The 56767-nt window shown below is 63.2% G+C and carries 52 protein-coding genes and 1 pseudogene (2 of these 53 running past the window's edge); 27 read left to right on the forward strand and 26 right to left on the reverse strand.

All coding sequences use genetic code 11. From position 1 onward, the window contains the following. The 14 genes from J5M71_RS03555 to J5M71_RS03620 form a co-directional block, all read left to right on the forward strand. Window positions 1–290: the final stretch of a heme ABC transporter permease gene (locus tag J5M71_RS03555; RefSeq protein WP_012273476.1), read on the forward strand. It extends 478 nt beyond the left edge of the window; the window shows 290 of its 768 coding nt (coding positions 479–768); the start codon falls outside the window, past its left edge; the stop codon is at window positions 288–290. Continuing rightward, window positions 287–463 carry a heme exporter protein CcmD gene (ccmD, locus tag J5M71_RS03560; protein ID WP_013973562.1) on the forward strand — a complete coding sequence of 59 codons (177 nt, stop codon included), beginning with the start codon at window positions 287–289 and terminating at the stop codon, window positions 461–463. Before J5M71_RS03555 ends, ccmD begins: the two co-directional genes overlap by 4 nt. Beyond that, the gene (gene ccmE / locus J5M71_RS03565) at window positions 460–915 is read left to right on the forward strand and encodes a cytochrome c maturation protein CcmE (RefSeq protein WP_019096399.1); all 456 of its coding nucleotides are present in this window, start codon (window positions 460–462) and stop codon (window positions 913–915) included. The genes ccmD and ccmE overlap by 4 nt, the downstream gene beginning before the upstream one ends. An 11-nt stretch (window positions 916–926) precedes the next feature. Next, window positions 927–2900: a heme lyase CcmF/NrfE family subunit gene (locus J5M71_RS03570; protein ID WP_015271186.1), complete on the forward strand. Its 1974-nt coding sequence runs from the start codon at window positions 927–929 to the stop codon at window positions 2898–2900. Continuing rightward, window positions 2897–3433 carry a DsbE family thiol:disulfide interchange protein gene (locus J5M71_RS03575; protein WP_063912812.1) on the forward strand — a complete coding sequence of 179 codons (537 nt, stop codon included), beginning with the start codon at window positions 2897–2899 and terminating at the stop codon, window positions 3431–3433. Before J5M71_RS03570 ends, J5M71_RS03575 begins: the two co-directional genes overlap by 4 nt. Next, window positions 3430–3918: a cytochrome c-type biogenesis protein gene (locus J5M71_RS03580; protein WP_207829904.1), complete on the forward strand. Its 489-nt coding sequence runs from the start codon at window positions 3430–3432 to the stop codon at window positions 3916–3918. The genes J5M71_RS03575 and J5M71_RS03580 overlap by 4 nt, the downstream gene beginning before the upstream one ends. Then, window positions 3911–5101 carry a c-type cytochrome biogenesis protein CcmI gene (ccmI, locus tag J5M71_RS03585; RefSeq protein WP_207829914.1) on the forward strand — a complete coding sequence of 397 codons (1191 nt, stop codon included), beginning with the start codon at window positions 3911–3913 and terminating at the stop codon, window positions 5099–5101. Before J5M71_RS03580 ends, ccmI begins: the two co-directional genes overlap by 8 nt. A 12-nt stretch (window positions 5102–5113) precedes the next feature. After that, window positions 5114–5527 (forward strand): hypothetical protein, encoded by a 414-nt coding sequence (locus J5M71_RS03590; protein WP_207829939.1) that lies wholly within the window; start codon window positions 5114–5116, stop codon window positions 5525–5527. Window positions 5528–6139: 612 nt separating this feature from the next. After that, complete coding sequence (locus J5M71_RS03595; RefSeq protein ID WP_243434060.1) at window positions 6140–6337, forward strand: hypothetical protein; 198 nt, start codon at window positions 6140–6142, stop codon at window positions 6335–6337. 51 nt (window positions 6338–6388) lie between these two features. Beyond that, a complete protein-coding gene (locus J5M71_RS03600; RefSeq protein WP_207829942.1) occupies window positions 6389–7327 on the forward strand; it encodes a 2-hydroxyacid dehydrogenase in 939 nt (312 codons plus the stop codon). Between the two features lie 51 nt (window positions 7328–7378). Continuing rightward, window positions 7379–8167 carry a PhzF family phenazine biosynthesis protein gene (locus J5M71_RS03605; protein WP_207829944.1) on the forward strand — a complete coding sequence of 263 codons (789 nt, stop codon included), beginning with the start codon at window positions 7379–7381 and terminating at the stop codon, window positions 8165–8167. Between the two features lie 94 nt (window positions 8168–8261). Beyond that, window positions 8262–8669, forward strand: a complete 408-nt coding sequence (locus J5M71_RS03610; RefSeq protein ID WP_207829946.1) for a GFA family protein — start codon at window positions 8262–8264, stop codon at window positions 8667–8669. A gap of 74 nt (window positions 8670–8743) precedes the next feature. Continuing rightward, complete coding sequence (locus tag J5M71_RS03615; RefSeq protein WP_003254365.1) at window positions 8744–9082, forward strand: FKBP-type peptidyl-prolyl cis-trans isomerase; 339 nt, start codon at window positions 8744–8746, stop codon at window positions 9080–9082. A 237-nt stretch (window positions 9083–9319) separates the two neighbouring features. Next, a complete protein-coding gene (locus tag J5M71_RS03620; protein WP_207829948.1) occupies window positions 9320–9982 on the forward strand; it encodes a histidine phosphatase family protein in 663 nt (220 codons plus the stop codon). 154 nt (window positions 9983–10136) lie between these two features. On the opposite strand, the gene J5M71_RS03625 is transcribed toward J5M71_RS03620, so the two are convergent. The 3 genes from J5M71_RS03625 to J5M71_RS03635 all read right to left on the reverse strand — a co-directional run bounded on the left by J5M71_RS03625 (window position 10137) and on the right by J5M71_RS03635 (window position 13409). Then, entirely contained in the window at window positions 10137–10865 is a 729-nt protein-coding gene (locus J5M71_RS03625; RefSeq protein WP_207829951.1) for an aspartate/glutamate racemase family protein, read from the reverse strand. Window positions 10866–10881: 16 nt separating this feature from the next. Continuing rightward, window positions 10882–12414, reverse strand: coding sequence for an NCS1 family nucleobase:cation symporter-1 (locus J5M71_RS03630; RefSeq protein ID WP_207829954.1), 1533 nt, complete (start codon window positions 12412–12414; stop codon window positions 10882–10884). A 557-nt stretch (window positions 12415–12971) separates the two neighbouring features. Next, entirely contained in the window at window positions 12972–13409 is a 438-nt protein-coding gene (locus tag J5M71_RS03635) for an Lrp/AsnC family transcriptional regulator (RefSeq protein WP_063913077.1), read from the reverse strand. Between the two features lie 134 nt (window positions 13410–13543). On the opposite strand from J5M71_RS03635, the gene J5M71_RS03640 reads away from it, so the two are divergent. Both J5M71_RS03640 and J5M71_RS03645 read left to right on the forward strand, forming a co-directional pair. Further along, entirely contained in the window at window positions 13544–14440 is an 897-nt protein-coding gene (locus tag J5M71_RS03640) for a DMT family transporter (protein WP_024087447.1), read from the forward strand. 145 nt (window positions 14441–14585) lie between these two features. Continuing rightward, window positions 14586–15512: a class I SAM-dependent methyltransferase gene (locus tag J5M71_RS03645; protein WP_087503272.1), complete on the forward strand. Its 927-nt coding sequence runs from the start codon at window positions 14586–14588 to the stop codon at window positions 15510–15512. Between the two features lie 124 nt (window positions 15513–15636). Here J5M71_RS03645 and J5M71_RS03650 read toward each other — a convergent pair whose 3' ends face one another. Further along, window positions 15637–16638, reverse strand: coding sequence for a sulfate ABC transporter substrate-binding protein (locus J5M71_RS03650; protein WP_046615020.1), 1002 nt, complete (start codon window positions 16636–16638; stop codon window positions 15637–15639). Window positions 16639–16837: 199 nt separating this feature from the next. Further along, complete coding sequence (locus J5M71_RS03655; protein WP_207829957.1) at window positions 16838–17659, reverse strand: ion transporter; 822 nt, start codon at window positions 17657–17659, stop codon at window positions 16838–16840. A 161-nt stretch (window positions 17660–17820) separates the two neighbouring features. Between J5M71_RS03655 and J5M71_RS29200 the strand changes: the two are divergent. Then, a pseudogene (locus tag J5M71_RS29200) lies at window positions 17821–18102 on the forward strand (RHS repeat-associated core domain-containing protein); the annotation flags it as partial. Between the two features lie 504 nt (window positions 18103–18606). On the opposite strand, the gene J5M71_RS03665 reads toward J5M71_RS29200, so the two are convergent. The 6 genes from J5M71_RS03665 to gcl all read right to left on the reverse strand — a co-directional run bounded on the left by J5M71_RS03665 (window position 18607) and on the right by gcl (window position 26283). Next, window positions 18607–19482 carry an urea transporter gene (locus J5M71_RS03665; RefSeq protein ID WP_207829962.1) on the reverse strand — a complete coding sequence of 292 codons (876 nt, stop codon included), beginning with the start codon at window positions 19480–19482 and terminating at the stop codon, window positions 18607–18609. Window positions 19483–19669: 187 nt separating this feature from the next. After that, complete coding sequence (gene pyk / locus J5M71_RS03670; protein ID WP_207829964.1) at window positions 19670–21085, reverse strand: pyruvate kinase; 1416 nt, start codon at window positions 21083–21085, stop codon at window positions 19670–19672. Continuing rightward, window positions 21082–22356 (reverse strand): glycerate kinase, encoded by a 1275-nt coding sequence (locus tag J5M71_RS03675; RefSeq protein WP_207829966.1) that lies wholly within the window; start codon window positions 22354–22356, stop codon window positions 21082–21084. The genes pyk and J5M71_RS03675 overlap by 4 nt, the downstream gene beginning before the upstream one ends. 243 nt (window positions 22357–22599) lie before the next feature. Next, complete coding sequence (locus tag J5M71_RS03680; RefSeq protein ID WP_207829968.1) at window positions 22600–23493, reverse strand: 2-hydroxy-3-oxopropionate reductase; 894 nt, start codon at window positions 23491–23493, stop codon at window positions 22600–22602. 177 nt (window positions 23494–23670) lie between these two features. Beyond that, complete coding sequence (hyi, locus tag J5M71_RS03685) at window positions 23671–24453, reverse strand: hydroxypyruvate isomerase (RefSeq protein WP_085625472.1); 783 nt, start codon at window positions 24451–24453, stop codon at window positions 23671–23673. 54 nt (window positions 24454–24507) lie between these two features. Next, a complete protein-coding gene (gene gcl / locus J5M71_RS03690; protein ID WP_207829970.1) occupies window positions 24508–26283 on the reverse strand; it encodes a glyoxylate carboligase in 1776 nt (591 codons plus the stop codon). Window positions 26284–26540: 257 nt separating this feature from the next. Between gcl and J5M71_RS03695 the strand changes: the two genes are divergently transcribed. Further along, window positions 26541–26981 (forward strand): heme-binding protein, encoded by a 441-nt coding sequence (locus J5M71_RS03695; protein ID WP_013973539.1) that lies wholly within the window; start codon window positions 26541–26543, stop codon window positions 26979–26981. A gap of 122 nt (window positions 26982–27103) precedes the next feature. Here the strand turns inward: J5M71_RS03695 and J5M71_RS03700 are convergent, their stop codons facing one another. Beyond that, on the reverse strand, window positions 27104–27715 hold the full coding sequence (locus J5M71_RS03700; protein ID WP_013973538.1) for a TetR/AcrR family transcriptional regulator: 612 nt from the start codon (window positions 27713–27715) through the stop codon (window positions 27104–27106). 132 nt (window positions 27716–27847) lie between these two features. Between J5M71_RS03700 and J5M71_RS03705 the strand changes: the two genes are divergently transcribed. After that, entirely contained in the window at window positions 27848–28762 is a 915-nt protein-coding gene (locus J5M71_RS03705; protein WP_207829972.1) for a DUF808 domain-containing protein, read from the forward strand. Between the two features lie 156 nt (window positions 28763–28918). On the opposite strand, the gene J5M71_RS03710 is transcribed toward J5M71_RS03705, so the two are convergent. After that, window positions 28919–30862, reverse strand: a complete 1944-nt coding sequence (locus J5M71_RS03710) for an LTA synthase family protein (protein ID WP_207829974.1) — start codon at window positions 30860–30862, stop codon at window positions 28919–28921. 149 nt (window positions 30863–31011) lie between these two features. Here J5M71_RS03710 and J5M71_RS03715 point away from each other — a divergent pair, with 149 nt between their 5' ends. Then, window positions 31012–31221, forward strand: coding sequence for a hypothetical protein (locus J5M71_RS03715; protein ID WP_243434061.1), 210 nt, complete (start codon window positions 31012–31014; stop codon window positions 31219–31221). 170 nt (window positions 31222–31391) lie between these two features. On the opposite strand, the gene J5M71_RS03720 is transcribed toward J5M71_RS03715, so the two are convergent. The 7 genes from J5M71_RS03720 to puuE all read right to left on the reverse strand — a co-directional run bounded on the left by J5M71_RS03720 (window position 31392) and on the right by puuE (window position 38397). Then, window positions 31392–32174, reverse strand: a complete 783-nt coding sequence (locus tag J5M71_RS03720) for an outer membrane protein OmpK (RefSeq protein ID WP_046615028.1) — start codon at window positions 32172–32174, stop codon at window positions 31392–31394. A 351-nt stretch (window positions 32175–32525) separates the two neighbouring features. Then, complete coding sequence (locus J5M71_RS03725) at window positions 32526–33311, reverse strand: outer membrane protein OmpK (RefSeq protein WP_075045891.1); 786 nt, start codon at window positions 33309–33311, stop codon at window positions 32526–32528. Window positions 33312–33448: 137 nt separating this feature from the next. Then, window positions 33449–34804 carry a nucleobase:cation symporter-2 family protein gene (locus J5M71_RS03730; protein WP_207829976.1) on the reverse strand — a complete coding sequence of 452 codons (1356 nt, stop codon included), beginning with the start codon at window positions 34802–34804 and terminating at the stop codon, window positions 33449–33451. A gap of 210 nt (window positions 34805–35014) precedes the next feature. Further along, window positions 35015–36343, reverse strand: coding sequence for a urate hydroxylase PuuD (locus J5M71_RS03735; protein WP_207829978.1), 1329 nt, complete (start codon window positions 36341–36343; stop codon window positions 35015–35017). Window positions 36344–36402: 59 nt separating this feature from the next. After that, window positions 36403–36906, reverse strand: coding sequence for an ureidoglycolate lyase (locus J5M71_RS03740; protein WP_012315446.1), 504 nt, complete (start codon window positions 36904–36906; stop codon window positions 36403–36405). Window positions 36907–36955: 49 nt separating this feature from the next. Continuing rightward, a complete protein-coding gene (gene uraD / locus J5M71_RS03745; protein WP_207829980.1) occupies window positions 36956–37471 on the reverse strand; it encodes a 2-oxo-4-hydroxy-4-carboxy-5-ureidoimidazoline decarboxylase in 516 nt (171 codons plus the stop codon). Continuing rightward, window positions 37471–38397: an allantoinase PuuE gene (gene puuE, locus J5M71_RS03750; protein ID WP_207829982.1), complete on the reverse strand. Its 927-nt coding sequence runs from the start codon at window positions 38395–38397 to the stop codon at window positions 37471–37473. The genes uraD and puuE overlap by 1 nt, the downstream gene beginning before the upstream one ends. A gap of 397 nt (window positions 38398–38794) precedes the next feature. Here puuE and uraH point away from each other — a divergent pair, with 397 nt between their 5' ends. Next, window positions 38795–39148 carry a hydroxyisourate hydrolase gene (uraH, locus tag J5M71_RS03755; RefSeq protein WP_003259496.1) on the forward strand — a complete coding sequence of 118 codons (354 nt, stop codon included), beginning with the start codon at window positions 38795–38797 and terminating at the stop codon, window positions 39146–39148. 60 nt (window positions 39149–39208) lie between these two features. Here the strand turns inward: uraH and J5M71_RS03760 are convergent, their stop codons facing one another. Beyond that, the gene (locus J5M71_RS03760; RefSeq protein ID WP_207829985.1) at window positions 39209–39976 is read right to left on the reverse strand and encodes an RHS repeat-associated core domain-containing protein; all 768 of its coding nucleotides are present in this window, start codon (window positions 39974–39976) and stop codon (window positions 39209–39211) included. Window positions 39977–40174: 198 nt separating this feature from the next. Further along, window positions 40175–41494, reverse strand: a complete 1320-nt coding sequence (locus tag J5M71_RS03765; RefSeq protein ID WP_233686994.1) for an NCS2 family permease — start codon at window positions 41492–41494, stop codon at window positions 40175–40177. Between the two features lie 312 nt (window positions 41495–41806). On the opposite strand from J5M71_RS03765, the gene J5M71_RS03770 reads away from it, so the two are divergent. Then, window positions 41807–42562 carry a GntR family transcriptional regulator gene (locus J5M71_RS03770; protein WP_207829990.1) on the forward strand — a complete coding sequence of 252 codons (756 nt, stop codon included), beginning with the start codon at window positions 41807–41809 and terminating at the stop codon, window positions 42560–42562. Window positions 42563–42794: 232 nt separating this feature from the next. After that, window positions 42795–43493, forward strand: coding sequence for an aquaporin Z (gene aqpZ, locus J5M71_RS03775; protein WP_063912782.1), 699 nt, complete (start codon window positions 42795–42797; stop codon window positions 43491–43493). On the opposite strand, the gene guaD is transcribed toward aqpZ, so the two are convergent. The 4 genes from guaD to xdhA form a co-directional block, all read right to left on the reverse strand. Next, window positions 43490–44794: a guanine deaminase gene (gene guaD, locus J5M71_RS03780; RefSeq protein ID WP_087499863.1), complete on the reverse strand. Its 1305-nt coding sequence runs from the start codon at window positions 44792–44794 to the stop codon at window positions 43490–43492. The genes aqpZ and guaD overlap by 4 nt on opposite strands. Window positions 44795–44804: 10 nt before the next feature. Continuing rightward, window positions 44805–45650 carry a xanthine dehydrogenase accessory protein XdhC gene (xdhC, locus tag J5M71_RS03785; protein ID WP_063912780.1) on the reverse strand — a complete coding sequence of 282 codons (846 nt, stop codon included), beginning with the start codon at window positions 45648–45650 and terminating at the stop codon, window positions 44805–44807. Window positions 45651–45768: 118 nt separating this feature from the next. Continuing rightward, complete coding sequence (xdhB, locus tag J5M71_RS03790; protein ID WP_207829993.1) at window positions 45769–48168, reverse strand: xanthine dehydrogenase molybdopterin binding subunit; 2400 nt, start codon at window positions 48166–48168, stop codon at window positions 45769–45771. After that, window positions 48161–49615, reverse strand: coding sequence for a xanthine dehydrogenase small subunit (gene xdhA, locus J5M71_RS03795; RefSeq protein ID WP_207829995.1), 1455 nt, complete (start codon window positions 49613–49615; stop codon window positions 48161–48163). The genes xdhB and xdhA overlap by 8 nt, the downstream gene beginning before the upstream one ends. 267 nt (window positions 49616–49882) lie before the next feature. Between xdhA and J5M71_RS03800 the strand changes: the two genes are divergently transcribed. The 4 genes from J5M71_RS03800 to ligA all read left to right on the forward strand — a co-directional run. After that, a complete protein-coding gene (locus J5M71_RS03800; RefSeq protein ID WP_063912777.1) occupies window positions 49883–50542 on the forward strand; it encodes a GntR family transcriptional regulator in 660 nt (219 codons plus the stop codon). A gap of 3 nt (window positions 50543–50545) precedes the next feature. After that, window positions 50546–54034, forward strand: a complete 3489-nt coding sequence (gene smc, locus J5M71_RS03805) for a chromosome segregation protein SMC (RefSeq protein ID WP_207829996.1) — start codon at window positions 50546–50548, stop codon at window positions 54032–54034. Between the two features lie 206 nt (window positions 54035–54240). After that, a complete protein-coding gene (gene zipA, locus J5M71_RS03810; protein WP_063912775.1) occupies window positions 54241–55131 on the forward strand; it encodes a cell division protein ZipA in 891 nt (296 codons plus the stop codon). A gap of 238 nt (window positions 55132–55369) precedes the next feature. Further along, window positions 55370–56767 carry the 5' portion of an NAD-dependent DNA ligase LigA gene (gene ligA / locus J5M71_RS03815; protein ID WP_207829998.1) on the forward strand. 933 nt of this gene lie beyond the right edge of the window, so the window shows 1398 of its 2331 coding nt (coding positions 1–1398); the start codon lies at window positions 55370–55372; its stop codon lies off the right edge, out of view.

The raw sequence follows: 56767 nt of genomic DNA on the forward strand, positions 1-56767 counted from the left end.
AGGCCTGTGCGGTACTGGCGATTGTCGGTGTGGTGAACATCCCGATCATCAAGTACTCGGTGGAGTGGTGGAACACCCTGCACCAGGGGGCCACCTTCACCCTCACGGAAAAACCGGCGATGCCCGCGGAAATGTGGCTGCCGCTGCTGTGCACGGCGCTGGGCTTCTACTGCTTCTTTGGCGCGGTGCTGTTGCTGCGCATGCGCCTTGAAGTGCTCAAGCGCGAGGCGCGCGCCAGTTGGGTCAAGGACGAAGTATTGAACAGCCTGGGGCGGAGGGCCGCACAATGAGTTTTGCCACCTTCGGTGACTTTCTCGCCATGGGCCACCATGGCCTGTACGTGTGGACGGCCTATGGCATCTGCCTGGCGGTGCTGGCGCTGAACGTCGCCGCGCCCGTGCTGGCCCGCCGTCGCTACCTGCAAGATGAGGCGCGCCGTTTGCGCCGGGAGAACAACCAGTGAATCCGCAGCGCAAGAAACGCCTGTTGCTCATCGTCGGCCTGCTGGTCGGCGTCGGGGTTGCCGTCGGCTTTGCCTTGAGCGCATTGCAGCAGAACATCAACCTGTTCTACACCCCGACCCAGATCGCCAACGGCGAGGCGCCGCTGGACACCCGCATCCGCGCCGGCGGCATGGTCGAGAAAGGCTCGGTGCAGCGTTCGTCCGATTCGCTGGACGTGCGCTTCGTGGTCACCGACTTCAACAAGTCGGTACCGATTACCTACCGTGGCATCCTCCCCGACCTGTTCCGCGAAGGGCAGGGCATCGTCGCCCTTGGCAAGCTCAACGCCGACGGTGTGGTGGTGGCCGATGAAGTACTGGCCAAGCACGACGAGAAGTACATGCCGCCCGAGGTCACCAAGGCGCTGAAGGAAAGCGGCCAGGCCGCCACCGGCGGGGAGGCCAAACCATGAACGCGGCGCTGGTGATCCCCGAACTCGGCCAGCTGGCGATGATCCTGGCGATCTGCTTTGCCGCCGTGCAGGCCAGCGTGCCGCTGCTCGGTGCCTGGCGTGGCGACAGCCTGTGGATGAGCCTGGCGCGGCCGGCGGCATGGGGGCAGTTCGCCTTCCTGGCTTTTGCCTTCGCCTGCCTCACCCATGCCTTCATGACCGACAACTTCTCGGTCGCCTATGTGGCCAGCAACTCCAACAGCGCCTTGCCCTGGTACTACAAGTTCAGCGCCGTGTGGGGCGCCCACGAAGGTTCGCTGCTGCTGTGGGCGCTGATCCTCGGCGGCTGGACCTTCGCCGTGTCGGTATTCTCGCGGCAGTTGCCGCAGGTGATGCTGGCCCGCGTGCTGGCGGTAATGGGCATGATCAGCGTGGGCTTCCTGAGCTTCCTGATCATCACCTCCAACCCGTTCCAGCGCTTGCTGCCGCAGGTGCCGACCGATGGCCGTGACCTCAACCCGCTGCTGCAGGACTTTGGCCTGATCGTCCACCCGCCGATGCTGTACATGGGCTACGTCGGTTTCTCGGTGGCCTTCGCCTTTGCCATCGCCGCCTTGCTCGGCGGCCGCCTGGACGCCGCCTGGGCGCGCTGGTCGCGGCCCTGGACCATCGTTGCCTGGGCCTTCCTCGGCGTCGGCATTACCTTGGGCTCGTGGTGGGCCTACTATGAACTGGGCTGGGGTGGCTGGTGGTTCTGGGACCCGGTGGAAAACGCCTCGTTCATGCCTTGGCTGGTGGGCACGGCGCTGATCCACTCGCTTGCGGTGACCGAGAAGCGCGGGGTGTTCAAGAGCTGGACCGTGCTGCTGGCAATTGCCGCGTTCTCGCTGAGCCTGCTGGGTACCTTCCTGGTGCGTTCCGGTGTGCTGACCTCGGTGCACGCGTTTGCCGCCGACCCGTCGCGGGGCATTTTCATCCTGATCTTCCTGCTGTTCGTGGTCGGTGGTTCGCTCACCCTGTTCGCCCTGCGCGCACCGGTGGTCAAGAGCCAGGTCGGCTTTGCCCTGTGGTCGCGCGAGACACTGCTGCTGGCCAATAACCTGGTGCTGGTAGTGGCGGCCTCGATGATTCTGCTCGGCACCCTGTACCCACTGGTGCTCGATGCGCTGACCGGGGCCAAGCTGTCGGTCGGCCCACCGTATTTCGATGCCTTGTTCCTGCCGCTGATGGCGCTGCTGATGGTGGTGCTGGGCGTGGGCGTGGTGGTGCGCTGGAAAGACACCCCCGGCAAATGGCTGGCCAGCATGATGACCCCGGTGCTGCTTGGCAGCGCCATCCTTGCGCCGGTGGCGGGCTTTATCGTCGACGACTTCGACTGGCCGACCCTGACCGCCTTCGCCCTGGCTGCCTGGGTGGTGCTGGGCGGGCTGCGCGACATACTCGACAAGACCCGCCACAAAGGCCTGCTCAAGGGCCTGCCCGGCCTGGGCCGCAGCTACTGGGGCATGCAGCTGGCGCACCTGGGCCTGGCGGTGTGCGCGCTGGGCGTGGTGCTGTCGAGCAACAACAGTGCCGAACGCGACCTGCGCATGGCGCCGGGCGAGAGCGTGGAGCTGGGCGGCTACCACTTCCTGTTCCAGGGGGCGAGGCACTTCGAAGGGCCGAACTTCATTTCCGACAAGGGCACTGTGGTGGTCAGCCGCGATGGCCGTGAAGTGACCACCCTGCACCCGGAAAAACGCCTGTATACCGTGCAGCAGTCGATGATGACCGAAGCCGGTATCGATGCCGGCTTTACCCGTGACCTGTATGTCGCCCTCGGCGAACCGCTGGAGAACGGCGCCTGGGCGGTGCGCGTACATATCAAGCCTTACGTCCGCTGGATCTGGCTGGGTGGTCTGCTGACCGGCCTGGGCGGGTTGCTGGCGGCCCTCGACCGGCGCTATCGCGTCAAGGTCAAGACCCGGGTGCGTGATGCCCTGGGCGTGTCTGGAGCAGCTGCATGAAGCGTTGGATCATGGTAGTCCCCCTGGCGGTATTCCTGCTGGTGGCGGTGTTCCTCTACAAGGGGCTTTTCCTCAAGCCCGACGAGCTGCCCTCGGCAATGATCGGCAAGCCTTTCCCGGCGTTTTCCCTGGCCTCGACCCAGGGCGACCGTACCCTGACCGAGGCCGACTTGCAGGGCCGCCCGGCACTGGTCAACGTGTGGGCCACCTGGTGCCCGTCGTGCAAGGTCGAGCACCCGTACCTGAACCAGCTGGCCCAGCAAGGCGTGGTGATCCACGGCGTCAACTACAAGGACGACAATGCGGCAGCCCTGAAGTGGCTGGCAGAGTTCCACAACCCCTACCAGCTGGACATTCGTGACGAGCAGGGCAGCCTGGGCCTGGACCTGGGCGTTTATGGCGCGCCGGAAACCTTCCTGATCGATGCCAAGGGCATCATCCGCTACAAGCACGTGGGCGTGGTCGATGCCACGGTCTGGCGTGAGCAGCTGGCGCCGCTGTACCAGGGTCTGGTCGACGAGGCCAAGCCATGAAGCGGGGGTTGGCAGCTGCCATGCTGGGGCTCTTCATCGGGTTGAGCCTGGCTGGCGTGGCCAAGGCGGCCATCGACACCTACCAGTTCCGCGACGATGCCGAGCGTGAGCGCTACCAGCAACTGACCAAGGAACTGCGTTGCCCCAAGTGCCAGAACCAGGATATCGCCGACTCCAATGCGCCAATTGCCGCCGACCTGCGCCGGGAAATCTTCCGCATGCTCGGCGAGGGCAAGAGCAACCAGCAGATCGTCGACTTCATGGTTGACCGCTATGGCGACTTCGTGCGCTACAAGCCGGCGCTCAGCGGGCGCACCTGGCTGCTGTGGTTCGGCCCGGGGATTTTGCTGGCCGGTGGTTTCGTGGTGCTGGCGCTGATCGTGCGCCGGCGCCGCAGTGCGGCCGTGCAGGGCGCCAATGAGTTGTCCGCCGAAGAACGCGAGCGTCTCGCCAAACTGCTGGAAAAAGAACAGACCCATGATTGAATTCTGGCTTAGCGCGGGCCTGCTGCTGCTCGCTGCCCTCAGCTTCCTGCTGATCCCGATCCTGCGTGGCCGTAGCCGTCAGCTGGAAGAAGACCGCACCGCCCTGAACGTGGCCCTGTACCAGGAACGCGTCGCCGAACTGGCTGCCCAGGAGGCCGCTGGCGTGCTCGACGAGGCGCAGATGGCCAAGGGCCGTGACGAGGCCGCCCGTGAGCTGCTGGCCGATACCGAAGGTGCCGAGCCCCCGCGCCAGGGCCACCTGGGCAAGGCCCTGCCGTTGCTGGCGGCGCTGCTGGTACCGCTGCTGGCATTGGGGCTGTACCTGCATTTTGGCGCAGCCGACAAGGTGCAACTGACCCAGGAGTTTGCCGAGGCGCCCAAGTCGATGGAAGAAATGACTGCCCGCCTTGAACGGGTAGTGCAGGCCCAGCCGGATTCGGCCGAGGCCATGTATTTCCTGGGCCGCGCCTATATGGCCGAGCAACGCCCCGCCGATGCTGCGCGTACCTTCGAGCGCGCCGTAGCCCTGGCCGGTCGCCAGCCCGAATTGCTCGGGCAGTGGGCACAGGCGCTGTACTTCGCCGCTGACAAGCAGTGGAGCCCGCAGTTGCAGGCGCTGACTGACGAGGCGCTGAAAGCCGACTCCAACGAAGTGACCAGCCTCGGTCTGCGTGGTATCGCCGCCTTCGAGGGTGAGCGTTACCAGGAGGCCATCGATTACTGGAAGCGCCTGCTGGCGCAGTTGCCGGAAGGCGATGCGTCGCGTGCGGCGTTGCAGGGCGGCATCGACCGTGCTGCCGAGCGCCTGGGTGGATCGCCAGGGCAGGCTACGGCGCCGGTGGCGGCTCGCTTGAAGGTGCGCGTGGAACTGGCGGCGGCGCTGAAGGACAAGGTCAAGCCGGACGACACGGTGTTCATTTTCGCCCGCGCCAGCAATGGCCCGCCCATGCCGCTGGCGGCCAAACGGGTGACCGTGGCGCAGTTGCCGATCGAGGTGGAATTGTCCGATGCTGACGCCATGATGCCGCAGATGAAACTGTCGGACTTTGCCGAAGTCCAACTCGTTGCACGTGTATCACGCGCTGGCCAGCCAACCCATGGCGAGTGGATTGGCCAGGGCACACCAATGCCCAGCGCCACCCAGGCCATTCAGCACCTGACCATCGACAGCCCCGATCCGTAAGAGAGCAATACCATGCACAGCATCGTCCGCCTGACCCTGATCACCCTGGCCCTGGGTTTGTCTGCGTGTACGGTGCATGAGCCGTACGAGCAGCCCGCACCACCGATCGAACGCCTGCCGCCGCAGCCGGGGCCAGCGGTCAAGCCCTTGCCGGACCGGCAGCCGGCCCCGAGCAAGCCTGCGGCTACGCCCAAGCCGATGCCACGCACCTCGGCCAGCTTCGCGCCGCCACCGGGCGGGGCGAGCCATTGGGACCCGAAGCTGGGCGTGTATGTGCTGGAGAAGAAGCCCAATACCTTCTACCGCCAGCGGACCTACTACCGCTTCGACAACGGCTGGAGCTGGTCGCTGAGCCCGGATGGTCCGTGGCAGGAAACTGACAGTAGCGGTGTACCCGGTGGCCTGGGGCGTGCGTTCGCCCAATAACTGCAACGGTGCTTTTGCTTTTGCTTTTGCTTTGCTTCTAAGCGCGCGACAGTTCAGGCGCCGCCGATTGCGACTTCAGGAGGCCGAGCGAAGGGCTTGCGGAGGGAGGTGACGGGCATGGATGCCCGTCAAGCGCTGAGGCCCCATGGATGGGGCCTGCAGCGCGTACTCCCGGCAGCAAGCCCGTAGCGAGGGGACCCCGTAGCGCAGCGGAGGGGCCGGATGATGGGAGCGCAGCGTTTTTTGGTTACCTTTTTGTCGCGTTTGGCAAAAAGTGACCCGCCGTAAGGGCGGAAAGGTGACTTGGCGCCACCGGCTTGAATGAATGTCTACTCGATGTGAATGCCCACATCCAAAAAGCCAAAAAGCCAAAAAGCTTAAGCGACGGTTTTGATATAGCGAACAGTCCATTTACGATGGCGACGCTTACTCACCTTTTCGCCCTTACGGCGAGTCACTTTTTGCCAAACGCGGCAAAAAGTAACCAAAAAACGCTGCGCTCCCATCATCCGGCCCCTACGCTGCGCTCCGGGGTCCCCTCGCGCCGGTCTTGCTCCCGGGAGTACGCGCTGCAGGCCCCATCCATGGGGCCTCAGCGCTTGACGGGCATCCATGCCCGTCACCTCCCTCCGCAATACCTCTGCTCGGCCTCCTGAAGTCGCGAAGATCAAGATCAAGATCAAGATCAAGATCAACGGCAAGATCAAGATCAAGATCAAGATCAAGAGCAAGAGCAAGAGCAAGAGCAAGAGCAAGAGCATGCGCGGAGCTAAGCAGAACAGTGCAGTTTCACCTCGTTATTTCGGTTGACTGTACTGGCCAGTGACTCCGCATAATGCCCCTTCAAGAAATGGAGGTGGCATGCACAAGACTGTCCTGGTGCTGGTGGAAACCGTCGACGACTACCTGCCCCTGCTGGAGCAGGCCGGCTACCGCTTGATCCGTGCCCCCTCGCCGCAACTTCGGGCCGAGGCCATCCAGCGCCATGCCCATGAAATCGAGGCCGTGCTCACCCGCGGCCCGCTGGGCCTGACTGGCGGCGAAATCGACGCTCTGCCCAAACTGCAGATCATCTGCGTGATCGGTGCCGGCTACGAGCAGGTCGACCTGGCCGCCGCCGCTGCGCGCGGCATCACCGTCACCAACGGCGCCGGGGCCAATGCCGAGGCGGTCGCCGACCACGCCCTTGCCCTGCTGCTGGCGCTGTTGCGCGACATTCCCCGCGCCGATGCCAGTACCCGCCGGGGCGAATGGAACCGGGTGATCAGCCCCTCGGTGAGTGGCAAGCGCCTGGGCATTCTCGGCCTTGGTGCGGTGGGGCTGGCGATCGCCAGGCGCGCCCATCTGGGCTTCGCCATGCCCGTCAGCTACCACAGCCGCACGCCGCGCCAGGATGTGCCCTACACCTGGTACGACAGCCCGCTGCACCTGGCCGATGCCGTTGACATCCTGGTGGTGGCCACCCCCGGCGGTGCCAACACTCGCCACCTGGTCGATACCCAAGTGCTCGAGGCACTGGGGGCCGAGGGCTACCTGGTGAATATCGCCCGTGCCAGCGTGGTCGACACCCAGGCCCTGGTGACCGCGCTGCAGCACGGCCGGCTGGCGGGTGCGGCACTGGATGTGTTCGATGACGAGCCGGCTGTGCCCGATGCCCTCAAGGCGCTCGGCAACACCGTCCTCACGCCCCATGTGGCCGGCCAGTCGCCGGAGGCAGCGCGCGACACGGTGGCCCTGGTGCTGCGCAACCTGCAGGCGTTCTTTGCCGGTGAAGCCGTGTTGACCCCGGTACGCCAATAACCCTTTTTCATACATTTGCCTGGCCGTGATCGGGCAACAAGGAGTGTGTGCATGCAACTCGATATCTTCCAGGTCGATGCGTTTTCCACCGAACCGTTCGGGGGCAACCCGGCGGCAGTGATCCCGCTGCAAAGCTGGCTGCCGGACGATGTGCTGCAGCGCATCGCCGAAGAGAACAACCTGTCGGAAACCGCCTACTTCGTGCGCAACGGCGAAACCTTCGACTTGCGCTGGTTCACCCCGACCGTGGAAGTCGACCTGTGCGGCCATGCCACCCTGGCCTCGGCCTATGTGCTGTTCGAACAACTGGGCGAGCAGGCGCAGGTGCTGCGCTTCAACACCCGCAGTGGCGAGCTGCGTGTCAGCCGCAATGCCGATGGGCTGCTGGCCATGGACTTCCCGGCCAAGCAGCCGGTCGCCGTGGACATCCCGCCGGGCCTGTTGCAGGCGCTGGGCCTTGGCCAGGCACAGGCGCTGTACCGCAGTGACGACTATTTGGTAGTGATCGATGACGCCCTGTTGCTCGACAGCCTGAAGCCGGACTTCGTTGCGCTGTCGGCCTTCGACGTGCGCGGTATCGCCGTGACGGCGGCAGGCGGTGGCTTTGATTTCGTCACCCGCTGGTTCGGCCCGCGGGTTGGCGTGAACGAAGACCCGGTGACCGGCTCGGCGCACACCTCGCTGGCGCCGGTATGGGCCGAGCGCCTGGGTAAAAACGCGCTGCGCTGCGAGCAGGGTGGGGCGCGCAAAGGTCAGTTGCAGTGCGAAGTGCCGGGTAATGGCCGGGTGATCATCAGCGGGCGGGCGGCGTTGTACCTGCGCGGTACGGTGTACATCTGATTCCCGGGTAACTGTCTTGTGCTGCCTGTGCCGGCCTCATCGCCGGCACAGGCATCTATACTTGCTGGCCCATCCACCGCTCAAGGAGCCAGCCATGGCCCTGGAAAAACACGGCACCTGCCTGTGCGGCGCCACCCGGCTCAAGGTCACCGTCGACAACACCCATATCAGCGCCTGCCACTGCAGCATGTGCCGCAAATGGACCGGCGGCCCGTTGCTGGTGGTGCACTGCAGCCAGCCACCGGTGATCGAAGGGCGCGCCCCCAGCGTGTACGAGTCCTCCGAGTGGGCTCAGCGCGGCTTCTGCGGCCAATGCGGTACGCACCTGTACTACCGGCTCAAGGCCAATGACTTCCATGCCGTGCCGGTCGGCCTGCTCGACGGCGACCAAGAGTGGGATTTCGACCTGCAGATTTTCGTCGAAGAGAAACCCGCCTGGTACTGCTTTGCCAACCAGACCAAGGAACTGACCGGCCAGGAAGCCTTCGAGCAGCTCGGCTGATCAAGACCAGACTTGCCAAACCGTTGCGTACCTGAGAAAACGGCGGCTTTGTTTCCAGCGTTGGAGTATGCCCCGTGAGCCAAGAACTGCAGATCATCGACCTTGTGGAGGGGGATGGCAAAGCCGCCGTCAAAGGCGCCCTGATCACCACCCAATACACCGGCTGGCTGGCCGACGGCAGCGAGTTCGACTCGTCGTGGTCACGTGGCAAACCGTTCCAGTGCGTGATCGGCACTGGCCGGGTGATCAAGGGCTGGGACCAGGGCTTGATGGGCATGCGCGTGGGCGGCAAGCGCAAGCTGCTGGTACCTGCGCATCTGGGCTATGGCGAACGCAGCGTCGGGGCGATTCCGCCGAATTCGGATTTGACCTTCGAGATCGAATTGCTGGAAGTGCTGACGCGGGACGATTGACTGGCCTATTGCAACCCGATGTTCTTGCGCCCTACACAATTCAGCAACACCCATCCTCTAGCGTAAGCCTGGCCCAGGGAACGGCATCCACCTCCAGGGAGGAACCAAACGGGTTCAGGGCACTCTCACCCTCACTCGTTGCCAAGGACGGCATTCACTACAAGGATGCCCCGCCGTGCTGTTGGCGGGGTGATGTGGCGGGTCAACCCGATTTTTCTGCCACACGAGCCTGCCTTGATGAAGTTGCCAACATTCTTCCGCCGTCGTCGTCACTGGTTGCTGAGCCTGGTGCTGACAGCCCTCGCCGTACCGCTGGCGCTGGAGGCTGTCGAAAGCCGTGCGCAGCAGGTGGATGGCACCCAGACCCTGGTATTCCTGCGCCACGCCGAGAAACCCGGCGAAGGGTTGGGCCAGTTGAACTGCCAGGGCCTCAACCGTGCGCTGGACCTGGCTAGCGTGCTTCCCGAGCGTTTTGGCAAGGCCGATTACGTGTTCGCTGCCAACCCCTCGCGGCATGTGGAGGAAGGCAGCAAGGACGAGAGCTACAGCTATATCCGCCCGCTGATGACCATCAGCCCCAGTGCCATTCGCCTGGGCTTGCCGGTAAACATCGACTACGGCGCCAACGACACTGACGAACTGGCCGAAGAGCTGCTGCGCGACAAGTACCGTAACGCGACCGTGTACACCGCCTGGTCGCACGGCTATCTCCCCGACCTGATCAATGCCGTGGCTGGCAAGGCCCTGGGTGAAGAGCGGGTGATCACCGAGGACTGGAGCGGCGACGACTTCGATACCCTCTACGTGCTGACCCTGACCTGGCACGACGGCAAGGCCAGCCTGCTCAGCCGCAACGTGCGCCAGGGCCTGAATGATGGTGCACATAGCTGCCCGACCTGATCCGCTGGTACTGCTCTGCCAGGAAGCCTGAATAATGATGCCGGCCTCTTCGCGGGTAAACCCGCTCCCACAGGTACTGCACAAGCCCCGAGAGCAATGCGGTCCCTGTGGGAGCGGGTTTACCCGCGAAGAGGCCAGGTCAGGCGAAAGATGCCTAACGCCCGAACCGCATCGGCCAACCCACCACTTTCTTCGCCCGTGGCGTGGCATAGGTACGTACCTTGGAGGTACTCAAGCCCATGCGCACCAGCGATTCGGCAATGGTCACCGCTGCGCTCACACCATCCACCACCGGCACGCCGGTGCGCTGGCGGATCTGCTCGTCCAGCCCGGCCATGCCGCCGCAACCCAGGCAGATCACCTCGGCCTTGTCCTCACGCACGGCGCGTTCTGCCTGCTCGACAATCGCCTCCACGGCGCGCTGCGGGTCGGCTTCCAGCTCCAGCACCGCCAGCCCGCTGGCCCGTACCGATGCGCAGCGCTCATACAGGCCGGAGAGCTTCAGGCGGTCTTCGATCAGCGGCACGGTGCGGTCCAGGGTGGTTACCACCGAGTAGGCATGGCCCAGGTACATCGCCGTGCTGGCGGCAGCATCGGTAATGTCCACCACTGGCACGTTCAGCAGTTCCTGCAGGCCTTCGCGGCCGTGTTCGCCATAACCCGCCTGGATCACGGCGTCATAGGGGCCCTCATAGGCCAGCACACGGTCCATCACCGCAATGGCGGCCAGGTAACTTTCGAAGTTGCCTTCCACCGACTCGGCACCGAACCACGGGGTGAGGCCGATGATCTCGGTACCGGGTGCGGCCACCGCACGGGCCTGTTCGGCAATGGCTTCGGTGATGGCTTCGGTGGTGTTGACGTTGGCGATCAGAATACGCATGGGCGGTCCTCCCTGACTAATGGCTGCTGTGGTCAACGGCGATGCACTCGCCGCTGACGTCGTGGTATTGGCGTTTGCGTGGTGCGATCAGCAGGTACAGGGCGGCGGCGATGCCGGCACCGATCAGCCAGGAGAATGGCGCCACGCTGTGGAAGTTGGGCACCAGGGCCAGGACGATGGCCAGCAGCGCGGCCGGCACGAAGGCGGCCACCGCGCGCAGGTTGATGCCCTTGGTGTAGTGGTAGGCGCCGGCCGGGTCTTCGCTGTACAGCTGCGGCACGTTGATGCAGCCTTTGCGCAGCAACCAGTAGTCGGACATGATCACCCCGTACAGCGGGCCGAGCAGGGCACCCAGGCCGGACAGGAAGTACACGATCACCAGCGGGCTGTTGTACAGGTTCCACGGCAGGATCAGCACCGCCAGGGTGGCGCTGATCAGCCCGGCGCGGCGGAAGTTCAGGTGGCGTGGTGCCAGGTTGCTGAGGACGAAGGCCGGGGCGACGAAGTTGGCCATGATGTTCACCGCCACGGTGACGATCAGGAAGGCCAGGCAGCCCAGGACCAGGAACGCTGTGCTGGGGATGGCGGCGACGATCTGGGTCGGGCTGTCGATGATCTGGCCGTTGATCTGGAACTGCGCGCCGCACAGCACCACGGTGATCATGGCGAACACCAGGATGTTCACCGGCAGGCCCCAGAAGTTGCCGACGCGGATGGTCTTGCGGCATGGCGAGGAGCGGGCGAAGTCACAGAAGTTCAGCACCAGGGTGCCATAGATCGCCAGCCACAGTGCGCCGCCGGCAAAGATGTTGCGCCACATCTCGGAGCCGGTCAGCGGTTCGGCCACCGACCAGGCGATGCGGGCGTCGGCCTTGAAGTACATGAACACCGCCAGGGCGGCGACGGTCAGCAAAATCACCGGGCCGGCGAAGGCCTCGTAGCGGCGCACCATCTCCATGCCGTAGGCCAGGATCACCAGTTGCACCAGCCAGATCGACACGAAGCACACCCAGCCCAGGCTCGACAGGCCGAGGATGCTGTCATGGTCGTAGGCTGCCATTTGCGGCCATACGGCGGTGAGCAGCACGCGCAGCACCACCGAAGCCAGGTAAGTCTGGATGCCGAACCAGGCGATGGCGATGACCGCGCGGATCAGCGCCGGGATCTGCGCGCCGTGGATACCGAAGGCGATGCGGCTGATGACCGGGAACGGCACGCCGGTCTTCTGGCCCATGTAGCCGGAGAGGTTCATGAAGAAGTACACCAGCGCCGCGCCGATGGCCAGCGACAGCAGGATCTGCCAGCCACCCAGGCCGAGGGCGAACAAGCCCATGGCGAACGAGTAGTTGGCGATGTTGTGCACATCGTTGGTCCACAGCGCGAAGATGCTGTAGCGGCCCCAGCGACGGCCTTCGACGCGTGTCGGGGCGAGGTCGCGGTTGTGCAGGCGCGGGCTCAGGGCAAGTTCCGGCTGGTGGCCGGCAAGAGGGGAAGCGGGGTGGGTGCTGGCGACGGATAGTTCAGGGGCAAGGTCGAGGCTGGTACTCATTCCGGCGGGCTCCTGATGCACGTGACTGCGATGAGCGGGCATGCGCACGGGCTCGCCATCTCGTCGGTGCAGCGTTGGCATCTCAGGGTTTGGGGCGCGGCGGCCGATGTTGGGTCGGCGTCGCGGGTTCTTGTGTACTTATGTTTTGATTGGTTTGTATACAAAACACGAACACACAAAAGCGAGTTCCATGCCAAGGGAAAAGCAACTTTCAGCTGGTCATGATTTCTAATCTATCTATTTCAAGTATAAGTTAATGAAATAAATGGAATATAAGTTGACCAAGTGAACAGATTTAAATTCTTGTCGGGCTTATTAGTTGATCGATTGGTCAAAATTAGTTGTGGGAAGTGTGTAACGTATTGGGGCGCTATTTTGAAAAGTGCACACAAAAATGGCACCTATGGTGACATTTTTGTGTACAAAAATTAGTCAGCTTTTCCCTGTGCCGGCCGCTTCGCGGGCGCGCCCGCACCCACAGGGACCGCACAGCATCCTGGACTGTGGAGATTCTGTGGGAGCGGGCGTGCCCGCGAAGAGGCCGGCACAGGTGAAACTCAGTCCATCGGCGGCAACCGCCGCTTCACCGGGGTCTTCTTGATGATGGCGGTATTGGTCTCGGCCACCGTATAGAGGCGGTCGAGCAGGGTGTCCAGTTGCTCCATCGAGCGTACATGCAGGCGGGCAATGAAGCAGTCTTCGCCAATAACCTTGTCGCACTCGGTGAATTCGGGAATGGCGATGATCTGCCGCTCCACCTCTTGCAACTGCCCCGGTAGCGGGCGGATGCGCACGATGGCCTGCAACTGGTAGCCAAAGGCGCGCGGGTCGATCTCTACGGTGTAACCGCGCAACACGCCGCGCTCCTCCAGGCGGCGCAGGCGTTCGCTGACGCTGGGCGCCGACAGCCCGCTGATTTGCGCCAGGGCCTTGAGCGAGCGGCGCGAGTCTTCCATCAGCGCGTTGATCAGCAGTTGGTCGATGGCATCGGTCATGGTCACCTCGATAAGGTTATTCGCGTGATTTACCTTGATAGTAAAGGCAAGCACCCAGATCTTCCTTCGTTATCCGCTGGAAGGCCGGCCGGCAACCTTTGCATACTGTGTCCATCGTCAACAGGAGGTGTGAGATGGACAGTTCATTGCGTCGTGGCTCGCTGGAAATGGTTGCCGCCATGCTGATTTCCGGGACCATCGGCTGGTTCGTGCTGGTGTCCGGCCAGCCGGTGCTCGAGGTGGTGTTCTGGCGCTGCGTGTTCGGTGCCGTGACCTTGCTGGCGATTTGCGCGGGGTTCGGCTTCCTGCGGCCAGGCGTGATCAGCCGCACCGCATTCCTGCTGGCGATTGCCAGCGGTGTGGCCATCGTCGGCAACTGGGTGCTGCTGTTCGCCTCCTACTCGCGGGCGTCGATTGCCATCGGCACGGCGGTGTACAACGTGCAGCCGTTCATGCTGGTGGGGCTGGCGGCAGTGTTCCTGGGCGAGAAGATCACCCTGGCCAAGGTCACCTGGTTGAGCGTGGCGTTCCTCGGCATGCTGGCGATCGTGAGTGCCCATGGTGCGGGGCAGGGTGGCGGTGAGGATTATTTGCTGGGCATTGCGCTGGCGCTGGGGGCGGCCTTCCTGTATGCCATTGCGGCATTGATCATCAAGCGCCTGAGTGGCACGCCGCCGCACCTGATCGCGCTGATCCAGGTGGCCACGGGTGTGCTGTTGCTGGCGCCGTGGGTGAAGCTGGGCGGGTTGCCGGGTGAAGTGCCGGCGCTGGCCAGCCTGGTGACCTTGGGCATGGTGCACACCGGCTTGATGTATGTGCTGCTGTACAGCGCCATCCAGCGCCTGCCCACGGCGTTGACCGGGGCGCTGTCGTTCATTTACCCGATTGCGGCGATTCTGGTGGACTGGGTGGCGTTCGGGCACCGGCTGGCGCCGCTGCAGTGGCTGGGGGTGGCGTTGATCCTGTTGGCGGCAGCGGGGATGCAGCAGGGGTGGTGGTTCCGGCCAGCGCGGGTTGTGGCCGAGGAATGAGGTGGTCTTGCCGGCCTTTTCGCGGGTAAACCCGCTCCCACAGGTGCTGCACATGCTTCGGGCCTGTGGTGATCCTGTGGGAGCGGGTTTACCCGCGAAAGGGCTCGCAAGGTAGAATGCCGCTTTTGCCTGCCTGCGACCCATGATGACTTCGCCGATCCAGACTCTGGAGCAACACCTGCTCGCCGCCCTCGACCCTGCCCCGCAGGAAACCCGCCGCCTGTTCCACGGCCGTGGTCGCTGCTGGGCGGGCCTGGAGCAGGTCACTGTCGACTGGTTGCAAGGGGTGCTGTCGGTCGCCCTGTTCCGCGAGCCGCCTGAAGGCCAGCTGGCCGAACTGGAGGCCATGCTGCGCACGCTCGCCGAGCGCCCGCAGTGGGCTGGCCAGGCCATCCTTGTCCAGCATCGCTACCTGCCCGACAGCCCGGGCCAGTGGCTGCTGGGCGAGCCGTGCCAGCAGCGCGAGGTGGTCGAGGACGGCCTGACCTACCTGCTGGACCTGGGCGTGCGGCAGAACAATGGCCTGTTCCTCGACATGCGCTATGGCCGGCGCTGGGTGCGCGAGCAGGCGGCAGGCAAGCGCGTGCTGAACCTGTTCGCCTACACCTGCGGTTTCTCGGTGGCGGCGATTGCCGGTGGCGCCGAGCAGGTGGTGAACCTGGACATGGCCAAGTCGGCGTTGTCCCGGGGCCGCGACAACCACCGCCTGAATGGCCACGATGCGTCGCGGGTGGCGTACCTGGGGCACGAGCTGTTCAAGTCGTGGGGCAAGGTGCGCAAGTACGGGCCTTACGACCTGATCATCATCGACCCGCCGACCTTCCAGCGCGGTAGTTTTGTGCTGACCCAGGATTACGCGAAGATCCTGCGGCGCTTGCCGGAGCTGTTGAGCGAGGGAGGGACGGTGCTGGCGTGCGTGAACGACCCGGGCATCGGGCCGGAGTTCCTGATCGAGGGAATGGCGGAGCAGGCGCCTTCGCTGGCATTCGTCGAGCGGCTGGAGAACCCGCCGGAATTTCCTGACGTGGACCCGGCGGGCGGCTTGAAGGCCCTGGTATTCCGCCAGGTTTGATGTTGCCCTTGCCGGCCTCTTCGCGGGCACGCCCGCTCCCACCGGTACCGTGCAAAACCTGAGGGCTGTGGGGTACCTGTGGGAGCGGCTTTAGCCGCGAAGAGGCCGGTAAGGCTTACATCAATTACTGATTGTTGGTGTAGATCTGGTCAAACACCCCACCATCATTGAAGTGGGTCTTCTGCACGGTGCGCCAGTCACCAAAGGTCTTCTCCACCGACAGGAAGTCCACTTTCGGGAAGCGGTCGGTGTACTTGGCCAGTACCGTCGCATCACGCGGGCGCAGGTAGTTCTGTGCGGCGATTTCCTGGGCGGCTGGCGACCACAGGTACTTCAGGTATTCCTCGGCCGCGGCCTGGGTGCCTTTCTTCGCCACCACCTTGTCGACCACGCTGACCGGCGGTTCGGCTTCGGCGGAAACGCTCGGGTAGACCACTTCGAACTGGTCGCGGCCAAACTCGCGGGCGATCATCTCGGCTTCGTTCTCGAAGGTCACCAGCACGTCGCCGATCTGGTTGGTCATGAACGTAGTGGTGGCGGCACGGCCACCAGTGTCCAGCACCGGCGCCTGCTTGAACAGCTTGCCGACGAAGTCCTTGGCCTTGTTTTCATCACCGCCTTGCTTGAGCACATAGCCCCAGGCCGACAGGTAGGTGTAGCGGCCGTTACCCGAGGTCTTGGGGTTGGGCACGATCACCTGTACGCCATCCTTGAGCAGGTCGGGCCAGTCTTTCAGCGCCTTGGGGTTACCCTTGCGCACGATGAACACAGTGGCCGAGGTGAACGGCGCGCTGTTGTTCGGCAGGCGGCTTACCCAGTTGTCCGGCACCAGCTTGCCGTTGTCGGCCAGGGCGTTGATGTCGGTGGCCATGTTCATGGTGATGACATCGGCCGGCAGGCCATCGATCACCGCTCGCGCCTGTTTGCTTGAGCCGCCGAAGGACATCTGCACGTTGACCTTCTCGTTGTGCTCGGCTTCCCAGTGTTTCTGGAAGGCCGGGTTGTAGTCCTTGTAGAAGTCGCGCATCACGTCGTAGGACACGTTCAGCAGGGTGGGGGCAGCCTGGGCGAAATTGCCCAGGGCAAGGCCTGCGGCGAGCAGCGAGGCGGTGAAGAGTTTTTTCACGTTGCTTCCTTGTTATCGAGAAGGTGTTGGCAGTTTGCCTGCGACTATAGCGGGTGGGTTTGTAGGGTTTAAAGAACAAAAAACACTTTGGTTATGCCACTGCCAGTGCCGGCCTCTTCGCGGGTGAACCCGCTCCCACAGGGACCGCACACCACCTGTGGGAGCGGGTTTACCCGTGAAAGGGCCGGTCCGGGCAACATCATTGCTTGGGAAACAGCACATTCCCACATCGGGAACAGAACGCCGCGCCATGCTCATGGTTCTTCTTGCTGCAGGTCGGGCAATCATGCTGCAGCTGCTCCCCGCGCATGGCGTTGGCCAGCTCGGCGGTAAAGATCCCGGTTGGCACGGCAATGATCGAATAACCGGTAATCATCACCAGCGATGACAGCACCTGCCCCAGCGGTGTCTTCGGCACGATGTCGCCAAAGCCCACGGTGGTGAGGGTAACGATGGCCCAGTAGATGCCCTTGGGGATGCTGGTAAAGCCATGCTCAGGCCCCTCGATCACATACATCAAGGTGCCGAACACCGTCACCAGGGTCGATACCGTCACCAGGAATACGATGATCTTCTGCTTGCTGCCACGCAGTGCCTCCATCAGGTAATGGGCCTGCTTGAGGTACGGGCTGAGCTTGAGCACACGGAAAATCCGCAGCATCCGTATCACGCGGATGATCAGCAGGTACTGGGCGTCGCTGTAGTACAGCGCGATGATCCCCGGCAGGATCGCCAGCAAATCCACCAGGCCATAAAAGCTGAAGGCATAGCGCAGCGGTTTGGGCGAGCAGTACAGGCGGGTGAGGTACTCGGCCAGGAAGATAGCGGTAAAGCCCCACTCGATGCCGGCCAGCAGGCCGGCATAGCCCTGATGCACTTCGTCGATGCTGTCGAGGATGACGGTGACCAGGCTGGCCAGGATGATCAGCAGGAGGATCTTGTCGAAGCGGCGGCCGGCTACGGTGTCGGTCTGGAAGACCATGATGTAGAGGCGTTCGCGCAGGGATTGCGGGGTGGGCATGTGAAGAAGATTCCGGTGGCGTGAAAGTCAAGCCTAGAAGGTCTTTGCCTAGGCTAGCAACGTAACGAAGATCGGAGCCAACCTGGTAGAAATGCCAGTTTCGTTTATCTGCCCTGCGATACAGCATAAGCGTATAGGTGGCGCCGCTTTTGGAGAAGGGAATGAATGATAGGACCGGCTCGGCCCAAAGGACAATCAAGTCATCAGCCTATTCAGTCTATGGCTACTTGGGTAAAGGCATACGTGGTCATCGACTGGGTTACAACGGGCAGTTACTGGATTGCGTAGTGCAGGGGTATCTGCTAGGGAACGGGAATCGAATATACAGCCCGGTTCTGATGCGTTTCTGCAGTCCGGATGTATTGAGCCCTTTCAAGGCCGGAGGGGTCAATGCTTATGCATATTGTGGAGGCGATCCGGTCAATTTCATTGATCCCAAAGGTAGCAACCGATTTGCCAAGAACTGGACGGCTTTCGAACCGGTTTTTAAAAAAATCAACAACACGAAGTTTCGAGTTCAGGGTTTTTCCTATAACCCGGCAGCCCCTGAAGGCAAACGCATCCAGCCGTTTAGGGCAAAGTCGGTGAATGGGATTACTTGGGATCGTCCGGATCCGGATGCAGAGCTCAGTGGACAATTCTATGTAGATAAGGATCGAAGCCTGTTCATCAGTGAGAATTTTGTTCTTGCTGACGATGTTGGTACGAAACCATTGGTACCCACCGAAGAATTAATCAATCAGGGATTCACTCTGCTGGACGTCAATCCCACTCACATAGCACTACGGAAAAATGGCCAAGTGAAACCTGGCTCCAACGTGATTTTCATTAACAGCTCAGGCATGACTGATTACTCGAAACAAGACCTGACCATGCCTGGGCTGGCAGCTGCCATCCGCAAGGGGCGCCCCGGGACACCACCTCTTAGCTAGCAGCCAGCATAATGTTCAGTTGGGGATGCCTTTGCTATTGCGTCGTTCGCCAAACGGTTTGAGGTGGCAGCCCAAGTGCATCAGCCAGCAGGCGGCGACGAAGGGCGCGGTCAGGCCGGGCACCGGTAGCAGCTTGAACAGCGGTTGCAGCAGCAGGGCCAGGGCGATGGCCAGCAGCGTCAGCCACGGCTTTTCACCTTGCCTGCTGAACGCCAGCGCCGCCAGTGCTGCGTTGAAGCCATACAGGCCCAGCCAGGCAGCTTGCGTCTGGTCGGCAAGCAGTGCCACGCCGCCGCCGATGGCCGAACCGATCACTGCCCACATTGCGGCATAGGGGTTGGCGATGAACATGCCGCCGATGATCAGCAAACCGGCCAGGGGCTGGTCGAGCAGGAAGATCTGGCCCACGCCACGCGCCAGGGCATACAGCGGGTCGGCTTCGACGAAGCCGCTGGGCGAGGGGCTGGCGATCAGCAGGGTGGCCCAGCCCAGCAGCACGAAGGGTGCGGTGTAGGCGACCAGCAGTTTGCCGCCGCGCTTGCGCCACTGGTGGGTGATGATGCTGGACAGGCCGCCGGCGGCGATGATCAGTGGCGGCAGGATGGCCGACCAGGGCAGCACGGCGCTGATCAGGATGCCGATCAGCACGCCGTTGTAGCAGTACAGCCCGGCCTGGCGGTCGGCACGGTCGTAGCCGCGTGCCTGGGCGGTGAGCAGGCCGGCCAGGGCGCCGAGCAGGGCGCCGCCGACCAGGTTGGGTGCGGTCAGCAGGATGGCCAGCAGGCAGCACAGGCCGCACAGGGGATTACGCAGCAGCAGCACCTGGCTGAAGCCGTTGAGTAACGCCGTGGCCCAGTCGGGGCACGGGTTGACGAAATTTTTGGTGTACATCGGGGCAGTCAGTGAGGTTGATGGGGCGCGGTGGGCCTCTTTGGGCCTCGGGTTTTCCGCAGTTGGGTGCAACACCACCTACCCTGTGGAAGCGGGCGTGCCCGCGAATGCGTCAGCTCAGGCAACATCGTTGTCCCTGCTGGCCTCTTCGCGGGTACGCCCGCTCCCACAGGCGAGATGCGGTGATTTAGATCAAGGTCTCGATCCGCAGCGTGTTAGTCGAACCTGGCTTGCCGAAAGGCACACCGGCGGTGATCAGCAGGGTGTCGCCGCGGCTGGCCATACCTTGTGCCTGGGCAATCTCCAGCGCGGTGGAAACCACCTCGTCCACCTGGCGCAGGCGGTCGTTGACCACCGAGTGCACGCCCCACGCCACGCTCAGGCGGCGCGCGGTGGCCAGGTTCGGCGTCAGGTTGAGGATCGGTGCCCGTGGCCGCTCGCGTGCCGCGCGCAGGGTCGAGGCGCCCGACTCGCTGTAGTTGACCAGCACCGCCACCGGCAGGATGCCGCTGATACGGCGGATGGCGCAGCTGATGGCGTCCGACACGGTGGCCTCGGCCTTCGGCCGGCCAACGTCGAGCTGGGCCTGGTAGTCCGGGCCGTTCTCCACCTGGCGGATGATCTTGCTCATCATCTGCACGGCTTCCAGCGGGTAGTCACCCGAGGCGGTCTCGGCCGACAGCATCACCGCATCGGCACCTTCGGCCACGGCGTTGGCCACGTCGGTGACTTCGGCGCGGGTCGGCGCCGGCGAGAAGCGCATGGATTCGAGCATCTGCGTGGCCACCACCACCGGTTTGCCCAGCTGGCGGCAAGTGCCGATGATGCGTTTCTGGATCTGCGGCACGCTTTCAGCCGGCACTTCCACGCCCAGGTCGCCACGGGCCACCATGATCGCATCCGCAAGTTCCGCGATGGCTTGCAGTTGCTCCACCGCCGATGGCTTCTCGATCTTGGCCATCAGGTAGGCACGGTCACCGATCAGCTGGCGTGCTTCAACAATGTCTTCAGGGCGCTGCACGAACGACAGGGCCACCCAGTCCACGCCCAGCTCCAGGCCGAAGGCCAGGTCGCGGCGGTCCTTTTCGGTGAGCGGGGAGAGGTCGAGCACCGCTTGCGGTACGTTGACGCCCTTGCGGTCGGACAGCTCGCCACCGTTGAGTACTTCGGTGTCGATCGCGTCGCTGTGCTTGGCGGTGACGCGCAGGCGCAGCTTGCCGTCGTCCAGCAGCAGGTCCATGCCCGGCTCGAGGGCGGCGATGATCTCAGGGTGCGGCAGGTTCACCCGGCGGCTGTCGCCCGGGGTGTTGTCCAGATCCAGGCGCAGGGCCTGGCCGCGTTGCAGCTGCACCTTGCCGTCGGCAAAGCGGCCGACGCGCAGCTTCGGCCCCTGCAGGTCCATGAGGATGCCCAGCGGGTAGTTCAGCTGCTGCTCGACTTCGCGGATCCACTGGTAGCGCAGGGCATGGTCGGCATGCTCGCCGTGGCTGAAGTTGAGGCGGAAGATGTTCACCCCGGCTTCGACCAGTTGGCGGATATCGTCGATGCCTTTGATCGCAGGGCCAAGGGTGGCGAGGATTTTGACTTTTTTATCAGGCGTCATGATTGGGCAGTCTCGAGGATCAGGATGGCGCGGAAGTCGTTGACGTTGGTGCGGGTCGGCTCGGTGACGATCAGCGCATCCAGCGCGGCGAAGTAGCCGTAGCCGTTGTTGTTGTCCAGCTCGTCGCTGGCCGACAGGCCCAGGGCTTCGGCGCGGGCGTAGCTGGCCGGGGTCATGAAGGCGCCGGCGTTTTCTTCCGAGCCATCGATGCCGTCGGTGTCACCGGCCAGGGCGTACACGCCCGGCAGGCCCTTGAGGCTTTCGGTGAGGCTGAGCAGGAACTCGGCGTTGCGCCCGCCACGGCCGTTGCCGCGCACGGTCACGGTGGTTTCGCCGCCAGACAGGATCACGCAGGGCGCTTTCAGCGGCTGGCCGTGCTGGACGATCTGCCGGGCGATACCGGCGTGCACTTTGGCCACTTCGCGCGATTCGCCTTCCAGGTCGCCGAGGATCAGTGGGCTGAACCCGGCCTGGCGGGCTTTGACCGCGGCGGCTTCAAGCGATTGCTGAGGTTTGGCGATCAGCTGGAAGTGGCTGCGGGCCAGTGCCGGGTCGTCGGCCTTGACGGTTTCCGAGGCTGGGTTGTTGAGCCAGTCGATAACGGCCTTGGGCGCTTCGATGTTGTAGCGCTTGAGGATGGCCAGGGCATCGGCCGAGGTGCTCGGGTCGGCCACGGTAGGGCCGGAGGCGATCACCGTGGCGAGGTCGCCCGGTACATCGGAAATGGCATAGGTGTACACCGTGGCCGGCCAGCAAGCCTTGGCCAGGCGGCCGCCCTTGATCGCCGAGAGGTGCTTGCGCACGCAGTTCATCTCGCCGATGGTGGCGCCGGATTTCAGCAGCGCCTTGTTGATCTGCTGCTTGTCGGCCAGGGTCAGGCCTTCGGCGGGCAGGGCCAGCAGCGCCGAGCCACCGCCGGACAGCAGGAAGATGACGCGGTCGTCTTCACTGAGGTTGCTGACCAGTTCCAGCACGCGCTTGGCCACGGCCAGGCCGGCGGCGTCGGGGACCGGGTGGGCGGCTTCGACCACCTCGATCTTCTGGCAGTTGGCGCCATGGCCGTAACGGGTTACGACCAGGCCAGAGACTTCGCCCTGCCAGCTTTTCTCGACCACTTCGGCCATGGCGGCTGCGGCCTTGCCGGCGCCGATGACGATGACCCGGCCGCTGCGGTCGGCGGGCAGGTAGGGTTCGAGGACTTGACGGGGGTGGGCGGCGGCGATGGCTGTGTCGAACAGCTCGCGGAGAATTTTTTGCGGATCGACCGACATGGCAGGCTCCCAATTATTGTTGTTCTGCAGAATCAAAAACGCCCCTGGAACTGCCTCCGTGCAGGCCGAACCAGGGGCGGGTGTTGCTCGGTACCACCTTTGAACCTGTGGTCGCAGGTTCAAAGGTGTTGGCTTCTTCGCGGGTAAACCCGCTCCCACAGGGGCCTCACAGAGGCTGAAGACGGCGTAAAACCTGTGGGAGCGGGTTCACCCGCGAAGAGGCCGGTGAAGGCTAAAAATTACTTACTTGTCGTCGCGGATCGAGAAGTTGGCCATGTGCTCCAGGCCTTTGATCAGCGCCGAGTGGTCCCAGTTGCCGCCACCCAGGGCCTGGCAGGTGTTGAACACTTGCTGGGCATTGGAGGTGTTGGGCAGGTTGATGCCCAGTTCCTTGGCACCTTGCAGGGCCAGGTTCAGGTCCTTCTGGTGCAGGTTGATGCGGAACCCTGGGTCGAAGGTGCCCTTGATCATGCGCTCGGCGTGCACTTCGAGGATTTTCGACGAGGCGAAGCCGCCCATCAGTGCTTCACGTACCTTGGCCGGGTCGGCGCCGTTCCTGGCGGCGAACAGCAGGGCTTCGGCAACGGCCTGGATGTTCAGGGCAACGATGATCTGGTTGGCCACCTTGGCGGTCTGGCCGTCGCCATTGCCACCGACGCGGGTGATGTTCTTGCCCATGGCTTCGAACAGCGGCAGGGTGCGCTCGAAGGCTTTCGGGCAGCCACCGACCATGATGCTCAGGGTCGCAGCCTTGGCGCCGACTTCGCCGCCGGACACCGGGGCGTCCAGGTAGGCAGCGCCGGTAGCCTTGATTTTCTCGGCGAAGGCTTTGGTAGCGGTAGGGGAGATCGAGCTCATGTCGATCACCACCTTGTTCGGGCCCACGCCTTCGGCCACGCCGTTGTCACCGAACAGGACGCTTTCGACCTGTGGGGTGTCGGGGACCATGACGATGATGAACTCGGCTTCCTGGGCAACTTCTTTCGGGTTGGCCAGGGCCACGGCACCGGCGGCGATCAGGTCGGCCGGGGCAGCGTCGTGGTGAGTGGAAACGAAGATGCTGTGACCTGCTTTCTGCAGGTTCTGAGCCATGGGCTTGCCCATGATGCCGGTGCCGATGAAACCGATTTTAGCCATGAGAGATTACCTCGTTGTATTTGTTGAATCTCAATGGGGCAGGCTGCACGGGCCCCCTGTGGGAGCGGGTTCACCCGCGAAGCAGGCACCGCGGTGGATGGCACCGGCTTCGCCGGTGTTCGCGGGTGAACCCGCTCCCACAGTGTCCTGCGTCTCGCAGAGGGCTGTGCTTTGCCTTCAGATTGCATTGTGCGTCTTCAGCCAGCCCAGGCCCGCTTCGGTGGTGGTCAGCGGCTTGTACTCCGCGCCCACCCAGCCCTGGTAGCCGATGCGGTCCAGGTGCTCGAACAGGAAGCGGTAGTTGATTTCGCCGGTGCCTGGCTCGTTGCGGCCGGGGTTGTCGGCCAGCTGGATGTGATTAATGAGTTTCAGGTTGGCTTCCATGGTGCGAGCCAGGTCACCTTCCATGATCTGCATGTGGTAGATGTCGTACTGCAGGAACAGGTTGTCGCTGCCCACTTCGGCCTGGATTTCCAGGGCCTGTTTGGTGGTGTTCAGGTAGAAACCGGGGATGTCGCGGGTGTTGATCATTTCCATGACCAGGCGGATCCCGGCGGCTTTGAGCTTGTCGGCGGCGTAGCGCAGGTTTTCCACGAAGGTCTTGCGCACGGTGGCGCAGTCCGGGCCTTGTGGGCGAATGCCGGCCAAGGCGTTGACCTGGGTGTTGCCCAGTACCTTGGCGTATTCGATGGCCTTGTCGACCCCGGCGCGGAATTCTTCGACGCGGTCAGGGTGGCAGGTGATACCGCGCTCACCCTTCGACCAATCGCCCGCCGGCAGGTTGAACAGCACTTGGGTCAGGCCGTTGGCGTCCAGCTGCTGCTTGATTTCGGCTGCGCTGAAATCGTACGGGAAGAGGTATTCGACGCCGCTGAAACCCGCATCGGCGGCAGCCTTGAAGCGGGCCAGGAAGTCCTGTTCGGTGAACAGCATGGACAGGTTGGCAGCGAAGCGAGGCATGAGTTGTCTCCTTGCGATGAAGGCCCCCAGGACATGCCTGGGGGCGTCAGGCGATCAGTCCAGCAGCGAGATGGCGGTTGGCGCGTCGTTGCCGACCAGGGCCAGGTCTTCGAACTCGTTGACCGCGTTGATCTCGGTGCCCATGGAAATGTTGGTCACACGTTCGAGAATCACTTCGACCACCACCGGCACGCGGAACTCTTCGGCCATCTTCTGGGCCTTGAGCAGGGCAGGGGCGATCTCGGCCGGCTCGAACACGCGGATGGCCTTGCAGCCCAGGCCTTCGACCACGGCAACGTGGTCGACACCGTAGGTGGCGGCGTCGGTCGAGTTGATGTTCTCGAACGCCAGTTGTACACAGTAATCCATGTCGAAGCCACGTTGCGCCTGGCGGATCAGGCCCAGGTAGGCGTTGTTCACCAGTACGTGCACGTAAGGCAGGTTGAACTGCGCACCCACCGCCAGCTCCTCGATCATGAACTGGAAGTCGTAGTCACCCGACAGCGCGACCACCTTGCGCTTCGGATCGGCTTTCACCACGCCCAGAGCGGCAGGGATGGTCCAGCCCAGCGGGCCGGCCTGGCCGCAGTTGATCCAGTGGCGTGGCTTGTACACGTGCAGGAACTGCGCGCCGGCGATCTGCGACAGGCCGATGGTGCTGACGTAGCAGGTGTCCTTGCCGAATACCTGGTTCATCTCTTCGTACACGCGCTGCGGCTTGACCGGCACGTTGTCGAAGTGGGTCTTGCGCTGCAGGCTGGCCTTGCGCTGCTGGCAGTCTTCCAGCCAGGCCTTGCGGCACTTCAGCTTGCCGGCGGCTTTCCACTCGCGGGCCACTTCGAGGAACACGTCCAGTGCCTTGCCGGCGTCGGAAACGATACCCAGGTCCGGGGTGAACACACGGCCGATCTGGGTCGGTTCGATGTCCACGTGCACGAACTTGCGGCCTTCGGTGTAGACGTCGACCGAGCCGGTGTGGCGGTTGGCCCAGCGGTTGCCGATACCGAACACCAGGTCGGATTTCAGCAGGGTGGCGTTGCCGTAGCGGTGCGAAGTCTGCAGGCCGACCATGCCGACCATCTGTGCGTGGTCGTCCGGGATGGTGCCCCAGCCCATCAGGGTCGGGATTACCGGTACGCCGGTCAGTTCGGCGAACTCGACCAGCTTGTCGCTGGCGTCGGCGTTGATGATGCCGCCACCGGCAACCAGCAGTGGGCGCTCGGCGTCATTGAGCAGGGTCAGGGCTTTCTCGGCCTGTACGCGGGTGGCGGACGGCTTGTGCACTGGCAGCGGTTCGTAGGCGTCGATGTCGAACTCGATTTCGGCCATCTGCACGTCGAACGGCAGGTCGATCAGTACCGGGCCTGGGCGGCCGGTGCGCATTTCATGGAAGGCCTTCTGGAAGGCGTAAGGCACCTGGCCTGGCTCCAGAACGGTAGTGGCCCACTTGGTGACCGGCTTGACGATGTTGGTGATGTCGACGGCCTGGAAGTCTTCCTTGTGCAGGCGGGCACGTGGAGCCTGGCCGGTGATGCAGAGAATCGGGATGGAGTCGGCGGAGGCACTGTACAGGCCGGTGACCATGTCGGTGCCGGCTGGGCCGGAGGTGCCGATGCACACGCCGATGTTGCCCGGGTTGGCACGGGTGTAACCCTCAGCCATGTGCGAGGCGCCTTCGACGTGACGAGCGAGGACGTGATCGATGCCACCGACTTTCTTCAGGGCCGAGTACAACGGGTTGATGGCAGCCCCCGGGATGCCGAACGCGGTATCTACACCTTCACGGCGCATGACCAGAACGGCTGCATCGATTGCTCTCATTTTGCTCATGGTTTGTGCCTCATCGATTTTGTAATTGTATACAACTTGCTTTGTGCCAGAGTGTATTCACGGCTGGCCGCTCAGGTCAACGGGTTTTCGTCGGCGGATGTCGCTTTCGTTCGAGCGCCCATGAAAACGGATGTTTGCGTCATCGCATACGATCGTTTCAAAATATTGTATACAAAAACATCTTTCGTTGTGTTCTATTTGCTCTATCGGTTTTCAACTGCCCTCAGGGCTTCTCACAACAAGAAGAGGACCTTTTCATGAACGCTTTGAACCTGAAAGTCGCGGTCAGCCTGGTGAATGCCGCGCTGGCGGCGGGCCGCAAGATCAACGCCGCGCCACTGACCGTGGCGGTGCTGGATGCCGGTGGCCACTTGCTGGCGCTGCAACGCGAGGATGGCGCCAGCCTGATCCGGCCGGAGGTAGCCACCGGCAAGGCCTGGGGGGCGATTGCCCTGGGCAAGGGCTCGCGCTTGCTGGCGCTGGACGCGCAGCAACGGCCGGCGTTTTTTGCCGCGCTGAACGGGCTGGGCGAGCGGCCGGTGGTGCCGGCACCGGGTGGCGTGCTGGTGCGTGATCAGGATGGCAAGGTGCTGGGTGCGGTGGGGATCAGCGGCGATACGTCGGATATCGACGAGCAGTGCGCGATCAGTGCGATCGAGGAGGTGGGGTTGAAGGCGGATGCGGGTGTAGCAGCCTGAGTCTCTATTGCCTGTTCCGGCCTATTCGCGGGTGAACCCGCTCCCACAGGATCATCACAGGCTTGAAGCTCGTGGTGTCCCTGTGGGAGCGGGTTCACCCGCGAGGAAGCCAGCGCCGGGGCTCAGGCTACCTCGGGCTCACAGCCCTTGAGCACCATGCGGATGATGGTCTCGGCTGCCGCGTCATAATCGCTGTCGGCCAGCTTGGCCTTGCCGGTCACCGCGGAAATCTGCCAGTCGAAATCGGCATAGGTCTGGGTCGCTGCCCAGATGCTGAACATCAGGTGATGCGCGTCCACATGGGCGATCTGCCCGCGGTCGATCCAGCGCTGGATGCACTCGATGTTATGCCGCGCCTGCTCGTTCAGCTGCGCCACCTGGTTCGGCGACAGGTGCGGGGCGCCGTGCATGATCTCGCTGGCGAACACCTTGGACGCATGCGGCAGGTCGCGGGAAATGCGGATCTTCGAGCGAATGTACGCACTCAGCACTTCTTTCGGGTCGCCGTCGGCATTGAACGGGGTCGACGCCTGCATGATCGGTGCGATGATACTTTCCAGGACCTCGCGGTAGAGGTTGTCCTTGGATTTGAAGTAGTAATACACGTTCGGCTTGGGCAGGCCGGCCTTGGCCGCGATATCGCTGGTCTTGGTGGCGGCGAAGCCCTTGTCGGCGAATTCCTCGCTGGCCGCGCGCAGGATCAGTTCCTTGTTGCGCTCGCGAATGGTGCTCATGGTCAGGGATCTTCCTCGTGTCTGGCCACCTCTAAGAGGGATCGGGCATGGTAGCACCGGGCTTGACGGGCGCTCAAGGCAGCGGCTTTGGGCTAGAATCCTGGGCACTTATTCTTCTGGATGCAGGCAAACATGGCAGGAAGCAGTCTACTGGTACTGATCGACGACATTGCCACGGTGCTCGATGACGTCTCGGTGATGACCAAGGTGGCGGCGAAAAAGACCGCAGGCGTGCTCGGCGATGACCTGGCGCTGAACGCCCAGCAGGTCACCGGGGTACGTGCCGAACGCGAGATCCCGGTGGTGTGGGCGGTAGCCAAGGGCTCGATGGTGAACAAGGCCATCCTGGTGCCGGCGGCGCTGCTGATCAGTGCGTTCATCCCCTGGGCGGTGACGCCGCTGTTGATGCTGGGCGGTGCCTACCTGTGCTTCGAGGGCTTCGAGAAGCTGGCGCACAAGTTCTTGCATAGCAAGGCCGAGGATGACGCCGAACATGCAGCGCTCAAGGAGGCAGTGGCCGATGCCAATGTCGACCTGGTGGCATTCGAGAAAACCAAGATCAAGGGTGCGGTGCGTACCGACTTCATCCTGTCGGCGGAAATCATCGCCATTACCTTGGGCATTGTCGCTGACTCACCGTTGAGCCAGCAGATCATCGTGCTGTCCGGGATCGCCATTGTCATGACCATCGGCGTATACGGGCTGGTGGGTGGCATCGTCAAGCTCGATGACCTGGGGTTGTGGCTGACCCGGAAGGCGTCGCGCCTGGCCCAGGCGGTCGGTAACGGCATCCTGCGGACCGCGCCATACATGATGAAGAGCCTGTCGGTGATCGGCACGGCGGCCATGTTTCTGGTCGGTGGCGGGATTCTGGTACATGGCATCGAGCCGCTGCATCATGCCATCGAGGCGTTCAGCGAAGGGCGTGGCGGGGCATTGACCGTGGCGCTGCTCAACGGCGGTGTCGGGGTTGTGGCCGGTGCGGTGGTGCTGGCGGTGGTGGCGGTGGTCGGGAAGCTGTGGCGGTTGGTTCGGCCGGCCACCTGAGTTGCATGGCCGGGGCGTTGCCCCGGTTCGCGGGTAAACCCGCTCCCACAGGGGGGCGCATTTCTTGAGGTCGGCGCCAAGCCTGTGGGAGCGGGCAAGTCGATGCGTCGAACCGCCGCGAACACCGGCGAGGCCGGTGCCATCCACCGAGTTGGTTTACTGTTCGGCCACCGCACCTTGCTCCTGCGGCTTCCACGCCAGCAGGCCCTTGCTGAAGTCGTTGGCAGCACTCTGGTAGTAGGCAATTGCCCGGCGTACCAGCGGGTTGTCACTGTCCACTGTCGTTTCCCGGCTGTTGCCCAAGGCATCCTGGTGCACACGCATGCCGCCGCGTGGGCTGAGGATTGCCAGGTCCTTGCCGTCGAACAGCCCCAGGTGCTGGTAGTTGCCGATCAGCACGCGTGGCGGCAGCTGCTCTTCGCGCAGCAGGTCACGGCCGAAGAAGGTCGAGGTGTAGCTCAGGTTGAGCAGGCCGAGCAGGGTTGGTGCCAGGTCGATCTGGCTGGCCAGCTGTGCGTCTTCGCGCGGGGTGATCAGCTTGGGTGCGTAAATCCACAACGGGATCTGGTAATTGCTGACCGGCAGGTCTTCCACGCCGGCGCTGCCAGCGGTGTGGTCGGCGACGAACACGAACAGCGTGTTGTCGAACCATGGCTTGCCCTTGGCTTCCTGCAGGAACTGCGCAATGGCATGGTCGGTGTATTTCACCGCGCCTTCGCGGCCATCGCCCGACGGAATGTCGATGCGGCCGTCCGGGTAGGTGTAGGGACGGTGGTTGGAGGTGGTCATCAGCTGCAGGAAGAACGGCTGCTGCCTGGCATGGTCGGCATCGGCCAGTTTCAGCGTCTGCCGGTACAGGTCTTCGTCGGCCATGCCCCAGGCGTTCTTGAAGCTGATCTCGCTCTCGTCGACGCTGCTCTGGTCGACGATGCGATAACCGTTGCCGCTGAAGAAGGCGTTCATGTTGTCGAAGTAGCCGCGCCCGCCATAGACGAATACGGTGTCATAACCAACAGCCTTCAACTGCTGACCGAGGCTGCCATAGCCGCTTTCACGGCCGATGCGCTTGACGATCGAGCGGCCCGGGGTGGGCGGAATCGACAGGGTAATGGCTTCCAGGCCACGGTCGGTACGGGTCCCGGTGGCGTAGAAGTTGTTGAAGTACAGGCTGTACTGGCGTAGCACGTCCAGGTTGGGTGTAAGGTTGCGCGGGTCGCCGTTGCTGCCCATGTACTTGGCGCTGAAGCTCTCGATGGTGACCAGGATGATGTTCGGCTTGCGTGGCTCGCCGCTGGCACTGATTTGGCGGCGAATGTCCTCGTGCTCGCTGGCTTTGAACTGCGCGTTGGGCTCGGCCAGTTCCTGGTGCATGTGCGCGCCGACTTCGCTGGCGTCGAGGCTGGCGTAGAACTGGGTGTAGTCGAGTTCGTTGTTACGGAACGCGGCAAAGAACTGGTAGGGGCCGTTGCTCGCCAGTTCGCGCTGGTAGGCATTGCCGCCTTGGCCGCGGGGGAACTGCTGGTCGACCAGCAGCATGCTCGGCCCGCCCAGCACTGCCAGTAGCGCAATACCGCCCAGGCGCTGGCGCAGGTTGGCGCCGGGCGCGGCGAGGGCCTGGGCCAGCGGTTTGCGCAGGATCAGCGCGAGCAGCACGGCAACTACGGCGATGCTGCCCAGCAGGGTAGGCAGCGGGTAGGACTCGCGGATGTTGTCCAGCACTTCCTTGGAATACACCAGGTAGTCGACGGCGATGAAATTGAAGCGTACCCCGAACTCGTCCCAGAACAGCCACTCGGCCACTGCGACGAACAGCATCACGAACAGGCTGACGATCAGCACGCCGCCCATCAGCCGGCGATGCAGGCCCGTGCGCCACAGCGCGGCCGGGCAAAGTGCCAGGTACAGCCCCAAAGGCAGGGCGGCGTAGGTGAGGAAGGTCAGGTCGTACACGGCACCACTGACGAATAACAAGAAGTAGTCGCCATGTACTTCATCCAGGTGGGTGACCAGCAATACCAGGCGGGTCAGCGCGAAGATACCAAACCATAGTGAGCAAACTAACAGAAGATACCGCCAAGGGGCGGAGAGGGAGGTACGCATTAAGTGGGCCTGTTTTCTTTTTTGAGTGCAGAAGACAAGCATCTTAATTGGCGATGTGCAAAAAAATCGTCAAGAAATAGCAGGGGCTGAACGGAATTTAGGACTTATAGTCAGTGCTTTGATTTTTCTACAGGTCGGGAGGTGAAATCATGTTTGGAAAAGTATTGACTTACGATGTCTACCACCTGGCGCTGTACCTGTGCACAGCCTTGGCCTGGGGTGCCGTAGGCCTGTGGTTGCTGTTGCGCGGGACGGGGGCGCCGGCATTGTACAAGTGCTGCGCAATGTTCGGCCTGATATTGGCGATCGGCAGCATCATGCTGGTGCTGGATATCTTGCGCGTGCTTGAACACTGGTAGGTGGAGTCGGGGCTTTTGCTGTTTGGCGTGCTGTTGCCGTGTGTACTTGCTTTGACTTTCAAGACAAGTCATGGAGGACGTAAGATTAATCTTAATAAGTTGTAGGAGAGTTCTTACAAGGATGGGCGTGACAGCGCGTGGATAACCTCGCGCTGTCACGATTCAGCACATCAGAAGTGCACTTTTACCAGGAAACTCATGGTGTTCTGGTCGGTGGTGAAGGCATCGCTGTCCTTGATGCCGTACTTGTTCTTCCAGTAGTCGTACTCCACACCCACATACAGCTGCTTCTCGCCCAGGTGCAAGGCCTTGCCCAGGTCATACTTGATCTGCGGGTTGAAGTGCAGGTTGGCCTGGTAGGTACCGCGGCGGTTCTCGTCGTTGTCGACCACCCAGTCCATGAAACCGTCGATCAGCACGTCGGACGAACCGACCGGAATGGTGTACGACCACACCGGGGTGATCTGCCACACGTTGTCGCCGGCGCGGCTGCCGTCGGTGGTGCGGTTGTAGAAGTTCAGCTGGAAGTAGTCGAAGCCAGGGATGTCCAGGTCGAAGCCAGGGCCGATCAGGTACGACTCGGTATCACCTTCGCCGAACTCGTAGGTCATCGCCAGCAGCACGTCCTTGACCGGGCCGAACGCCAGCTTCTGGTCGAAGATCTTGCCGAACGACAGGCGCGGGCTGATTTCGCCGTAGTAGGTGTTCGGGCCATTGCCCTCATCTTTCTGGCCCTGGTAGAAGATCTTGTCGACAAAGATGAAGTTATCGCCGTACTTCCAGCCATCGGCGTGCTCGAAGGTGACGGTTTGCTGGATCGACGGGTTGACCTTGAAGTTCTTGCCCCACAGGTAGGTCAGGCTGTTGTTCTGCCATTGCAGCAGGTCGCCGCCGAAGGTGGTGCCACAGGCCAGCAGGCCGCCGGCGAGGATCAGGCTGTTGATGGTACGCATTGCGAGTGTCGCTCCCTTGATTGGTCTATTGTCAGCGTTTGTTTTGGCGCTTTTTTGTCTTTCGAGTCAGCTTTTTTCGATAGGCCACAGCTGTTTGGCAAGGGTTGAGCCAACTTTCCTGGGCTGGCAAAACCTTCCTGCTCGACTTCGTTCTGAACGGATGAAAAGGGTCTTTCAGGCTGGCAACACGTTGGCCAACCGCCCGTATTCATTGACTGAGCGGTCAGTAAACGCAGGCAGAATCCCTCCTGCCCTGATCGAGGGGGCGCGCAGATTACTGGCTTGCGCGCCTTGCCTCAAGTGCTCCGTCCTGGAGCAGAGTGGAACAAACTTGTGCGTTTGGTCAGTTTTTTAGAAGTGCACCTTGATCAGGGCACTGGTGACGCTCTGGTTACTGTCGATGTTGCCTTGGCTGTCGATGCCGTACTTGTCCTTCCAGTAGCTGTATTCGATGCCCACGTACAGCTGCTTGGCGCCAAGGTTCAGGGCTTTGCCCAGGTCGTACTTGACCTGTGGGTTGAACTGCAGGTTGGCGTGGTAGGTGCCACGGCGGGTCTGGTCGTTGTCGACCACCCAGTCCATGTAACCGTCGATCAGAATGTCGGATTTGCCCACCGGGATGGTGTACGAGAAGGCCGGGGTGATCTGCCAGACGTTGTCACCGGGGCGGCTACCTTCGGTGTTACGCAGGTAGAAATTGAGAGTGAAGTAGTTGAAGCCGGGGATATCCAGGTCGAAGCCGGGGCCGATCAGGTAGGCCTCGTTGTCGCCCTCGCCACGCTCGTAGGTCATGGCCAGCAGCACATCCTTGATCGGGCCGAATGCCAGCTTCTGGTCGAAGATCTTGCCGAACGACAGGCGTGGGCTGAACTCGCCGTAGTAGCTGGTCACGCCTTTGCCCGGGTCGGGCTTGCCGTTGTAGAAGACCTTGTCGACGAACATGAAGGTGTCGCCGTACTTCCATTTGTTGGCGTGCTCGAAGGTTACCGTCTGCTGGATGCGTGGGTTGACCTTGAAGTCCTTGCCGTACAGGTAGGTCAGGCTTTCGCCATGCCACTGCAGCCATTCGCCAGCATGGGCGGGGAGGGTGGCCAGCAGGCTGCTGCCCAGCAAGAGGGACGAGGTGATGCGTTTCATGTTGTGGTTCCCGGACTTATTGTTTTTGTTGGATTTATTTGGCGCGCAGGCGCCCCGGACGGCCCATTCCGGCGGGCCGACGGTGAAGCATTTACGGCGAGGTCAAGGCGGGGGCGACAGCGCGCCGCCCCCTTTGCTCAATGCTGGTGACAGACTTCGTTGTGCACCGCGCGGTCGGCGCCACCGAGGATGTTGAACAGTACGTTCAACACCAGGGCACTGACCGTGGCCATGGCGATGCCACTGTGGGTGATGGGTTCCATCCACTGGGGCATCTGGGCGAAGAACTCCGGTCGCACCACGGGGATCAGCCCGAAGCCGACGCTCACCGCAACCAGCAGCTGGTTGCGACGGTCGCCGATGTCCGCCTCCTGGAGAATCTTGATCCCGGTGGCGGTGACCATGCCGAACATGGCGATGGACGCGCCGCCCAGTACCGCAGGCGGGATCGAGGCAATCAGGAAGGCCGCCTTGGGCAGCAGGCTGAGCAGGATCAGCAGCGCACCGGCCACGATGGTGACGTAGCGGCAGCGCACCCCGGTCATCTGCACCAGGCCGATGTTCTGGGCGAACGAGGAGTGGGTGAAGGTGTTGAAGAAGCCGGCGATGAACGACGCACCGGCATCGCACAGCAGGCCGCGACGCAGCATCCCGGGGGTCACTTCGCGATCGGTCACCTTGCCCAGGGCCAGGAACATGCCGGTGGACTCGACGAAGATGATCACCACCACCAGGCACATGGACAGGATCGGCGCCAGGCTGAAGGTCGGCATGCCGAAGTGCAATGGGGTCACCACTTGCAGCCACGGTGCGTCGTTCAGGCCCGACAGGTCGACCATGCCGATGGAACCGGCCAGGATGTAGCCCAGGCCCATGCCCACCAGCACCGACACGTTGACCCAGAAGCCGCGCATGAAACGGTTGATCAGCAGGATTACCGCCAGCACCAGGCCGGCCACCAGCAGGTAGATCGGCGAGCCGAAGGTGTCTGCCTGGTGGCCGCCACCGGCCCAGTTGACTGCCACCGGGAACAGCGACAGGCCAATCGAGGTGATCACCGTGCCGGTGACCAGTGGCGGGAAGAAGCGTACGACCTTGGACATGAACGGCGCGATCAGCATGCCGAAGAACCCGGCGGCGATGGTCGCGCCGAAGATCCCCTGCAGGCCCACGCCGGGCATGCCGGCCATGGCTACCATGCTGCCGACGGCAGCGAAACTGGCACCCATCATCACCGGCATGCGGATGCCCACCGGGCCGATGCCGAATGACTGGATGATGGTAGCGACGCCGGCGACCAGCAGGTCGGCGTTGATCAGGAAAGCGACTTCTTCACGGGACAACCCGGCGGCCTGGCCGATGATCAACGGCACGGCGATCGCGCCGCCGTACATCAGCAGAACGTGTTGCAGGCCAACCAGGATCAGTTGGAACAGGGGCAAGGGCTCGCGCGGCGGCGCAACTGGGATGTACGCCTTGCGTGACTCGGACATGCAGCACCTCGAGTTTTGTTTTTATTCTCGGATCCAAGCGGCAGCGCCAGGCGGCAGGCTCCCGGTGAAGAGAGCCTGGGGTTCCCGCCTGACGCTGAACGCTCGATGCTTGCTTGTTGCGTGAATCTTCAAGTTCGAGGCCGGGATTGCCGGCCTCTTCGCGGGTGAACCCGCTCCCACAGGGAGCGGTGTTATCCCGACCATTGTGTTTCAGTTGACCGGGGCGCCTTTGGCGATCCAGTCGCCGACGAGCTTGCGCTCTTCGGTGGTCATCTGGGTGATGTTGCCCAGCGGCATGATCTGGCTGGCGACCGCTTGCGCCTGGATGCGCGCGGCCTGGGCCTGGATCTGTTGCGGGGTGTCGAACATCACGCCGGCAGGGGCGGCGCTGAACAGTGGGCTGGTCGGCTTCGACGAGTGGCACACGGTGCAGCGTTCCTGGATGACATTGTGGATCTTGTCGAAGCTCTCGCCGCCAGCCTGGGCCGTAGCCTGGGCAGGGGCTGCAGCCGGCGCGGCAGGCGCTGCGGCAGCCTTGGCGGCGTCCTCGGCGCGTTGCTCGGCAGCGGTCTTGCCACCTACGGCGGTCGCGGGCAGTGGCTGGTACTCGATCTTCGCCGCGGCTTGCTCAGGGCTCACGGCCATCGGTTTCGGACCGGTGACGTAGGCCAGGCAGATCATCGCCAGGGCACCGACCGGCAGGGTCCAGGCGTACTTGTTGCTGTCGTGGCGGGTGTTGAAGTAGTGGCGGATCAGGACCGCGGCTACAGCGATACCGGCCAGGATCAGCCAGTTGTACTGGCTACCGTAGGTGCTCGGGAAGTGGTTGCTGATCATGATGAACAGCACCGGCAGGGTGAAGTAGTTGTTGTGGCGCGAGCGCAGCAGGCCCTTGGCCGGCAGTACCGGGTCGGGCGTCTGGTTGTTCTCGATAGCCGCCACCAGCTGGCGCTGGGCCGGCATGATGATGCGGAACACGTTACCGACCATGATGGTGCCGATGATCGCGCCGGTGTGCAGGTATGCACCACGGCCGCTGAACACCAGGCTGAAGCCCCAGCATGCGGCGATGATCAGCACGAACAGTACGGCACCGAGCAGCGCTGGCTTCTTGCCCAGGGGCGAGTCGCACAGGAAGTCGTAGATGAACCAGCCGGCGATCAGCGAGCCGATACCGATGGCCACGCCTTCGGCACCGCTAAGGGTGCTGCCAGGGGCCAGCAGGTACAGGGCCGGGTTCCAGTAGAACACCACGCACAGCAGGGCGATACCGGACATCCAGGTGAAGTAGGCTTCCCATTTGAACCAGTGCAGGTTCTCGGGCATTTTCGGGGGGGCGAGCTTGTATTTCTCCAGGTGGTAGATACCACCGCCGTGAATTGCCCAGAGATCACCCGACAACCCATCGCGCGGGTTGCTTCGGTTCAGGTGGTTCTCCAGCCAGACGAAGTAGAACGATGCACCGATCCAGGCTACGCCGGTGATCATGTGAACCCAGCGAATGCTCAGGTTCAGCCATTCGTGAAGGTGTGCTTCCACAGTATGTACCTCTTGCCGGTCACCCGCTCGGGCAATGCCCTTGAATGACCGACCTTTTCTTATTGGTGGGGATTGAGGATCAGCATCTGTTCCTCGGTGAAGTAATGCTCGTCGCAGTTGTTGCCGGAACCACTGCGATCAACCACCAGGAAGTCATCCCGCTTTTCGATCGTCAGCACCGGGTGGTGCCAGACGCCGCGATGGTAATTAACGCCCTGCCTGCCGTTGCTGCGGAAGGCGCGGACCAAGCCTGATACAGGTGCATCGCCAACGGGCGCGACCACGATCAGAAAGGGGTTGCCGAGCAGCGGGATGAAAGCCTGGCTGCCCAGCGGATGGCGTTCCAGCATGCGCACGGTCAGCGGCATGTCCAGCGCGTCGGCGCGGAAGATGCTGATGATCGCCTTGTCTTCAGGCTCGGCGGTTTCGACCGTGGCGAGCTTGTGGAAGCGCATGGTCGAGCCGTTGTTGATCATGAAGTGGTCGCTGCCGTCGGTTTCGATCACGTCTCCGAAGGGAGCGAAGGCTTCTTTGGTCAGGGGCTCGATCATCAGGGTGCGCATGCGGATATCTCTTCTATTGTTCGTGTTCTGAATAAGGTTCGGCGGTCGCTTACAGCTGCAACAGGCGGAACAGGGCGATCAGGTTGATCTGCGCCAGGGCTTCCTTGAATTCGGCATCGGCATCGTTGTGGATGCGTTTTTCGAAGGAGGCGAGGATCTGGTGCCGGTTGCTGCCCTTGACCGCCATGATGAACGGGAACTGGAACTTGGCCTTGTAGGCATCGTTCAGTTCGGTGAAGCGGGCGAACTCTTCGGCGGTGCACTGGTGGATCCCGGCGCCTGCCTGTTCATTGGTGCTCGATTCGGTCAGCTCGCCCTGGATGGCGGCCTTGCCGGCCAGGTCCGGGTGAGCGTTGATCAGCGCCAGCTGGTCGGCGTGGTTGGCGCTGAGCAGGATGTCGCTCATGCGCTGGTGCAGCGCCTCGATCTCGTCCAGCTCGCCCAGCTGGCCCAGGTCATAGGCCCTTTCGGCGACCCACGGCGAGTGCTCGTAGATGTCGGCGAAAGCCTTGACGAAGGCGTCACGGCCCAGGGTGGATGGCTTGAGGGTGTTGAAGGCGGTCATCAGGCATTCTCTTTCTTGTACGGGTGGGTGGCGTGCCAGTGGCGGGCGATGTCCACGCGACGGGCGAACCAGACCTGGTCATGGCTTTTTGCGTAATCGACGAAGCGCTTCAGTGCGGCCAGGCGCGCCGGGCGGCCGACCAGGCGGCAGTGCAGGCCGATGGACAGCATCTTCGGTGCCTCGGCACCTTCGGCGTACAGCACATCGAAGGCGTCCTTCAGGTACTGGAAGAACTGCTCGCCGCAGTTGAAACCCTGTACCTGGGTGAAGCGCATGTCGTTGGTGTCCAGGGTGTAAGGGATCACCAGGTGCGGCTTGCCGGTAGGGTTGTTCGGCTCCCAGTAGGGCAGGTCGTCGTCATAGGTGTCGCTGTCGTACAGGAAGCCGCCTTCCTCCATCACCAGGCGACGGGTGTTCGGGCCGGTGCGGCCGGTGTACCAGCCCAGCGGGCGCTCGCCGGTGATTTCGGTGAGGATGCGGATGGCTTCGAGCATGTGCTCGCGCTCCTGGGCCTCGTCCATGTACTGGTAGTCGATCCAGCGGTAGCCGTGGCTGCAGATTTCATGGCCGGCCTGGGCCATGGCGCGGATCACGTCGGGGTGGCGCTGGGCGGCCATGGCCACGGCGAAGATGGTCAGCGGCACGCCGCTGTCCTTGAACAGCTTCAGCAGGCGCCACACACCGGCGCGGCTGCCGTATTCGTACAGCGATTCCATGCTCATGTTGCGCACGCCCTGCAGTGGCTGGGCGGCGACCATTTCAGAGAGGAATGCTTCGGATTCCTTGTCTCCGTGCAGGATGTTGCGTTCGCCACCTTCCTCGTAGTTGAGGACGAAAGACAGCGCGATGCGAGCGTTGCCCGGCCATTGCGGGTGAGGAGGGTTGTTGCCGTAACCGATCAGGTCGCGAGGGTAGTCAGCGCTCACTGCAGTCTTCCTTCTTGTGCGTTTGTGCGGGGGTGGGCGGGCCGCGTCGGGATGTCGCACCACCGGATGGGCTGATTGTATACAACTTCTGAAATCTTTTGTAAGCCTGTTTTTCCGCATTTCTTCCCTTTTGTCGCCTTGCAGCGACCTGGAAAAACAGTGCAAGAAACCTGCCTGATTGGTCAGCAAATGACATCGGGGTCGGCCAGGTGCCTGCATTTGCGACCGATGGGTCGTTTATGGGCATGAAACCTGGGTCGTGACAGAAGGGATCAAAAAATTGTGTACAATTTTGCGATGGAATGTCTTAATGGGGCATTCCCGCACATCGCAGGCCCTTTGGCGTGATGATGGCCGTGTATTTTTTGCCCACAGATTGAACAAGAGGCGACAAGCAATGGGACGTTTGACCACACACGTACTGGATGCCGCGCATGGCTGCCCGGGCAGCTCGATCAAGGTCGAGCTGTACCGTGTCGAAGGCCAGCAGCTGGAGCTGGTGAACACCGCCCTGACCAACAGCGATGGCCGCGTCGACGCGCCGCTGCTGCAGGGGGACGACTACCGCACGGGTGTTTATCAACTGCAGTTCAGTGCTGGCGACTACTATCGCGCCCGTGGCGTGCAACTGCCGGCCCAGGCGTTTCTGGATGTTGTCGTGCTGCGCTTTGGCATCGACGAGCAGCAGGAGCACTACCACGTGCCGCTGCTGATCTCGCCGTACAGCTATTCGACCTATCGTGGAAGCTAGTTGGTCGCTAGAAGAATCTTCGTAGGTCCTTTGGCCCGCTCTCACACTGGCGGGCTTTTTTTATTGTCGGATTGACGCGGTTTGTCGCGTGAAGTCTTGTGTCAGCATGCTTCCGGTCTTGTAGCTCACATGGTCCAGGACGCCTGCGCCGGCCGCGCCCGCAGCATTGAACAGGGCCCCGGTCAAGGTGCCGGGTTGACGGGTTTTGGCGAAGCCAATGAGCCAGCCTGCAGCGCTGTAACCGTAAAGGGTGGTATTGCTCTGGTCCGACCAGGTCCCGTCTATGTAGTACCGGGCCTGGCGCTCGGTCAGCGAGGCATCACCCCAGGTCGCCAGATTGAAGTTGACGCCGTTTACCGAGTCGTTGAACGGTCGTCTAGCCTGATTGGCGTTTTGCATGAGGGTGGTTCGTTCCAGGGGGAACTCGTGCTGCGGTACTGGCCCTCGCGTCAGTGCATGCTTGCCTGTCGTGTACACATCGCCGACAAACTCTGCGTTCATCTTGCCTGCTGCCGCAGCGCCGCCACCCACTGCAATCTTCAGTGCAGTTTTCACGAGCTGTCGCCATTTCCCGCTTGGGTCCCGCCAGTTGACCGGGTCGTTGCCACAGTAGGCATAGTGGTTTATCCCGCCTCGGTTGAAGGGGGCCTGGGTGTCAGGGCTGTGGAACCTCTGCAGCGTCGGGCTGTACATGCGATGGCCGTTACCCAGCGGGTAAAGACCGCTAATGACGTGTTGAATTTCGCCATTGAAACCCAGCAGGTTGTTGGCGGGCGTAGCGTGACCAAAAGGTGCATAGGCGCGGGCAGACTTTGTCGAATCTCGCATTGGGCCAGCCTCCACTCGTATTCGGTAGCATTTGTATCAAGCCCCTGCGCACCTTGCACCTGACAGAAATATCAGCCTGACGCGGTCAATGTGAGAGCGGCCTTGCGTCGCGAAAGGGCTGCGCAAGGCCGCTCCCACAGGGGCCGCGCCGAGGAGGACAAAAGGGCGCCGAAGCGCCCTTGTCTGGTGCGGTGAGGGTCAGAGGAACACGAACTTGGCAATGAAGATCGCGCACAGCACCCACAGGCTGGCGGAGATTTCCTTGTACTTGCCGGTACCTGCCTTCAACGCCACATAGCTGATGAAGCCCAGGGCAATACCATCGGCGACCGAGAAGGTCAGCGGCATCATGATTACCGTGACGATCGCCGGAATGCTGTCGGTGGCTTCGTCCCAGTGGATGTGCGCCATGCTGCCCATCATCAGCATTGCCACGTAAATAAGCGCGCCGGCCGTCGCGTAGGCTGGAATCATCCCGGCCAGCGGGGCGAAGAACATCGCGGCGATGAACAGCAGGCCGACCACCACTGCAGTCAGGCCAGTACGACCGCCCGCCGCTACACCCGCAGCACTTTCCACATAGCTGGTCACCGGCGGCACACCCACCACGGCACCGAACACGCTCGAAGCACTGTCCGCCTTCAACGCCCGCGACAGGTTTTCAATCCGCCCGTCCGGCGCCACCAGGTTGGCCCGCTGGGCCACGCCCATCAGGGTGCCAGCGGTGTCGAACATGTGCACGAACAGGAACGCCAGCACCACGCTGATCATGCTGACGTTGAACACGCCGGCCACGTCCATGGCCATCCAGGTCGGTGCCAGGCTCGGCGGCATCGACATCACACCGCCGAATTTCACCAGGCCCAGGCCCCAGCCGGCCAGGGTGACGCCGATGATGCTGATCAGGATGGCGCCGAATACCCGCTTGTAGCTGAGGATGGCGATCAGCAGGAAGCACACGGCCGCCAGCAGCGGCCCCGGCTCATGCAGCGAGCCCAGCTTGATCAGGGTGGCCGGGCTGTCGACGATGATGCCTGCCGTCTTCAGGCCGATCAGCCCGAGAAACAATCCGACGCCGGCCCCCATGGCATGGCGCAGGCTGACCGGGATGCTGTTGAGCAACCATTCGCGCACTTTCGACAAGGTCAGGAACATGAACAGCACGCCCGAGACGAATACCGCCCCCAGTGCCGTTTCCCAGTTGTAGCCCATGGTGCCGACCACGGTGTAGGTGAAGAAGGCGTTAAGCCCCATGCCCGGCGCCAGGCCCACCGGCCAGTTGGCGTACAGGCCCATCAACAGGCAGCCCAGCGCGGCGGCGATGCAGGTGGCGACAAAGGCGGCACCGTGGTCGATGCCAGCGTCGGCCATGATGTTGGGGTTGACAAAGATGATGTAGGCCATGGTGATGAAGGTGGTCACCCCGGCGATCATTTCGGTTCTGACGGTGCTGCCGTGTTGCTTGAGTTTGAAAATCCGCTCCAGCCAGCTCGTTTCGAGCGGTGGAGCGAGATCCAGCGTAGGGGCTTCGGATTTGCGGCTTTCCACAGCGGGTACTCCTCAAGTCTTTCTTGTTGTTCTGGAGCCGGGGGCCTGCGCAATGCACTTGGCGGCTCCGCGAGGGAAGGCAGACGTCTGACCTGTTTGTTGACTTGTGGGTCAAGAAGTTGCTCGGTGGATTATGCTTTTGTGTACAAAAAATGCAAATACTGTTTTATCTTTTGTGTGCGCAATGCGTCGTACAACGGCTATATAGGTAAAAGGCCACCTGCAGAAACGGCTCAGCCTGTGTACAATGGCGCCATACTTTCCTTCGTGCCTCGAGAGCCCATGAACGAACAGCTGCAACCTCTGAAGAAACCTGCGCGTACCGGCAAGGCTGGCCGCAGTGGTACCCAGGACGACATCGTCTACGCGCATATTTTCGAGGCGATCCTCGAGCAGCGTCTGGCACCGGGCACCAAGTTGAGCGAGGAAGCGCTGGGCGAGATCTTCGGTGTCAGCCGCACCATCATCCGCCGTGCCTTGTCGCGCCTGGCCCACGAAAGCGTGGTGCTGTTGCGGCCGAACCGCGGCGCGGTGGTCGCCAGCCCGACGGTGGAAGAGGCTCGCCAGGTGTTCTTCTCGCGGCGCATGGTCGAACGGGCCATTACCGAACTGGCCGTGCAGCACGCTACCGTCGAGCAGCTCAACGAGCTGCGGCAGATGGTGCGCGAGGAGCGCGACAGCTTTTCCCGTGGCGACCGCGGTGCGGGCATTCGCCTTTCCGGCGAATTCCACCTCAAGCTGGCCGAGGCCGCAGGTAATGCGCCGCTGGTCAGCTTCCAGCGCAGCCTGGTGTCGCAGACCTCGCTGATCATTGCCCAGTACGAAAGCGGCAACCGCTCGCATTGCTCGTATGACGAGCACATGCAGTTGATCGATGCCATCGAGGCGCGCGATGCCGAGCAGGCGGTGAGCCTGATGATGCACCACATGGACCACATCGACAGCAAGCTGAACCTGGACGAGGAGAGTGCCTCGGACGATCTGCATGCGGTGTTCTCGCATCTGCTGAAAAAGCCCAAGGTTTCTGCCAAGGGTTGATCGTTTGCTGAAGTGAAAGTAGTGCGCCGTTGTGGGAGCGGGTTCACCCGCGAACACCGGCGCAGCCGGTGCCATACACCGTGTCGCCTTGTTCGCGGGTAAACCCGCTCCCACAAGCAGTACGGCCATCTCTCGCAGTTGACCAAACGTCTGCTAAATTCTTGTGAGCAAACCTTCATCAAGCAGTTGGGCTTGCGCGTCCGTTGCGTTCAACTTCTTGAGGAAAGGATTCATGAGCATGTCCCTCGGTAAACGCATGGGGGCCGAACTGGTCGGCACCTTCTGGCTGGTACTTGGTGGCTGTGGCAGTGCGGTACTCGCCGCCAGTTCCCCCGTCGGCATCGGTGTACTCGGTGTCGCCTTCGCCTTTGGCCTCACCGTGCTGACCATGGCCTTCGCCATTGGCCATATCTCCGGCTGCCACCTCAACCCCGCCGTGTCGTTCGGGCTGGTGGTGGGCGGGCGCTTCCCGGCCAAAGAGCTGCTGCCCTACGTGATCGCCCAGGTGATCGGCGCCATCCTGGCGGCGGGTGTGATCTACCTCATCGCCAGCGGCAAGGCAGGTTTCGAGCTGTCTTCGGGATTGGCCTCGAACGGCTACGCCGACCACTCGCCTGGCGGCTACACGCTCGGGGCAGGTTTTGTCAGTGAAGTGGTGATGACGGCGATGTTCCTGGTGGTGATCATGGGCGCCACCGACGCCCGGGCACCGGCGGGCTTTGCGCCTATCGCCATCGGCCTGGCCCTGACCCTGATCCACCTGATTTCGATCCCGGTGACCAACACCTCGGTCAACCCCGCGCGTAGCACGGGGCCGGCCTTGTTCGTCGGTGGCTGGGCCCTGCAACAGCTGTGGCTGTTCTGGGTGGCGCCGCTGATCGGTGCTGCAATCGGCGGCGCGCTGTACCGGGGCCTGGCAAAAGAACCTTAGCGCTGATGCACGCAACGCCCTGCGGCGTAGGTTTCGCGCACAGTGCGGTCGTCACCGAGGGTGGTGAGCACGAACAGGGTTTCTTCGATGCTGTTGGACTGCTGGATGCGGTAGTCCAGCAGTGGTGTGGCCTTGTAGTCCAGCACCACGAAGTCGGCATCGTTACCCGGGCGCAGGCTGCCGATGCGGTCGTCCAGGCGCAGCGCGCGGGCGCCGCCGAGGGTGGCCAGGTACAGTGACTTGTAAGGGTGCAGGCGCGCGCCCTGCAGTTGCATCACCTTGTACGCTTCGTTCAGGGTGTTGAGCAGCGAGAAACTGGTGCCGGCGCCAACGTCTGTGCCCAGGCCCACGTTGACCTTGAAGCGCTCGGCCTGGGGCAGGTTGAACAGGCCGCTGCCGAGGAACAGGTTGGAGGTGGGGCAGAAGGCCACGGCCGAGCCGGTTTCGGCCAGGCGCTGGCATTCGTCATCGCACAGGTGCACGCCATGGGCGAACACCGAGCGCTCGCCCAGCAGCTCGAAGTGGTCGTATACGTCGAGGTACCCCTTCTGCTCAGGGAACAGCGACTTGACCCAATCGATTTCCTTGAGGTTTTCCGACAGGTGCGTGTGCATGTACACGCCCGGGTGCTCCTTGAGCAGTTGGCCCGCCAGTGCCAGCTGTTCAGGCGTACTGGTCGGGGCGAAGCGCGGGGTGACTGCATAGTGCAGGCGGCCCTTGCCATGCCAGCGTTCGATCAGTGCCTTGCTTTCGGTATAGCCGGACTCGGCGGTGTCGGTCAGGTAGTCCGGAGCGTTGCGGTCCATCATTACCTTGCCGGCGATCAGGCGCAGGTCCAGGCGCTCGGCCTCTTCGAACAGGGCATTGACCGATTCCGGGTGCACGCTGCCGAACACCAGGGCGGTGGTGGTGCCATTGCGCAGCAGTTCCTTGAGGAAGATCTTCGCCACCTGGTCGGCGTGATCCTTGTCGGCGAACTGCTTTTCGCAAGGGAAGGTGTAGGTGTTCAGCCAGTCCAGCAGCTGTTCGCCGTAGGAGCCGATCATGCCGGTCTGCGGGAAATGGATGTGAGTGTCGATGAAGCCCGGGGTGATCAGCGCGTCCTGGTAGTGTTCGACCGGGATATCGGCGTCCAGGGTCGGCAGCAGTTCGGCAGCGTGGCCAACGGCGCGAATGCGGCCATCGTCGACCACCAGCAGGCCGTCCTCGAAATATTCATGGGAAGCCTCCAGGCCCACCTCGGCCGGGTCGGCGATGCTGTGCAGGATGGCGGCACGGTAGGCTTTGCGGGTAACGGTCATAACACACTCGTCAAATGGCTTGGCTGCGCCGGGAGGGCGGCAGCAACTGGGCAATGGGGCCGGCATTGGCGGCAGCGTCGTGCTGGCCGAAGCAGGCGTTGTAGGTGGCGATGATTTCACCGGCGATGGATACGGCGATCTCGATGGGCAGCTTGCCCTTGACCTCGGCCAGGCCCATCGGGCAGCGCATGCGCGCCATCACCGCATCGTCGTAGCCGCGCTCGCGCAGGCGGTGCTCGAACTTGACCCGTTTGGTCTTCGAGCCGATCAGGCCGAACCAGGTGAAGTCGTTGCGCTTGAGAATGGCGGCAGTCAGTTCCAGGTCGAGCTGGTGGTTGTGGGTCATGACGATGCAATAGCAGCCTGGCGGTAGCTCGGCCACTTCGTCGACCGGCTCCTCGCTGACCACCTTGGTCACCCCGTCGGGGATCAGGGCAGGGAACTCCTGCTCGCGCGAATCGATCCAGCGCACCCGGCAGGGCAGCGCGGCGAGCAAGGGTACCAGAGCGCGGCCGACATGGCCCGCGCCGAACACGGCGATCTGCGCCTGCACCGCGGCCATGGGTTCGAACAGCAGCACAGTGACGCCGCCGCAGCACTGGCCAAGGCTGGCACCGAGGCTGAAGCGTTCCAGGTGCGGGGTGGTGCGGTGCTCTTCGAGCATCTGCCGGGCGATGTGCAGGGCCTTGTATTCCAGGTGGCCGCCGCCGATGGTGTCGAACAGGCCGCTGGCGCTGACGACCATTTTCGAGCCGGCATTGCGCGGGGTCGAGCCGCGTTCCTCGATGATGGTAACGAGCACGCAAGCTTCGCCACGGGACTGGTGGTCGGCGAGGGCGTTGATCCATTGGTGCATGATGCAACCTCTCTATAGTTGCGTCGCGATCCCTGTGGGAGCGGCTTCACCCGCGAATGCGGCGGTGAAGCCACTATCGCATTCGCGGGTAAACCCGCTCCCACAGGGCCCTGCATTGTCAGTGAGACACGGTTTCCAGTTCCGGCTCGGCAGGTTGCGCGGCAGCCACCGCCTTGCGCATCTGCTCGCACCCCCACAACACCCGCTCCGGCGTCGCCGGTGCATCCACCTGTGGCTGCACGCGGTAATCGGCGATGCTGGCCACGGCGTCCTTGATCGCGCACCAGGCGGCGATGCCGAGCATGAACGGCGGCTCGCCCACGGCCTTGGAGTGGAACACGGTGTCTTCGGGGTTCTTGCGGTTCTCCACCAGCTTTACCCGCAAATCCAGCGGCATGTCGGCCACTGCCGGGATCTTGTAGCTGGCCGGGCCGTTGGTCATCAGCTTGCCCTTGGCATTCCACACCAGCTCTTCGGTGGTCAGCCAGCCCATGCCCTGGATGAAGCCGCCTTCCACCTGGCCGATGTCGATGGCCGGGTTCAGCGAATCACCCACATCGTGCAGGATGTCGGCGCGCAGCATCTTGTATTCGCCGGTCAGGGTGTCGACCAGCACTTCCACGCAGGCAGCGCCGAAGGCGAAGTAATAGAACGGCCGGCCGCGCGCCTGGCTGCGGTCGTAGTAGATCTTCGGCGTGCGGTAGAAACCGGTGCTGGACAGTGACACCTGGGCGAAGTAGGCCTGTTGCACCAGCTGCTCGAAGCTGACGATCTGGTCGCGTACGCGCACATGACCGTTGCGGAACTCGACGTCTTCCTCGGTCACCTGATAGTGCCGCGCAGCGAACTCGGTCAGGCGCTTCTTGAGGATTTCGGCCGCGTTCTGCGCCGCCTTGCCGTTCAGGTCGGCACCGCTGGAAGCGGCGGTCGGCGAGGTGTTGGGCACCTTGTCGGTATTGGTGGCGGTGATCTGGATGCGGCTGAAATCGACCTGGAAGATCTGCGCCACCACCTGCGCCACCTTGGTGTTCAGGCCCTGGCCCATTTCGGTGCCACCGTGGTTCAGGTGAATGCTGCCGTCGGTGTAGATATGGATCAGCGCACCGGCCTGGTTGAGGAAGGTGGCGGTGAACGAAATGCCGAACTTGACCGGCGTCAGCGCCAGGCCCTTCTTCAGGATCGGGCTGTTGGCGTTGAAGCGGCGGATCGACTCGCGGCGCTCGGCATAGTCGCTGCTGGCCTCCAGCTCGGCGGTCATCTCTTCGAGCATGTTGTGCTCGACGGTCTGGTAGTAGTGGGTGACGTTGCGCTCGGTCTTGCCGTAATAGTTGGCCTTGCGCACCGCCAGTGGGTCGCGGCCCAGGTGGCGGGCGATGTGGTCCATCACCTGCTCGATGGCGACCATCCCCTGTGGCCCGCCGAAGCCGCGGTAGGCGGTGTTGGAGGCGGTGTTGGTCTTGCAGCGGTGGCCGTGCACGGTGGCATCGCCCAGGTAGTAGGCGTTGTCGGAGTGGAACATGGCGCGGTCAACGATCGAACCGGACAGGTCGGGCGAGTAGCCGCAGTTGCCGGCCAGGTCGAAGTTGATGCCGTGCAGGCGCCCGTCATCGTCGAAGCCCACGTCGTACTCGACGTAGAACGGGTGGCGCTTGCCGGTCATGGTCATGTCTTCGACCCGTGGCAGGCGCATCTTGGTTGGCTGGCCGGTCAGGCGCGCCACCACGGCGCACAGGCACGCCGGGCTGGCGGCCTGGGTTTCCTTGCCGCCAAAACCACCACCCATGCGGCGCATGTCCAGCACCACCTTGTTCATTGGCACGTCGAGTACTTCAGCGACCAGTTTCTGCACTTCGGTGGGGTTCTGCGTGGAGCAGTAGACGATCATGCCGCCGTCTTCGGTGGGCATCACCGAGGAAATCTGCGTCTCCAGGTAGAAGTGCTCCTGGCCACCGATGTGCAGGGTACCCTGGATGCGGTGTGGGGCACTGGCCAGGGCAGCAGCGGAATCGCCACGCTGGTGGGTGTGGCTGTCGAGCACGAAGTGCTTCTTGCGGAACGCCTCTACCACATCCAGCACCGGCTCCAGGTCTTCATACTCGACGATGGCGGCCATGGCCGCACGGCGTGCGGTGTCGAGGTCGCGGGCGGCCACGGCGAGCACCGGCTGGCCGAAGAACTCGACCTTGTCGATGGCCAGCAGCGGGTCGCCGGCCACCACCGGGCCGATGTCCTTGAGGCCGGGAATGTCTTCGTGGGTGATGGCGATGCGCACGCCCTCGAAGGCATAGCACGGCGTGGTGTCGATGCGCAGGATGCGTGCATGGGCGCGGTCGGCGGTGCGCGCATAGACGTGCAGCTGGTTGGGGAATTCCAGGCGATCGTCGATGTACACCGCCTCGCCGGACACATGCTTGTCGGCGCTGTCGTGCTTGACGCTGCGGCCGACCCCGGTGGTCAGGTCCTGGCTGAACAGTTCGGCCATCTCGGCCTGGCTCTTGGCTACGTGATGGTTAGACATAAGCGGTCACCCGGGTCTCGATGTACGGCGTTTGCTGTTCGATAAAGTACTTGCGCAGCAGGTTCTGCGCGGTCAGCAGGCGGTATTCCTTGCTGGCGCGGAAGTCGCTGAGCGGGGTGAAGTCTTCGGCCAGGGCCTGGCAGGCGCGCTCGATGGCCGCCTGGTTCCATGGCTTGCCGCGCAGCGCCGCTTCGCAGGCACGGGCCCGTTTGGGGATTGCCGCCATGCCGCCGAAGGCAATGCGCACGCCGCTGACCACGCCGTCTTCGATGCTGAGGTTGAAGGCACCGCACACGGCGGAAATGTCATCGTCCAGTCGCTTGGACACCTTATAGGCGCGGAACGCCCAGTCGCTGGTGGCGCGCGGCACGATGATCTTCTCGATGAACTCGCTGTCCTGGCGGGCAGTGATGCGGTAGTCGATGAAGTAGTCTTCCAGTGGCATCACTCGCTGACGCTCGCCCTGGCGCAGGACGATCTGCGCGTCCAGGGCAATCAGTAGGGGTGGTGAGTCGCCAATCGGCGAGGCGTTGCCGATATTGCCGCCCAGGGTGCCCTGGTTGCGGATCTGCAGCGAGGCGAAACGGTGCAGCAGGGCACCGAAGTCGGGGTATTCCTCGTTCAGCGCGCCGTAGCAGTCGGTGAGCGGGGTGGCGGCGCCGATTTCCAGGTGGCTGGCGGTTTTCTCGATGCGCTTGAGTTCGGCCACATGGCCGACGTAGATCATCACCGGCAAGGTCTTGTGGAACTGGGTGACTTCCAGGGCCAGGTCGGTGCCGCCGGCCAGCAGCCGCGCTTCGGGGTGCGAGCTGTACAGGTCGGCCAGGTCGGCCACGGTCAGTGGCACCAGGCAGCGCTTGTCGCCGCTGTTGAGCTCGCCGGTCTGGGTTGGCGCAATGGCCTTGAGGCGGCTGATGGTCTGCGCCTGCTGGGCGTCGAACTGGTCGCGGCAGGGCTGGCGGCAGCTCTGCTCGGCGGCATCGAGGATCGGCCGGTAGCCGGTGCAGCGGCACAGGTTGCCGGCCAGGGCTTCCTGGGCCTGGTGCAGGTCGGGGCCGTTGCTGTTCTTCTGCAGGGCGAACAGCGACATGACGAAGCCGGGGGTACAGAAGCCGCACTGCGAGCCATGGCAATCGGCCATGGCCTGTTGCACGCTGTGCAGCTGGCCCTGGTGCTTGAGGCCCTCGACGCTGATCAGTTGCTTGCCGTGCAGCGACGAAACGAAGGTCAGGCACGAGTTGAGGCTGCGGTAGCGCAGGCTGTCGTTGCCCTGGTCGTCCTGGGTCAGCTCGCCGACCACCACGGTGCAGGCGCCGCAGTCGCCACTGGCGCAGCCCTCCTTGGTGCCAGGTTTGCCCAGGTGCTCGCGCAGGTACTGCAGCACCGTCATGTTCGGGTCCAGGGCATGCTCACTACGCAATTCCTGGTTGACGAGAAACTGGATCACGGGGATGGCCTCGCAATGGTTTTATTGTTGTTGGGCGGACTCTAAGCAAGACCTGTCCTGCTGGTCAATAATTTTCTGACTCAAAGGTCAGGAAATTGCTCGTGCCGCTGCCCAACGGCTCACATTGCCATATGCCAAGCATAGATCGCGCCGGGCACGTGACTGCCTTGCAGGTCAAATAAACCGCCAGGCCCCTCTGCGCGATTACCGGCCAAGTACGCTACAATCCGCCACTTGTGCCCAGTTCAATGATTTTGAAGGAAAACCATGACGTTCAAGGCCCCGGACAGCCTCTCCGAGCAGATTGCCGATTACCTGGCCGAACGCATCATCCGTGGCGAGCTGGCGCCAGGCGAGCGTATCCAGGAGCAGAAGGTCACCCAGGCACTCAACGTCAGCCGCGGCTCGGTGCGCGAAGCGCTGCTGATCCTCGAACGCCGCCACCTGGTGGCGATCCTGCCGCGCCGGGGTGCCCACGTGACCGTGCTCGACGAGCGCAGTGTGCGCAGCCTGTGCGCACTGATGGGTGAGTTCTACATCCTGCTGGGTAACGCGGTTGCGCAAAAATGGCGCACCGATGCCGACCTGCGCCCGTTCCTGGAGATCCAGCAGCGCCTGCAGCGGGCCCATGACCAGCTGGACATCAAGGCCTTCGTCGCCGACAGCTTCGCGGTCATGCGGGCGGCCTATCCGTTCGCCGACAACCCGTTCCTGCAGGAAACCGTGGAAAACCTGCAGCCGGCCATGAGCCGTGCCTATTACCTGTCGCTGGACCAGCGCCAGGCCAACATGATCGACTACCTGGACCTGTTCGCCCGCCTGCTCGACGCAGTGGTCGCCCGTGACCTGCCGCGCATTCGCGAGGTGCTCACCGCCTACGGCCAGCGCAGCTGCGAACTGGTGCTGGCGGCGTTGGCCCGAGGCTGACCGATGCGCCTGAAGTGCATTCGCCTGGCCGGGTTCAAGTCGTTCGTCGACCCGACCACGGTCAACTTCCCCAGCAACATGGCGGCCGTGGTCGGCCCCAACGGCTGTGGCAAGTCCAACATCATCGATGCCGTGCGCTGGGTGATGGGGGAGAGTTCGGCAAAGAACCTGCGCGGCGAGTCGATGACCGATGTCATCTTCAACGGCTCCAGTGGCCGCAAGCCGGTCAGCCAGGCCAGCATCGAGCTGGTGTTCGACAACAGCGAAACCACCCTGGTCGGCGAATATGCCGCCTATGCCGAGATCTCGATCCGCCGCAAGGTCACCCGCGACGGGCAGAACAGCTACTACCTCAACGGTACCAAGTGCCGCCGGCGCGATATCACCGACATTTTCCTTGGTACCGGCCTGGGGCCGCGCAGCTACTCGATCATCGAGCAGGGCATGATCTCCAAGCTGATCGAGGCCAAGCCCGAGGAGCTGCGCAACTTCATCGAGGAAGCCGCCGGCATTTCCAAGTACAAGGAACGCCGCCGTGAAACCGAGAACCGCATCCGCCGCACCCAGGAAAACCTGGCGCGCCTGACCGACCTGCGCGAAGAGCTGGAGCGCCAGCTGGAGCGCCTGCACCGCCAGGCCCAGGCGGCCGAGAAGTACCGCGAATACAAGGCCCAGGAACGCCAGCTGAAGGCACGCCTGTCGGCCTTGCGCTGGCGCGACCTGGACGAGCGGGTGCGCCAGCGCGAGGCAGTGATCGGCGACCAGGATGTGTCCCATGAGGCGCTGGTGGCCGAGCAGCGCAATGCCGATGCCAGCATCGAGCGCCTGCGCGATGGCCATCACGAATTGTCCGAGCGCTTCAACCAGGTGCAGGGCCGCTTCTACTCGGTGGCCGGTGATATCGCCCGGGTCGAGCAGAGCATCCAGCACGGCCAGCAGCGCCTGCGCCAGTTGCAGGATGACTTCAAGGAGGCCGAGCGCACGCGCCTGGAGACCGAATCGCACCTGGGCCATGACCGTACCCTGCTGGCTACCTTGGGCGAAGAGCTGGCCATGCTCGAACCCGAGCAGGAAATGACCCTGGCCGCTGCCGAAGAAGCTGCCGCCGCCCTTGAAGAGGCCGAGCTGGGCATGCACGGCTGGCAGGAGCAGTGGGACAGCTTCAACAGCCGTTCCGCCGAGCCGCGCCGCCGAGCCGAAGTGCAGCAGGCGCGCCTGCAGCAGCTGGAAGCCAGCCTGGAGCGCCAGGCCGAGCGCCAGCGCAAGCTGGCAGAAGAGCGTGAGCTGCTGGGCAGCGACCCGCAGGATGCGGCCATGCTCGAACTGGCCGAGCAGCTGGCCAGCAGCGAAATGTTGCTGGAAGAGTTGCAGCTGTCCGAAGAGCAGGTGGTCGAGCGCCTGGAAGGCGCGCGTGAGCAATTGCAACAGGCCACCCAGGCCCAACAGCAGGCACAGGGCGACTTGCAACGCCTGGGCGGCCGCCTGGCCTCGCTCGAAGCCTTGCAGCAGGCTGCCCTGGAGCCGGGTGCAGGTGCTGCGGACTGGCTGCAGGGCCAGGGCCTGGAGCAGCAGCCGCGGCTGGCTGAAGGGTTGCGGGTAGAGCCGGGCTGGGAGCTTGCGGTAGAAACCGTGCTCGGTGCCGATCTGCAGGCAGTGCTGGTGGACGACTTCAATAACCTCGATTTTGCCGGCCTGGAGCAGGGCGAGTTGCGCTTGCTGGTGGCGAGCGGTACTGGCTCGTCGCTGCCCGGCAGCCTGCTGGAAAAGGTTGAAGGCCGTGTCGACCTGGCGCCCTGGCTGGGCCAGGTCAAGCCCGTGGAAGGCCTTGCCCAGGCGCTGGCACAGCGCGCGTCGCTCGGCGAAGGCCAGAGCCTGGTCAGCCGCGATGGCTACTGGGTTGGCCGACATTTCCTGCGGGTGCGCCGTGGCGGCGAAGCCGAAGGCGGCGTGCTGGCACGCGGCCAGGAGATCGAGCGCCTGGGCCAGGAGCAACTGGAGCAGGAAGCGGCGCTGGAGCAGTCGGAGCAGCAACTGCAGGCCCTGCGTGGGCAGCAGCTGGAGCTGGAAGAACAGCGTGAACAGCTGCGCCGTCGCACCCAGGAAGAAAACCGCCTGCACGGCGAGCTGAAGGCCAGCCTGTCGGCCAGCCGTGCGCGTGCCGAGCAGGTCGAGTTGCGCCGCCTGCGCCTGCAGGAAGAGCTGGCCGAACTGGAAGAGCAGCGTGCCTTGGAGCATGAGCAACTGGGCGAAGCCCGCTTGCTGCTGCAGGAGGCCCTGGAGCTGATGGCCCAGGACACCGAGCAGCGCGAGCAGTTGATGGCCCGCCGCGACACCCTGCGCGAAAGCCTCGATCGCGTGCGCCAGGAGGCCCGCCAGCACAAGGATCACGCCCACCAGCTGGCTGTGCGCCTGGGCTCGCTGCGTGCCCAGCACGACTCCACCCGGCAGGCCCTGGAGCGCCTGGAGCAGCAGGCCGCGCGCCTGACCGAGCGCCAGGAGCAACTGAGCCTGAACCTGGAGGAGGGCGAGGCCCCCCAGGAAGAACTGCGCCTGAAGCTGGAAGAGCTGCTGGAGCGGCGCATGAGCGTCGACGAGGAAATGCGCCAGGCCCGCCTGCACATGGATGAGGCCGACCGCGAACTGCGTGACGCCGAGAAGCGCCGCACCCAGGCCGAGCAGCAGGCTCAACTGCTGCGCGGCCAGCTGGAGCAGCTGCGCCTGGAGTGCCAAGGCCTGGATGTACGGCGCAAGACCTTGCAGGAGCAGTTGCTGGCCGATGGCTACGACCTGCAAGGCGTGCTTGCCACCCTTGAGGCCGAGGCCAGCGAGCAAGGCACCGAACAGGAGCTTGAGCAGCTCGAGGCGCGTATCCAGCGCCTGGGGGCGATCAACCTGGCGGCCATCGAAGAGTACGAACAGCAGTCCGAGCGCAAGCGTTACCTGGACGCCCAGGACGCCGACCTGGTCGAAGCGCTGGAGACCCTGGAAAACGTCATTCGCAAGATCGACAAGGAAACCCGCAACCGCTTCAAGGATACCTTTGATCAGATAAATGCCGGATTACAGGCACTTTTCCCAAAAGTTTTCGGTGGTGGCAGCGCTTATCTGGAACTGACGGGCGAAGATCTACTCGATACAGGGGTGACGATCATGGCGCGACCACCGGGCAAGAAGAACAGCACCATCCATCTGCTGTCCGGCGGCGAGAAGGCACTGACCGCATTGGCGCTGGTGTTTGCCATCTTCAAGTTGAACCCCGCACCGTTCTGCATGCTCGACGAGGTCGACGCGCCGCTGGACGATGCCAACGTCGGGCGTTATGCCCGCCTGGTCAAGGAAATGAGTGAAAGCGTGCAGTTCATCTACATCACCCATAACAAGATTGCCATGGAGATGGCGGATCAATTGATGGGGGTGACCATGCATGAACCGGGCTGTTCACGGCTGGTTGCCGTCGACGTGGAGGAGGCTATGGCCATGGTCGACGCCTGATGCTGGACGACAAGGGCACATTCTGTAGTGAAATGCCCCCGCCATGTGCGACAGACGGTGTAAAGTTGTCTTTGGTCGTGCTAGCTTAATGTCACTCGTTTTTTGCGTGGGTAAAAACGCCTGTCAGAACATAGAGTTGGCGCCACGTGTTAAAGGGCTTTGAACCCTTTGTTTTCAAGCATATTTTTATAGAGGCACGGGATTACATGGAAATCGGTCTGCGCGAGTGGCTGATCGTCATCGGCATCATTGTCATTGCCGGGATTCTTTTCGACGGCTGGCGCCGCATGCGCGGCGGAAAAGGCAAGTTGAAATTCCGTCTGGATCGCAGTTATTCCAACCTGCCGGACGAAGAGGGCAATGCCGAAGTGCTTGGCCCGTCGCGAGTGCTGGATACCCACAAGGAGCCTGAGCTGGACGAAAGCGACCTGCCGTCGCTCAGCGCTTCTGCGCGTGACCGCGAGCGCGAGCCCAAGCCGGCCAAGGCCAACAAGCGCGGCAAGCGCGCCACCGCTGCTGCGGATGCGCAGCAGGGTGACCTGAACCTGAGCGCCGAGCCACGCGAACCCGACCTGTTTGCCGAAAGCGATGACGACTTTGCCGCGGAAAATACCCGCAGCAATGGTGCGGCGCCTGCCAGCAGCAGCGTCAAGGAGCTGCCGCCGGCCGAGGAAGTGCTGGTGATCAGCGTGATCTCCCGCGACGAGGGCGGCTTCAAGGGCCCGGCGCTGCTGCAGAACATTCTGGAAAGCGGCCTGCGCTTCGGCGAAATGGACATCTTCCACCGTCACGAGAGCATGGCCGGTCACGGCGAAGTGCTGTTCTCCATGGCCAACGCCGTCAAGCCTGGCGTGTTCGACCTGGACGACATCGACCACTTCAGCACCCGTGCGGTGAGCTTCTTCCTCGGCCTGCCGGGCCCGCGTCATCCGAAGCAGGCCTTCGACGTGATGGTGGCTGCGGCGCGCAAGCTGGCCCATGAACTGAACGGTGAGCTCAAGGACGACCAGCGCAGCGTGCTGACCGCCCAGACCATCGAGCACTACCGCCAGCGCATCGTCGAGTTCGAGCGCCGTGCGCTGACCCAGAAGCGCTGACAGATCCAGACGAAAGAGCAGCCTGAGGGCGTGCTGGTCGGTTCGGGTGTTGTTATCGCCTGTTCCGGCCCCTTCGCGGGTAAACCCGCTCCTACAGGGACACCACAGCCCTTGAGGTTTGTGGTGTCCCTGTAGGAGCGGGTTTACCCGCGAAGAGGCCGGCACAGGCAATGAATACCTCAAGCCCCCGGCACCACCCCCAGGCTGCTCTTTTGCTTTGCAAGAGAAGACAAATCCCATGACCGCCGAAACCCGCATCCACGAACTGCGTTCCCAGCTCGACCAGCACAACTACCGCTACTACGTGCTCGACGAGCCCAGCGTGCCCGATGCCGAATACGACCGCCTGTTCAACGAGCTCAAGGCGCTTGAAGCCGAATACCCGCACCTGGTAACCCCTGACTCGCCCACCCAGCGTGTCGGCGGTGCAGCCTTGGCCGCGTTCAGCCAGGTGCGCCACGAAGTGCCGATGCTCAGCCTGGGCAACGCCTTCGAAGAAGCCGACCTGCGTGAGTTCGGCCGTCGCGTGGTAGACGGCCTCGACCAGCCCGGTGCGGTCGACTACAGCTGCGAGCCCAAGCTCGACGGCCTGGCCGTAAGCTTGCTGTACCGCGACGGCCAGCTGGTACAGGGCGCCACCCGTGGCGACGGCACCACCGGCGAAGACATCAGTGCCAACGTGCGCACCGTGCGCAACATCCCGCTCAAGCTGCAAGGCGAGGGGTGGCCGGCGGTGCTGGAGGTGCGCGGTGAGGTGTACATGAGCAAGGCCGGTTTCGACCGGCTCAACGCCGCCCAGGCCGAAGCCGGCGGCAAGACCTTCGCCAACCCGCGCAACGCCGCCGCCGGCAGCCTGCGTCAGCTGGATTCGAAAATTACCGCCAGCCGCCCGCTGGAGTTCTGCTGCTATGGCGTCGGCCAGGTGTCCGCGAGCATCGGCGACAGCCACATCGGCATCCTCGAACAGCTCAAGGCCTGGGGCCTGCCGATCAGCCGCGAGCTCAAGCATGCCGCCGGCATCGAAGAATGCCTGGCCTACTACCGCGACATCGGCGAGCGGCGTAACAGCCTGCCCTACGAAATCGACGGTGTTGTGTTCAAGGTCAACAGCCTGGCCGCCCAGCGCGAACTGGGCTTCCGCGCCCGTGAGCCGCGCTGGGCGATTGCCCACAAGTTCCCGGCCATGGAAGAGCTGACCGAGGTGCTGGATGTCGAGTTCCAGGTCGGCCGCACCGGCGCGGTAACGCCCGTGGCACGCCTGAAGCCAGTCAAGGTCGCCGGTGTGACCGTGTCCAACGCCACCCTGCACAACATGGACGAAATCGCCCGCCTGGGCCTGCGCATTGGTGACACGGTGATCATCCGCCGCGCCGGTGACGTGATCCCGCAGGTGATGCAGGTGGTGCTGGAGCGCCGCCCGGAGGATGCCCGCCCGGTGCAGGTGCCGAGCGAGTGCCCGGTGTGCGGCTCGCAGGTCGAGCGTACCCAACTGGTCAAGCGTAGCAAGGGCAAGGAAACCACCAGCGAGGGCGCGGTGTACCGCTGTGTCGGTCGCCTGGCCTGTGGCGCCCAGCTCAAGCAGGCGATCATCCACTACGTGTCGCGCCGCGCCATGGATATCGACGGCCTGGGCGAG

Source organism: Pseudomonas sp. 43(2021), assembly GCF_017490805.1.
Taxonomy (GTDB): domain Bacteria; phylum Pseudomonadota; class Gammaproteobacteria; order Pseudomonadales; family Pseudomonadaceae; genus Aquipseudomonas.

Excerpts from the sequence above, each read along its gene's own strand:
- ccmD (WP_013973562.1), top strand. The coding sequence starts at position 287 with ATGAGTTTTGCCACCTTCGGTGACTTTCTCGCCATGGGCCACCATGGC.
- J5M71_RS03575 (WP_063912812.1), top strand. The coding sequence starts at position 2,897 with ATGAAGCGTTGGATCATGGTAGTCCCCCTGGCGGTATTCCTGCTGGTG.
- J5M71_RS03580 (WP_207829904.1), top strand. The coding sequence starts at position 3,430 with ATGAAGCGGGGGTTGGCAGCTGCCATGCTGGGGCTCTTCATCGGGTTG.
- ccmI (WP_207829914.1), top strand. The coding sequence starts at position 3,911 with ATGATTGAATTCTGGCTTAGCGCGGGCCTGCTGCTGCTCGCTGCCCTC.
- J5M71_RS03590 (WP_207829939.1), top strand. The coding sequence starts at position 5,114 with ATGCACAGCATCGTCCGCCTGACCCTGATCACCCTGGCCCTGGGTTTG.
- J5M71_RS03595 (WP_243434060.1), top strand. The coding sequence starts at position 6,140 with ATGCCCGTCACCTCCCTCCGCAATACCTCTGCTCGGCCTCCTGAAGTC.
- J5M71_RS03600 (WP_207829942.1), top strand. The coding sequence starts at position 6,389 with ATGCACAAGACTGTCCTGGTGCTGGTGGAAACCGTCGACGACTACCTG.
- J5M71_RS03605 (WP_207829944.1), top strand. The coding sequence starts at position 7,379 with ATGCAACTCGATATCTTCCAGGTCGATGCGTTTTCCACCGAACCGTTC.
- J5M71_RS03610 (WP_207829946.1), top strand. The coding sequence starts at position 8,262 with ATGGCCCTGGAAAAACACGGCACCTGCCTGTGCGGCGCCACCCGGCTC.
- J5M71_RS03620 (WP_207829948.1), top strand. The coding sequence starts at position 9,320 with ATGAAGTTGCCAACATTCTTCCGCCGTCGTCGTCACTGGTTGCTGAGC.
- J5M71_RS03625 (WP_207829951.1), bottom strand. The coding sequence starts at position 10,865 with ATGCGTATTCTGATCGCCAACGTCAACACCACCGAAGCCATCACCGAA.
- J5M71_RS03630 (WP_207829954.1), bottom strand. The coding sequence starts at position 12,414 with ATGAGTACCAGCCTCGACCTTGCCCCTGAACTATCCGTCGCCAGCACC.
- J5M71_RS03635 (WP_063913077.1), bottom strand. The coding sequence starts at position 13,409 with ATGACCGATGCCATCGACCAACTGCTGATCAACGCGCTGATGGAAGAC.
- J5M71_RS03640 (WP_024087447.1), top strand. The coding sequence starts at position 13,544 with ATGGACAGTTCATTGCGTCGTGGCTCGCTGGAAATGGTTGCCGCCATG.
- J5M71_RS03645 (WP_087503272.1), top strand. The coding sequence starts at position 14,586 with ATGACTTCGCCGATCCAGACTCTGGAGCAACACCTGCTCGCCGCCCTC.
- J5M71_RS03655 (WP_207829957.1), bottom strand. The coding sequence starts at position 17,659 with ATGCCCACCCCGCAATCCCTGCGCGAACGCCTCTACATCATGGTCTTC.
- J5M71_RS03665 (WP_207829962.1), bottom strand. The coding sequence starts at position 19,482 with ATGTACACCAAAAATTTCGTCAACCCGTGCCCCGACTGGGCCACGGCG.
- pyk (WP_207829964.1), bottom strand. The coding sequence starts at position 21,085 with ATGACGCCTGATAAAAAAGTCAAAATCCTCGCCACCCTTGGCCCTGCG.
- J5M71_RS03675 (WP_207829966.1), bottom strand. The coding sequence starts at position 22,356 with ATGTCGGTCGATCCGCAAAAAATTCTCCGCGAGCTGTTCGACACAGCC.
- J5M71_RS03680 (WP_207829968.1), bottom strand. The coding sequence starts at position 23,493 with ATGGCTAAAATCGGTTTCATCGGCACCGGCATCATGGGCAAGCCCATG.
- hyi (WP_085625472.1), bottom strand. The coding sequence starts at position 24,453 with ATGCCTCGCTTCGCTGCCAACCTGTCCATGCTGTTCACCGAACAGGAC.
- gcl (WP_207829970.1), bottom strand. The coding sequence starts at position 26,283 with ATGAGCAAAATGAGAGCAATCGATGCAGCCGTTCTGGTCATGCGCCGT.
- J5M71_RS03695 (WP_013973539.1), top strand. The coding sequence starts at position 26,541 with ATGAACGCTTTGAACCTGAAAGTCGCGGTCAGCCTGGTGAATGCCGCG.
- J5M71_RS03700 (WP_013973538.1), bottom strand. The coding sequence starts at position 27,715 with ATGAGCACCATTCGCGAGCGCAACAAGGAACTGATCCTGCGCGCGGCC.
- J5M71_RS03705 (WP_207829972.1), top strand. The coding sequence starts at position 27,848 with ATGGCAGGAAGCAGTCTACTGGTACTGATCGACGACATTGCCACGGTG.
- J5M71_RS03710 (WP_207829974.1), bottom strand. The coding sequence starts at position 30,862 with ATGCGTACCTCCCTCTCCGCCCCTTGGCGGTATCTTCTGTTAGTTTGC.
- J5M71_RS03715 (WP_243434061.1), top strand. The coding sequence starts at position 31,012 with ATGTTTGGAAAAGTATTGACTTACGATGTCTACCACCTGGCGCTGTAC.
- J5M71_RS03720 (WP_046615028.1), bottom strand. The coding sequence starts at position 32,174 with ATGCGTACCATCAACAGCCTGATCCTCGCCGGCGGCCTGCTGGCCTGT.
- J5M71_RS03725 (WP_075045891.1), bottom strand. The coding sequence starts at position 33,311 with ATGAAACGCATCACCTCGTCCCTCTTGCTGGGCAGCAGCCTGCTGGCC.
- J5M71_RS03730 (WP_207829976.1), bottom strand. The coding sequence starts at position 34,804 with ATGTCCGAGTCACGCAAGGCGTACATCCCAGTTGCGCCGCCGCGCGAG.
- J5M71_RS03740 (WP_012315446.1), bottom strand. The coding sequence starts at position 36,906 with ATGCGCACCCTGATGATCGAGCCCCTGACCAAAGAAGCCTTCGCTCCC.
- uraD (WP_207829980.1), bottom strand. The coding sequence starts at position 37,471 with ATGACCGCCTTCAACACCCTCAAGCCATCCACCCTGGGCCGTGACGCC.
- uraH (WP_003259496.1), top strand. The coding sequence starts at position 38,795 with ATGGGACGTTTGACCACACACGTACTGGATGCCGCGCATGGCTGCCCG.
- J5M71_RS03760 (WP_207829985.1), bottom strand. The coding sequence starts at position 39,976 with ATGCGAGATTCGACAAAGTCTGCCCGCGCCTATGCACCTTTTGGTCAC.
- J5M71_RS03770 (WP_207829990.1), top strand. The coding sequence starts at position 41,807 with ATGAACGAACAGCTGCAACCTCTGAAGAAACCTGCGCGTACCGGCAAG.
- aqpZ (WP_063912782.1), top strand. The coding sequence starts at position 42,795 with ATGAGCATGTCCCTCGGTAAACGCATGGGGGCCGAACTGGTCGGCACC.
- guaD (WP_087499863.1), bottom strand. The coding sequence starts at position 44,794 with ATGACCGTTACCCGCAAAGCCTACCGTGCCGCCATCCTGCACAGCATC.
- xdhC (WP_063912780.1), bottom strand. The coding sequence starts at position 45,650 with ATGCACCAATGGATCAACGCCCTCGCCGACCACCAGTCCCGTGGCGAA.
- xdhB (WP_207829993.1), bottom strand. The coding sequence starts at position 48,168 with ATGTCTAACCATCACGTAGCCAAGAGCCAGGCCGAGATGGCCGAACTG.
- J5M71_RS03800 (WP_063912777.1), top strand. The coding sequence starts at position 49,883 with ATGACGTTCAAGGCCCCGGACAGCCTCTCCGAGCAGATTGCCGATTAC.
- smc (WP_207829996.1), top strand. The coding sequence starts at position 50,546 with ATGCGCCTGAAGTGCATTCGCCTGGCCGGGTTCAAGTCGTTCGTCGAC.
- zipA (WP_063912775.1), top strand. The coding sequence starts at position 54,241 with ATGGAAATCGGTCTGCGCGAGTGGCTGATCGTCATCGGCATCATTGTC.